Below are 57,671 nucleotides of genomic sequence, written 5' to 3'. Positions count from 1 at the left end.
TCCGTTGATTATCAGAACATATTTCCACTCTTCCGAATGCGCGCCGTCAGCATGTTTTAAAACAACCCATCCCTAGAAAATAAATCCTTTGGGAATCGATCCACAATTGCAGAGCGCGTAATTGACGAATGCAGCGCCCCGCCCTAGATGAGCAGATGATAAAGGGGCCGTTCGCATGGATATTTGCACATTCTGGTATGGGCCGCGATTGCGCGAAGTCGATCGTGTCTGCCTCGCTTCGATGGCCATGACCGGTCAACGGGTCAAACTCTATGCTTTCGAAGAGATCGAGAACCTGCCAAAATCCATCGAGTTGCACGACGCTTCCGAGATATTGAGCAAGGACTATTTTTTCCGGCTTGATCCCGACTTTCCCGATATCCCAAAATATACGCGTGTCATAGGCCAGTTCAGCGATCTGTTTCGCGTCACCTTGATGAAAAAACAGCAAGGCCTGTGGCTCGACACCGATATCTATCTGACCAAACAATTCCACCCCTCGCCCGATCGTCCTTATCTGGCCCGCGAAAACTTCACCCGCCTTGGTGTTTCGGCCATGTATCTGCCGCCGGACAATCCGGTTATCAGGGAATTCGACGCCTATCTGGAAAGCACGCGGATCGTGCCGCCTTGGCTGGGTTTTCGCCGCCGTGTCCTGCGCCCGGCATGGTTTCGGCTAACCGGCCAAAAGGTTTCGCCAGCAATGGTGGGCATTACTGTTTTCGCCAATGACGGCATTTCCCGGCTGGCTAAGCGCTATGGGTTTTTCAAAGATGGCGCCCCAAAAGAAAACTTCTATTATTGGACGGGACGGGATGCGCTACGCATTTACGATCCGGCCTTTGGCCTGGAACCGTTGAAGCATCCTGATTTCATTGGCTTCCATATCCACAAGAAGGGCCCATCAAACGAACCACCGCTCGAAGGCAGTTTCTATCATTGGGCGGTTGAGCGCGTGCAGCACCTTCTATAAGCATGGTTCTGGAGTTCACGAGCCAATTTGCTTCCCCTCAGCTTAAAACTTGCAGGCCATGCTTTTGCACCATCGCCAGCAGTTTCAGGGCCATGCCGCTGGGCCGCTTCGCACCGCTTTCCCACTTTTGGATGGTTGATTCGCTGGTATTCAGATAGCTGGCGACCTCAAATACATAAAATATGCGTGCGCTAAAATCTGATCTCGAACTGGAGATCAATCAAAAGGCGCTGCTGAAATTCACAATTATGGTTTGGCTGGGGCGGGAGGGTTCGAACCTCCGAATGACGGTATCAAAAACCGTTGCCTTACCACTTGGCGACGCCCCAACATGTCTGCATCGGATGCGAAATCCTCATGCGACAGCGCGGCTTATAACCGTTGGTTTCAGCTTGTGCAACGTGAATGATCGGCCAGTTTGTCTCATCCCACAATTGTTTCGGCATTATTTTCATGACAAGGGTGCTGTATTGCACATATGACCGGGGATCAGCATTGACCATTATCATAATTCCATTTTTATCCGTCGCCATAGCGAGCGCAATTCTGCTCTGGGCTGCCATGCGGATGCTGCCGTCAAATTTTCTGGGCGCAACAATTACTGATCGATCGAATCACACCCAACCGGCGCGCCAGCTCGGCGGTCTTGCCCTTGTTCCTGCCATACTGGTTTCGCTTTGGTTTTTTGGGGCTGAGGCAGGCCTTCCGTTGCATTTCCTTATATCGGCCAGCCTTGGAGCCACAGTTTTATGGATCGTCGGCTTCCTGGACGACCGTCATCATCTGCCTGAATCCATACGTCTGGCGGCACAATTGATTGCGTCCGTGATTGCTGTTTATGGATTGGGCGATAATTTCCGCCTGCTGCCGGATTTATTGCCATTTCTGGTGGAGCGGGCCTTGCTGGTCGCGGCTCTGGTCTATTTCATCAACATTACCAATTTTATGGATGGCATAGACCTGATGGTTGTTGCAGGACTCGGCGTCCCGCTAGCCCTGATTGCCGGTTTCTCTTTATTTGGTCTGGTGAACTTCGGAACTGGCAGTCTCGCCATGTCCATTGCGGGTGGATTGGCCGGATTTTTCTTTTTCAATCGCCCGAAAGCAACGATATTTCTGGGCGATTCGGGCAGTCTTCCAATCGGTTTGCTCAGCGGCGTCACTTTCTTCATGGTCGCTCGCGAAATGACGATTTGGGCCGGGCTGATATTGCCGCTTTTCTTCATCGCCGATGCAACATCAACCCTGTTTATGCGATTGGCCGCGGGCGAAAATATTCTCAATGCCCACTCAAAGCACGCCTATCAAATTGCCAAACGTTCGGGGTGGTCTGTCTGGCTGATCATTTTGAGCGTGGTGGCGCTCAACTTCATCTTGGCAGCCTGTGCACTATTCACCATGCAGTCAGGCTGGCGCCAAGTGCTTGCCATCATCATAGCGCTTGCTGCCGTGACCCTCCTGCTCAGACGGCTAAGGTCAAGCAAACCGTAATCGAGGCGATCTTCAGGAAGCTGCGATCGTATACAGCAACTTCCTGATGCCCTCCGCATCCTGCTTTTCTATCAGGCTGCGCAACTCATCAATTGAGCCGGGCAGATGATCCAACCCGTTAACGCGGCGCTGTGCCCGCAAAATTTTCGGGTGACGCGTCGCCGAAACACCTTGTGGATCGTAGAACAGTTCCTCGTGCAGCTTCTCGCCATCGCGAATACCGACGGTGACAATCTCGATATCCCCATCTGGATTATTAGCGTCTTTTACCGACAAGCCTGCAAGAAGAACCATGTTTTCGGCCAGATCGCGGATGCGTACGGCTTCGCCCATTTCAAGCATCAAGATATCGCCGCCGCTCGAGAGAGCACCGGCCTGGATGATGAGTTCCGCAGCTTCGCGCACCGACATGAAATAACGGGTCATATCATCATGAGTCAGCGTGATAGGCCCGCCGCCTGAAATCTGCTCGCGGAACAATGGTACAACCGATCCGCTCGATCCGATGACATTGCCAAAGCGGACGGATGCGAACACCTGGCCGGTATTTTCCGCCTGCGCCTGATTACCGTAATAGCGAACAATCAATTCCGCCCAGCGCTTTGTGGCCCCCATCACGTTGGAGGGCCGCACCGCTTTGTCAGAAGAAATAAGCACGAAATTACGAACACCTGCTTCGCACGAATTTCTGGCCAGAACCTCCGTGCCGATGACGTTGTTGCGTGCACCTTCGACAGTGTTTTCTTCTACAAGCGGCACATGCTTGTAGGCAGCGCAGTGATACACATTTTCTACCCTATGCTCAGCCAGAACCCTGCGGATCAGGATCGCATCGCTGATCGATCCGAGCACCGGTATAACGACGCAATCGCTGATTGCATTCAGCTCGCGCTGCAATTGGTAGATACTGTGTTCATTGACATCGAATATGACAAGTTTCGCGGGTGCAAGCTTCACAATCGTGCGGCAAAGCTCAGAACCGATGGAACCGCCGGCACCCGTGACAAGCACGACACGGCCTTCCACGGTCTTGTCGAGCAGTTCAGGATCAGCGGGAACCGGCGAGCGGCCAAGCAGATCGTCAATATCAATATCGCGCAGATTGCTGACAATATATTTTCCGGCGGTAAGATCGGAAATTGCCGGAAGAATGCGCACTTTCACATCGAGCGCCTTGAGACGGCCGACAAGTCTGCGCCGCTCGATTCCGGTAAGCGCGGAGGTCGTGACGATCATCTCCTTGATGCCGAAATTCTCAACGAGATATTCAATTTTCGCCGGTGGATAAACACGTATTCCGAGGATATCCATGCCCTGCAAGCTTTTATCATCGTCGATGAAACCGGCGACAAATACGTCCTTTTGCGAGCGCAAGGCATTGGCCAATTGCCGCCCTGCATCACCAGCACCGAAGATAACGCATTGGCGTTCCAGAAATTTTTCGCCTAAGGGGCTCCATAGAAGCCATTTGGCGGCAAAACGGCTGCCACAAATGATTGCAACACCCAGAACCCAATAAAGGAAGGGTATGGCACGCGGGACGCCTGCAGCACCCGTCATCTGCGTGAGGAATGCCAGACAGACCCAGATAATGACCGAAATGGTCACCGCTTGAATCATCGTCCAGATCGCCTTGTCAGGCAGATAGCGGATGACAGCGCGGTACAGGCCGAAGCGGATGAATATGGGCAATGCGATGAGAGGAGCAGAGATCATGAGCATGATCTGTTCGCCGTTCGGCATAAAAACTACACTGAATCTCAGCAAATAGCTAAGCCAAACCGCAAATGTCAGTGCAACCATGTCGAAGATGACAAGCAGGGACTGCTTGTAACGACGCGGCATCATGGAGATGCTTTGCCGGAATGTTTCCAAATCTTTATTCCTCGGTATTCGCAATTGCCAGAGCAGTAGCATAGGCCATTATAATTGCAATCTTTGTGTTAAGTGCCTGCAACTTATCCAACAGCTCTCATTCGGCTTTAGAGTCCTGCACTTTGGTGCATGGAAAAAGGATTACCGAATGGAACAGACGACCAACCTCAAGCTTCCTTATATCGCTCCTTCACAAGCGCAGAAGCATGTGACTCATAATGAAGCGATAAGAGCACTCGACGCGCTCGTACAGCTATCGGCGATCAACAGGAGCACCTCTTTACCGCCCGAGGAGAGCCAGGAGGGCGACCGTTACATTATCAACACGCCAGCAAAAGGCCTCTGGAAAGGCCGCGAGGGACAAATTGCAGCTTGGCAGGATGGCGCCTGGGCTTTTTTCTCCGCCTTGGAAGGTTGGAATGTCTGGATTGAAGATGAGAAAAGCTTCGTCGTTTTTCACCAGAAACAATGGATCAAGAACGAAATCAGCACCAACCCGGTATCCCGTCTCGGGATTGAGGCAACAGCGGATGATACAAACAGGCTATCAGTTAAAAGCCCTGCCGCGCTGTTCGATCATGCCGGGGCCGGACATCAATTGAAGATCAACAAGGCGGATGACAATCAGACAGCCTCCCTGCTGTTCCAGTCAAACTATCAGGGCCGTGCTGAAATGGGAACCATGTGGGGCCGTGACTTCCGCATCAAGGCCAGCGCCGACGGCTCCAAATGGTTCGATGTGATGGTGGCCGATAGCACCACGGGTCTTGCCTGTTTTCCTGCGGGCATTGCCCATGCAACAACCGGCAAAAAGCAGTCCGGAATGACGCTTGTTCCCGCCTGGGCTGGTACGCCCACCATTTTTGAAGCGCCCATGGTCCCGTCCAGCACAACAATTGCTTCGTTGTCAGCCAATCTTTTAAACCTGAACAAAGGTGGCGCAGCGGCGATTTTTGCAACAAGTATGCGCGGTATATCCATGATTCGCGTCTGGAATATCACCCGCTCCCCCGCGCAATCAGCTTGGGTGAAATGGGATACGACCGCCGATCAGTTGCAGGTTTCCAATCCGGAACACATCAAGCAATGGCTCAAGAATGACGTGATTCAGATTACCGATCCGCTCCGGAACGATATTGCCATTGATATCTCTCCGCTCATGCAGAAGGCATTGAGCGCAGTGTTCCCGCAGGATGGCGTCCTGCTCAATGCAGGTTCGACGGGGGATATCACCATCGTCTGCAATGAGTCCTCCCCCGTTTCATCAAGCAATCTGGTTTATTTCAAAGGAGACGAGAAACACAGTTTCACCGTGACCGGGGTTTATGGATAGGCACTGGTGGTGAGCAGCAACAGCGCTGTGCGTGGTTCGCCCTTCGACAAGCTCAGGAGGGAGAACCACGCACAACGCCTAAAACATCTCAGAACAGACATCTTGCAGCTCACCCACATTCCTCATGGTGAGCTTGTCGAACCACGGCACCATAGCTTTCAACCCCTAACTCCCCCGATAAGTCGAATACGACCACGGCGTCACCAGCAGCGGCACATGATAATTGCCCTGCACATCGGAAATTGCGAAACGTATTGGAATGTCGTCAAGAAATGCAGGTTCGGGCAAAGCTACGTCTTTTCCCTTGAAATAGTCGCCCACATGAAATGTCAGCTCATACTGCCCGGCCACCATGTCCGCCGTCGATAGTAAAGGCGCGTCAGTCCTGCCATCGGCATTGGTCATTGCGGTGGCAAGCAGGTGTCGCCCGCCGGCAGCGTTTATACGATGCAGCGTCAGGCGCACGCCCTCAGCGGGTCGTCCGTCAGCCGTGTTCAGAACATGTGTCGATAGCTTGCCCATCAAGAGCCCCTTCTCATGAAATCAGATCATCAAGACGAAAACGCGCGATCTGCCCGATCTGCCGCAACGCTTCCAGAACCTCCTCGCCCGAATTGTTCTCAAGCCGCTGGCGGAAGGCTGCCATGATGGAATGCTTGTCGTGGCCGCGCACTGCAAGAATGAAGGGAAACCCGAATCTGCTCTGATAGGCATTGTTCAGGGCGTGAAACTCATCGAATTCTTCATCGGTCAACCGGTCAAGACCTGCACCCTTTTGTTCGGATGTTGAACTTGTCGTCAGCCTGCCCTGGCGCGCGGCTTTTCCGGCAAGGTCCGGATGAGCGCGGATCAATCCGAGCTGCGCCATTTGCCCTGCCTTCGCGACAACAGCCAGCATGGCGCCATGCAATTGGTCGACATTTGCAAAGGGGCGCATATCTGCGACCCCTTCCGGCACCCAAGGCGAATGTTCGAAGATGCTGCCCAGCGCCTCAATGAATTTCTGAGTGCTTGCTTCGTTCAGTTCATCAAGCGTCATTGTGATCCAATTCATCTGCTGTTGCCGATCCAACCAGGCATGGTTCAACAAGCTGAGGCATGATGCTATTGCGATCAAGGTTAAAAACGAATGCTCAAATCTGCCTTGACTGAATTGTCCACACCTCGTTCAGATATAAAGTCGTTATAGGAAACGCCTATCAAGCCGGGTTTTGCTTATCGAGAGCCGGAGGGGGAGCTTTGTTTCACCGCCCGCAATACGGCTTCGGGTGTTGCGGGACTATCCAGTTGCGGCACTGATCCGGCTATGGAAGCGATGGCATCGCGGATTGCCAGCCAGATGGAAATTCCAAGCATCAAAGGCGGCTCGCCAATGGCTTTTGAGCGGAACACTGTTTCCTCGCGGTTGGGCATATTATCAAGAATGCGGACATTGAAAATGGGCGGCACATCGCGTGATCCGGGTATTTTGTAAGTCGATGGGCCAACAGTCCTCAATCGCCCCGTCTTGTCCCACCAAAGCTCCTCGCAAGTTACCCAGCCCATGCCCTGCACGAAGGCGCCTTCGATCTGGCCAAGATCAATTGCCGGATTGAGCGGCGAACCCACATCCTGCAAAATATCGGCGCGCAGGCAGCGTGTCTCGCCGGTCAGCGTGTCAATCGCCACCTCCGCCACCGCCGCGCCATAGCTGAAATAGAAGAATGGCCTGCCCTTCATGGTCTTGCCATCCCAGTGGATTTTAGGCGTCGCATAGTGCCCTGCTTCCGAAAGCTGCACCCGTTTCGCCCAGGCTATTTTTGCCAGCTCGCCGAAGGAAACGGATCTATTATCCGCGTGAACCCGGCCCTCGCGGTAGATGATCACCTCTTCCTCAACATCAAAATGTTCGGCGGCAACAGTGGTCAAACGGGCCTTGATCGCGGTCGCCGCCTTGAAGGCTGCCATGCCATTGAGATCAGACCCCGTAGATGCCGCTGTCGCGCTGGTATTGGGCACTTTCCCCGTCGCAGTGGAGGAAATTCGCACCATGTCGAGATCAACCTGAAACACTTCCGCCACGACTTGCGCCACTTTGACGAACAGGCCCTGCCCCATTTCCGTGCCACCATGGTTCAGGAAAATCGAACCGTCCAGATAGACATGCACCAGCGCGCCCGCCTGATTGAGCGAGGTCAAATTGAATGAAATACCGAACTTCACCGGCATCATTGCCAGCCCGCGCCGGATAATTGGATTGGCGGCATTATGCGCATCGATTTCGGCCCGTCGCTGCTGCCAGTCCGCCGAGGCAAGCACTGCCTCCGTCACCTCGACAAGGCGATTATCCTCAACCTTCTGGCCGTAAGGCGTGGTATCGCCTGTCCCATCGCCATAATAATTGATCGCCCGCACCGCATTCGGATCAAGCTTTAATTCGCGCGCAATCGTGTCGATAACCGCCTCAATGGTGATGATCCCTTGCGGTCCGCCAAAACCACGAAACGCCGTATTGGAAACCGTATTGGTTTTGCAGGCATGTCCCACAAAGCGCGCATTGGGAATGTGGTAGGAATTGTCCGTATGGGTCAGCGCCCGCGTAATGACCGGCCCCGTCAGGTCCGGCAGATTGCCCGCCCGCGCAAGATATTCCGCATCAAGTCCAAGGATGCGTCCGCGCCCATCCACGCCCACCTTCCAGTTGACAACGAAATCATGGCGCTTGCCGGTTCCGGCCATATCGTCACGGCGTTTGAGCCGCATCTTGCATGGCTTGCCGGTCTTGGCAGAGATCAGCGCCGCAGCGCCAGCGATAATTGTCGGCTGGCTTTCCTTGCCGCCAAAGCCGCCCCCCATACGTCGCACCTGGCATTCCACGGCATTAGCGTGAATACCAAGGATACCAGCCACATGATGTTGCACTTCGGTCGGATGCTGTGTCGAGGAATGCACCAGCATTTCGCCGTTTTCACCCGGAATGGCATAGGCGATATGGGTTTCCAGATAGAAATGATCCTGACCGCCCATTTTGAGTTTGCCGGAAAAGACGTGCGGCGCACTTGCCAGCGCCGCATCGACATCACCGTCAATGACCTCCTGTACCGGCACCACATAGTTTTTGCGTCGATGCGCTTCCTCAATATCAAGCACGGCTTCCAAAGGCTCAATATCCAGCTTGACCTTTTTGGCAGCGCGATAGGCGGTTTCGAAATCACCGGCCGCAACCACCGCAATCACGCGGCCTTCATGGTCGACAATATCTTCGGCAAACAATGTCTCGCCGGTATGGATCGGCCCGACCTCATTATGGCCCGGCACATCTTTCGCCGACCAGACACCCGCAACACCCGGCATTGCCAGCGCTTCGCTTGCGTCAAAACCATTAAGCTTGCCATGCGCCACTGGAGACAGGACAAAGGCTGCATGCAGCGTTCCCGGCAGTTCGGGCATATCGTCAATGTAATTGGCCTCACCTGCCACATGGCGCGCCGCGCTGTCATGGGCGATACCCTTGCCGACAATACTGCGTTGAACAATTTTAGGGTCAATGTTCATAGCGCCATGACCTCAACTGTTTCACCTGCCACATCGCGCCGGAAGCGCTCTACAAGATTTGCTGCGACCAGCAATCGATATTCCGCACTGCCGCGCCAATCGCTCAATGGCTTGAACAGCGCGGTAATGGCAGCAGCGCAGCTCTCTGCCGCGCGCCTGTCAAGCGCGGTTCCGACGAGCGCCTGTTCGGCCTCTATTGCCCGCACGGGTGTTGCCGCCATGCCACCAAAAGCGATGCGGGCACTGCGGACCTGCCCCTCTTCGCAGAAAACTGAAAAAGCTCCGCAGACTGTCGAAATATCCTGATCGTAACGCTTGGAGATTTTGTAGACGCGAAATGCTTGGCCCTCTCTTGGCTTGGGTATGGAGATTGAAGCAATTACCTCATTGGGTCGTAATTCTGTTTTGCGGTAATCGAGAAAGAAGTCTTCAAGCGATAGGAATCTATGTCCGCTCAGCGATGCCAGTTCAATCTCTGCCCCAAGCGCAATCAAGGCCGGAGGTCCATCGCCAATGGGGCTGGCCGTGCCAATATTGCCGCCAATGGTACCCATGGAGCGTATTTGTGTGGAACCGAACCGGCGAATAAGCGTGGCGAGCGAGGGATAATGCGCGCTTACCCGCGCCAGCACCTCTTCCCAGGTTACCGCCGCGCCAAAGCTCAAATGGTTATCCGTTTCGCGAATCTGGCGAAGTTCGCGCACCGATGCGAGCGCTATCACCTCATTCCAGTCCGTATGATAATCCGCTAGCGCAACACCAAGATCAGTGCCGCCCCCAAGCAGAATTGCTTCGGGCTTCTCGCTTCGCAGTGCTAAAAGTTCGTTCAGGGATGCCGGTTGATGAAAAACCGCCCCGCCATCCGATAGCATTGATTGCGGTTCGATCTCGGCAAAGGCAGCCACATGCGGCCCGGCAATCGCCGCTCCTCCGGCAGCAACCACCTTGCGCGCCGCCTCGACAATTGGCCGATAGCCGGTACACCGACAAAGATTGCCTGCCAGCGCATCATGAATGGCCTCGTCATCGGCCTGCGGATTAGACGCCGCGAGCCCGGCTAAGGACATGACAATTCCGGGAGTACAAAAACCGCATTGCGACGAACCGTTTTCCGCCATTGCCGCCTGTATCGGATGTAGCTCGCCGGTTTTCAGCCCTTCCACCGTAACCAGCGCGCGCCCATCGATCTGGCCCATGGCAAGGATGCAGCTATTGGCCGCGTGATATTTCACCTGATCGCCGTCAACATGACCGATCAGCACCGAACAGGCACCGCAATCACCCTCCGCACAGCCCTCCTTTGTGCCGGTCAGTCGCGGCACATTACGCAGCCAATCCAGCACCGTGGTATCGGGCCGCACATTGGCTTCGTGAATTTGACCATTTAGAAAAAAACGAACGGAATTTGACATGATATCAGCTTCATCCGCCAATGTGATCGCGTCAAGAGGGCGTAAGCAGAACCGGGTGGTGATTTAGCTGCAATAACAAAGTGCGTGGTTCGACAAGCTCACCATGAGGAAGGTTGGGGCTGCAAGATAAACTCGGAGCAGCAGGATTTAGCTCCTTGCAATCAACCACCTCCCTCATGGTGAGCTTGTCGAACAACGCACCACCGCAAATGCAAACCAGAGCTTGCGGGCGAACCACGCACAACTCAGGCGCTATGAATTTTCTGGCGATTTTTGGACAACTCAGGCAAACCTTCGTAATTCAGTGCAATGAGAGCCTGCTTCTTCACCCGTGACCAGCCTTTGATTTGCCGTTCACGTGCTATTGCATCAAGAATGCGATCATAGGTTTCAGTAAAAACAAGTTCTACAGGTCGGCGGTGTTTGGTATATCCATCACAGATTCCGGCATTATGTTCCCAAACCCGGGCTTCAATTTCTTGCTTCGTTAATCCGGTATAATAAGAACCATCAGAACATCTTAGAATGTAAACCGTTGCCTCCATTCAGTCTCCCATGCTTGAAACTGAAAGTATAAACAGACGGTCACCGGTCGAGCAATTATACCAAAGTTGCATCTGCGCTGTGCGTGGTTCGACAAGCTCACCATGAGGGAGGTTGAGAGTGGCAGGGAGTCTAGTTTGGGGATGTCGCAGATAACTATTTGCAATCCAACCACCTCCCTCATGGTGAGCTTGTCGAACCACGCACAGCGCAGGAGCAATCAGTCACCTCGCTCATGGTGAGCTATGCTGAGCCTTTCGAAGAACGAGCCACGCATTATGAGGTGCGCAGGTGCTAAACCGCTTCAATCCGAAAAATACGATCCGGCCAAAAATATTCTTCGAGATTATCACCTTCGCCGCCGCGATCCACCACCATGAAATCCGAGCTCTGCTCCAGCGATATCAGCGGATGGTGCCAGACATTGCGGTGGTAGTTCACGCCCTGGTTGCCCTGCACCAAAAATGCTACCGGGTTTGCGGGTTTGCCGCCCGCATCTTCGCCCACGACGACTAAAAACGGCCTGTTCTGCAATGGATAGAATGCCTGGCTGCCGAGTGGATGCCGCTCCAGCATATGGATATCGATGGGAGGCGCAAAAGCCTGTCCGCGAAAAATATTGATCAGGACGCGCGCTTGATCACCGGCCACGTCAACCTTGGCAAGGTCATGATAACGTTCAGTCGTACCACCATTGATCAGGCGCAGCTCCGCGCCCGCCACTTCAATCACATCGCCGAATGGCTCAAATGCTGCCTTGGTCAGCGGCTGAACATCAAGGGTGATGATGTTCATGCCAGTGCCTTGCAATATCGATGCGGCGCGCCACCCAGACATCGCTGTGTTGCTGAACATAATCGAGAAAGCGCTCCAATGCGGCAGCGCGTCCCGGACGTCCAACCAGACGGCAATGCAGGCCTACGGACATCATCTTGGCCGCTCCTTCCTGTCCCTCTTTATAAAGAACATCAAACGTGTCCTTCAGATAAGAATAGAACTGGTCACCGGAGTTGAAACCTTGCGGCGTGGCAAAACGCATATCATTGGCGTCAAGCGTATAGGGAACAATGAGATGGGGGCCTTTCGGACCTTCCACCCAATAGGGCAGCTCGTCCGCATAGCTATCGGCGGAATAGACAAAGCCGCCCTCTTCCATGACGATCTTCAGCGTATTGTCCGACGGCTTGCCTTGATAAATCCCCAGCGGCCGCGAGCCCGTAATTTCGGTATGCAGGCGCACAGCTTCCAAAATGTGCTCGCGTTCGCGTTCCTCCGGAAAATCCTTGTATTCCAGCCAGCGCAGGCCGTGGCTTGCTATTTCCCAGTCAGCCTCTTTCATTGCGGCAACGGCGTCTGGATTGCGCGCCATGGCGAGCGTCACGCCATAGACCGTGACTGGCATGTTGCGGCGCGTGAACAATCGCCATAGCCGCCAGAAACCAGCGCGCGATCCATATTCGTAGATGGATTCCATATTGAGATTGCGCTGGCCCGGCCATGATTGCGCGCCAACGATCTCAGACAGAAGGTTTTCGGATGCGGGGTCCTGATCGAGGATGCAGCTTTCGCCGCCCTCCTCGTAATTCACCACAAATTGCACGGCCAGCTTGGCTCCGCCCGGCCATTTCGGGTCGGGCGTGTTGCGGCCATAGCCGATCAGATTGCGCGGATAATCAACCAAGTGAGATCAACGACGCTTGAGCAATGATCCGAGGGCAAGAACTCCGAGTGCTGCCAGCGCCAGCTTCAGAACATCGCCGATGATGAATACGCCAACGCCATAAGCGAAAGCCTTCTCGAAACCGAACAAATATGCCATCCATAGGAAGCCCATGGTGAGAATAATGACTTCGGCAACGAGCATCGACAGGCCGATGGAAATCGCGTTGCGGGCAAAGCCCTTATCGGCTGCGCGTCCGACAATCCATGCAGCTGCGAGGTAAGACAAGAGATAACCGCCTGTCGGTCCAACCATATAGGCAAGACCAATGCCCTTTTCTGGTGTTCCAGTGAATACGGGCATGCCGAGAGCACCTTCAAGCAAATAGAGCGCCATGGTTGCCACGGCGAGACGCGAGCCATAGGCGGCGGAGATCGCAAACACGGCAAATGTCTGCATCGTCACATTGACGAAGACCATGTCCACTTTCGTCTTGGCTGAAAGCGCCATCAGGGCCGAGCCAACGAGAGCAAGCGTGACAAACCACACGGCTTTGGCCAATTGGCCTTCCGGCTGGAACGTTTCGGCGAGAGAGCGGGTTTTTGCAGTGATCATGGTCTATCCTCCATATTGGCTTTCGCCACTTCTTGAAGAGGTATATTAAGCTTCATCCCGCACTGCAATAGGCGCATAAAGGTCAGCCCACATCAATGTCCCTGAGTTTCGATATTAAATTCGCGCCGCATTATGGCGAGGCCGTGGATGTTGCCCCGCAGATTCAGCGAATCACGGTGAACAATCCGAGCCCCTTCACCTTTTACGGCACCAATTCCTATCTGATCGGCAAGGATACGCTGGCGCTGATTGACCCAGGTCCGCTTGATGATGCCCACAAGGCAACTTTGCTGCGTGCTATTGCCGGTCGCCCTGTCAGCCACATTTTTGTCAGCCATACGCACCGCGATCATTCCCCGCTCGCCTCGGTTCTGAAAGACGAGCTTGGCGCTGTGCTTGTAGCGGAAGGTCCGCATCGTGCAGCCCGCCCACTGCATATTGGTGAAGTCAATCTGCTCGATGCCAGCGCGGATACGGAATTCGTCCCGGATATTATTGCGGCAAATGATACGGTCATCAATGGCGACGGCTGGGCTTTGCGCACAATCCATACGCCAGGCCATACGGCCAATCACGTGGTTTTCGCACTGGAAGACACCGGAATACTGTTCTCGGCCGACCACATCATGGCGTGGTCCACCTCCATTGTCGCACCGCCGGACGGTTCCATGTCCGATTATATGGCGTCGCTTGATGTGATGCTGGAACTGGATTCGCGTGTCTATCTGCCCGGCCATGGTGGGGCGGTCACAAAACCCAAGGCTTTCGTGCGTGGTCTGCGCGGCCATCGTAAAATGCGGGAACGTGCCATTCTGGAAAGGGTTCGCGCCGGAGACCGTACGATTGCCGCCATGGTAAAGGCAATCTACCGCGACACGGATCCGCGCCTGCATGGCGCTGCAGCCCTATCGGTACTGGCTCATCTGGAAGACATGGTTACGCGTGGTCTTGTGCAAACCGAAGGCAATCCCGCGATCGACGGTGTTTACTGGGCCTAGAGCCTTTGCGTTTTGGTCGAATCAAAACGGCGCACCAGGCCTTTGCCTTTACGCAATTCCGGACGCAAAACCGCTGCACACTTTTGCTGGAATTACTTTTAGGAAGCGTCGGCGGGCGGGACTTCTGTCGTTTCTTCCTCGGGCTGCACACCCTGCACTTCCATATCGAGAGCCGTCATGAAAGCCGCAATCCGGTCAGCATTTTCACCAAGATCATGGGTTCCATAACGCGAAACGGAGCGCATATCGACATAGGTCGTTTCACCTTCATCGCTAAGGCGGATCACTACATCGCTGGTAAAGCCCAAAAGCCAGGTCCGTGCCACGACATCAACCAGAATCTCCTCTGTCTCACCGGGCTCGCCTTTTTGGCTGATAATTGCCCAGCCATTGTTGGCGATAACCGTTTTGACCGCCGTGAGAATCCTGTCGGGCGAACCCTCATAGCGGCGTCCAGTGACTTCAGGATAGGCCTTCGCCTGCAGCCCGCGACTATCCGGATCATTGATGACGGGATTCATATTGACTGAACGGCGGCCCGTTTCCAACAAAGCGGGTGGATCGGTTAAATCGGTCGAAACATCATAAATTGCCGGTAGAACCATGACTTGATAAATCGTTGTCATGAAGGGTATCAGCACCAGCAGCGCGATCAATGTGCCCCAGAATGACCGGGTGAAGCCAATATCGCCGCGCCGCCACAGGCTGGTGAAACCCTTGAGTGCCAGCAGCAATGCCAGGCATGCCAGCCCTGCTACAATAGCTAGAAGCCAGAGAAATTCGGGTGTCTCGATTTGCTCAAAGCGGTGGCCGAGGCCCGAAACGACAAAAAGTATGAGGCTCAAAAACGCAATGCGAACGGACCATTTTGCTGAAATCGAATGGCGGCGACGCCATTGGCTTGAGTGTTGCGGTCGCATGATTCCCTGAAATTCCATCAATGACAGGAAAACAGCTAATCGCATTTGTGTATGGACACAAGCATATGAAGCCGGACTTCCACCTCCTTTGGTGGTGAAAGTCCGACCATAATCAAATCAAGCGATTACGGGAACATAAATTCGCTTCGTCTCATCATATGCTAAGCCGATTGCGGGATCGGTCTTGCTGATCTTGCCGTTCTCAGCATGACCCGCATAGCGCCGCAGATAGATTGAGGAACTCAAGGCATCGACAAAGGATATGTCATACCAACCATCCTTGGTGGAGAATGAAACAGTTTTCGTACCAGTTTCGACTGTTTTTTCTTCGCCGGTATAGGCGTTGACCACTTTCAGCTTTCCGCTTGCCGTTGGCCATTCACCGAAAATAAACTCGATTGTCCGGCCGTCCAAAGAAGTTTTGACATCGACAAGGTGAGCAATCTGATTGTCGCTGACACTGCCCAATTCACCACGGAACTCGGCCAGATAGCCGTTAGGACCATGGACTGCATAGGAATACTGGTTGTTCGACCACCCACTTTCTTTACTAATATTCATATTCCAGACGTCGGAAATATCGATCGGTGCACCGCCTAGTTTGATTCCTTCGACAGTGTCAAACCAGCCGCCATCACTCCGGTCATAGGAAAGAATGGTGAATGATGCGCCCAGCCGGCCACGGTTCCTGAATGTGATTTTCAGTTTCGGCGGCGAGTTGTTGGTAAAGCTGCATAAAGTCTGAAAATCGTAGCCGACAGGCAAGAGATCACATTGTGTCTTATCCTGCTTTACCGAAACGGGTCTGGTTGCATCGGGATCAGCCAGCACGTCCTTTATCGACGGTATGTATGCACTTGTGCCTTGTGCGATTTCTCGTTCCTCTTTCGTATAGATTTTGGTCGGCTGAATCGCATTTATCAGTTTTTCCATGGGCTTGAATTTGGTGCGATTAAAATCAAACACGCTGGTCAGATCGCCGGTAATGGCCTTTCGCCACGAAGAGATCATGTCGAAGTCTGTCGGAGCCTGGACACCGCTCGCCTTAAGCCATGCTTCCAAAAACTGAAGGACCGATGTGTGATCAAACGTCTCGGAACAGACGCGGCCACCCGAAGTCCATGGCGATACGATAATCATTGGAACGCGTGGTCCCAGGCCCATAGGCTTGCCATTGGAGCCTTCCGAATTCAGATCGCCCTGCTCGCCGGTAGTTGTTAATTTTATACCGGGAGAAACCACACCGGCACTACTATTCATCGGTGGCGCTGGAGGCAGTACATGGTCGAAAAACCCGCCATTTTCATCGTAATTTATAATCAGTGCTGTCTTGTGCCAGACTGCCTTATTCGCCAGCAGCGCGCGCAAAACTTCACTCAAATAGTATTCACCAAAGTGCGGGGGGTATTTTGGATGTTCACTGAAGGCTTCCGGCGGCACGATCCACGAAATTGCAGGCAGCTTGTCATCGATGACGTCCTGCTCGAAACGGGATGGCTTATCCGCCTCGCTCCGCAGCACTGAATTGACTGTTTGACTCTTGATGTTGATGACAGACCGCTCTTCCAACGACTTGTTTGTGCCGCGGTACTGCCTGAAGTACTCAAGCGTGTTGTCACCATAATTGCCTGCAAACGGATCACGGGTCCAGGTCAGCCCGTCCTGATAGAATTTCCAATCTACCTGAAGCTCTTCAAGCCGCTCGGGATAGGTTTTCCAACTTGGTCGCAGGGGAGAATCATCGGAAACTCTAAGCCCGCTGAAAGAACTATTAGTGGCTTTGCTATGACTTGTTCCTGTCCAGAAATATGAGCGGTTGGGATCCGTTGAGCTGTTAACGGAGCAAAAATAGGCATCGCAAACTGTGAATGCTTTTGCGAGCCGGAAATAAAGTGGAATATCCGGCTCGACATAATGCGCCATGCTGACGATTCTTTTATTGGGAATCCATTTATCGCTAAGGCCAAAGTTCCAGGCAGCAATACCATCATTGAAACCATGCGGTGGATCCTGCAAGAAAACGTCTCCCGCGTCTGTGTCAGCACTTGTGCCTTGTGGCAAGCGATAGGGCTTCACCTTGGGCGCAGACTCGGTTTTTTGAGATTGATGCCAGATTGGCTCACCATTTTTTTGTTTCATTGGCCGCGGATCGCCAAACCCGCGAACTCCGCGCAATGTCCCAAAATAATGATCAAAAGAGCGGTTTTCCTGCATCAGGATAACCACATGCTCAATATCGGCCAGCGAGCCCTTTGCACAGTCCGGAGCTGCATTAAGCAAATCTGCGACCACGGTCGAACCGGCCAAGGCCTCGCTCATATAGGCCGAGCATGCCGAATAGGCTGCTGCACTTGAACCAGCCAAACCAAGCATTTTAATAAAATCGCGTCTATCCATTATTCTATCCTGAAATCAAAAATAAAATTCTACCCGTTGCGCCTTCAAATCATCGCGCAAAGCAGTCCCACCTCGTGGATTATTCGCAAAGGTCTTCTCTCATGTAGTCGTTTTCAAGTTTAAGCACTGACACTGCCGTTAAAAGCGCAGCTTTGTCTGCAGCAGCCTTGTCCTTGACCTTTGCCAGCTCCAATGCTGTTTCACCCAATAAACCATCAAGTTCTGCTCTTTTGCTTTCCAGACTAACCAGCGATGCTTTGATCTCTTTCACCTGCTTTAGAAGGTCCGGACTGTCTTCACCGGGCTTCGCCAGCTCGTCCGACAGCTCTTTCAGCTTGCTCTTGTGAGCCTTCATCTCGGTAACATTGCCGTCATGCGCCTTTTCAAGATCAGCACGCACTTTTTCAAGATCGCTGACTTGTTTCGCCAAGGCAGCCTTATCCGCTTCAGCCGTGTCCTTGACCTTTGCAAGCTCCAACGCTACCTCACCCAACAAGCCATCAAGTTCTGTTTTCTTGCTTTCCAGACTGACCAGCGATGCTTTGATCTCTTTCACCTGCTTTAGAAGGTCCGGGCTGTCTTCACCCGGCTTCGCCAGCTCGTCCGACAGCTCTTTCAGCTTGCTCTTGAGAGCCCTCATGTCGGTGGCATTGCCGTCACGCGCCTTTTCAAGATCAGCACGCGTTTTTTCAAGATCGCTGACTTGCTTGGCCAAGGCAGCCTTGTCACTCTCAAGATTTCCATAGTTCGCCAACTCATCTGTCAGCTTTTTCAGCTTGCTCTTGAGCGCATTTATCTCGACTGCGGTGCTCGCACGCGCTTGTTCAAGGTCGTCAGCTTGCTTTGCCAATACAGCTTTATCATTCTCGAGATTTTCGTTCTTTGCTTTCAGCTCATTGATTTCTCTACTGAAAGTTGATGCCGATGTGTCGGACTTTGACCCGGAGTCGTTGCACGCTGCAACCAGCACGAGAAGCAATAATAGACAAAAACGATATTTCAAAGCTCACTCCTGAAACAAATAAATCAAATTATGCGTCGTAATATGAATCGTCGTCTAAACGGCCTGTATAAAATTCTGATGACAGTTCCGCTACAGATTTAGGGGCAAGAAACTCGACTGATTTAAGCCGTTTACATTTTATGAGTGTATCAGATGGCACACTCCTGCCATCATCGAATCAAGTGATTTGGCAGAAACAGAGCGCGGAGACACACCGCTGACAGAAGATAACATGACGAGGCCGGATATGATGCCTGAAGCTGGCAAAGCGGTTTCGCTTGAAGTTGTAGAAGTTGAATTGGCGCTTGGCGCGCAGGATATCGTTGCCGATGGTTTTGAAGGCGCCTTGCAAAAGGCCGTGGATTTGGTTGATGGAAAGCTGATCTTCAATATCAGGGCGCCCGAAAACAGCGATTATCAGCGCGTGGCGGCAATCTCCGTTTCAGATGGATCAGCTGAGCAGACTGTCTTTGTCACGCTTGGCAATGATGGCACCACTTTCGCCGTCACAGCGGACAAATCCGATATAAATGTCGGTGGTGATTTGCCGCTGTTATAATCTCTTTCATTTCTGAATCTTCCGGAGCGACCCTTTGCCTTTCCAGCCAGTCTGGTTAGTGTTGGGAAAAACTTGCAATAACCGGAGTAACAAAATGGCTAACAGCCGCCCCCTTACCAATGTTCAGCAGCGCGATGTCAATGCGATCCTCCATCCCTATACCCCCTTGCACAAATTGCAGGAAAACGGCCCCTTGGTGATGGGGCATGGCAAGGGCGTTTATCTCTACGACACGCAAGGCAAGGAATATATTGAGGGCATGTCCGGCCTGTGGTGCGCGGGTCTTGGCTTTGGCGACGAAGAGATGATCGAGGCTGCGACGGAACAGATGCGCACCCTGCCCTATTACCACCTCTTTGGCGGCAAGGGCATGGAACCGGCGATCGAGCTTGCTGAAAAGCTCAAGGAAATAGCGCCTGTACCGATTTCAAAGGTTTTTTATACCTCGTCGGGTTCAGAAGCGAATGACACGCAGGTCAAGCTTGCCTGGTATTACAACAATGCCCTTGGCCGCCCGAAAAAGAAGAAGATCATTTCCCGCGTCAAAGCCTATCATGGCGTGACCATCATGGCTGCATCGCTGACCGGCCTGCCTTATAATCACATGGGTTGGGATTTGCCGGTCGAAGGCATTTTGCATACGGATTGCCCGCATTATTATCGCTTTGGCCAGGAAGGCGAAAGCGAGGCGGAGTTCGTTGCGCGTCTGGCCACATCGCTGCGCGATATGATCGAGCGTGAAGGTCCGGAAACCATCGCTGCTTTCATCGCCGAGCCTGTCATGGGCGCTGGCGGGGTGCTCGTGCCGCCTGCCAGCTATTTCAGCGCCATTGAGCCGATTCTGCGCGAACACGATATCATGATCATCGCAGATGAGGTTATAAACGGCTTCGGCCGCACCGGAAACTGGTGGGGCAGCCAGAGCGTTGGCATGACGCCGACAACCATTTCAGCAGCCAAGCAGTTGACCGCTGCCTATTCACCGCTTGGTGCAGTGCTGGTGCCCGAAGACATCTATCAGGCCTATGTGGATCATAGCGCTCAAATCGGTACATTTGGCCATGGCTTCACCTATGGCGGGCATCCGGTTGGCTGCGCCCTTGGCGTCAAGGCAATCGAGATTTATCAGCGCCGCAATATTGTGGATTATGTGCGCGGCCTCACCCCGCTTTTTGAAGCACGCCTTGCCAAGGTGAAAGATCACCCCTTGGTTGGGGAAGTGCGTAATTGCGGTCTGATGGGCGCGGTAGAACTTGTGGCCGATAAAGCAACAAAGCGCCCGTTCAATCCCGCCCATGCGGTCGGCCCCGCTCTGGCGCGCTTCCTGGAAGGTCATGGTGCAGTGCTTCGCGCTGTCGGCGACAGTATCGCATTCTGCCCGCCAATGATCATCACGGAGGACGAGCTGAACGAGCTGTTCAACCGCTTCGAACTCGCCTTGGCAGACACGGAAGCCTATGTTTCAACGGGCGGTTTGCGCGCCGCTTGATGCGATAGCGGTTTGCAGCGGTTTTTAATGCGTGGTTCGACAAGCTCACCATGAGGAAGAATGGTAGGCTGCACGATGGTTTGCCTTCGCAGACTTCGCGCTCCCTGCAATTAACTCCATTCCTCATGGTGAGCTATCTTGAGCTTGCCGAAGGGCGAACCACGCACCACCGCTTTGCCCATGTGAGAGCAGAGCGAACCAACCTAAATTCGTGGCTTTCAAACGGCGTAAAAGTCTGCAATTCAATAGGCCACACCAGGGTTTGTTAAAGGTTGTGCATGCGCATGTGCTTACAGGGAGTTCCGGGCGTGTAGGCCGCGCTATTTTTGGCGCCTTGTCTGAAAAACATGAGGTCGTTGGAATAGATCGATCGGCCTTTTCCACGACGCATGTTGTCGGTGATTTCGCCAATGAAGTGCTGCTTCGCTCAGCCTTCAAAGGCGCCGATGCCGTTATTCATACAGCAGCTTTGCATGCGCCCCATGTCGGAACGACACCGGACGAGGAATTTCAGCGTATCAATGTTGAAGGAACCCGTCTTGTCGCGAAGGCGGCGATTGCTGCTAGCGTAAAACGCCTTGTCTTCACCAGCACAACAGCCCTGTACGGATATGCCGTTTTTCCCGGTTCCTGCACATGGATCGACGAAAATACGCCGCCAGTGCCGAAAAGCATTTATCACCGGACAAAACTTGAGGCCGAGTGCCTTCTGGAAGACATGGCTTCTAGCGAATTGGCCGTGAGGGTTCTGCGCATGTCCCGCTCCTTTCCGGAACCGGGCGATGTAATGGCTACATACAGGCTGCATCGCGGCATTGATATTCGCGACGTGGCTGATGCCCATTTGGCCGCGCTGACAAATGGCGGAGCAAATTTTCAACGCTACATTATCTCGGCGGCAACGCCTTTTACAAAGCAGGACTGTCAAGCACTGGCGATTGACGCAGCTTCCCAGATCAGATTGCGCGCGCCAGATCTTGCCGACGCATTCGAGCAGCGAGGTTGGAGCCTTCCGAACTCCATTGATCGCATATATGATTCCAGCCAGGCTGAACGCGCTCTTGGATGGCAAGCGCGCTTTGGTTTTGGCGAAGTGCTGGCACAAATGGACCGGCGTAGTCTGGAAATCTTGCCTGCGGGCGCTTTGATCAGCAGAAAAGCGGAGTAGACTTTGCAAAGCGTTGCGCTGGAGGATTGATCGCTTAAATCTCGCGACCAATCCCCAGCAGCAATATCTATTACTTCGCTTTCAGCAGGTCGCCGACTTCCAGAATGACGAATTCATTGTCATCCGCCTTGTCGACCGCGCGGCCTGCGGAGAATGGGAGATTATTGTCATTGCCGACGATGATGTGGCTATCGTCTACAATATCGACATTTTCAATGGTGACAAAAGGCATATCGTAGAAGCCTTCGCCGCCGCCTTGACGTTTCTTGTTGTCGGGATCAGCGATTTTTAGCAAATCGATATATCCGATCTTGCGCACCGCCTTATCCACATTCGCGTCAGTCATTTCGATCTTGTAGATGCGCTTGTGCTTGGATGGTTTGTCAAAGCAATCGGGCGTTGGCGCCTTGGGGTCAGCGCAAGCCTTCGCGGCAGTTCCCGCGCCATTGTCACGCTCGATTACCAGCGCCGTTGTCGCATCGATCATGTTGAAATCGCCAATGGCCTCGCCACCTGCGGAAAGGGGATAAAGCCAGCTGCGACCCGTCCAGTTTTTGGACGCAATATCGAATTCAATTACCCGCAATGCGGGCTGGTCATCAACCTTCTCAACAGCGCCGTCGTCCCCGAAAAGCGGACCTTCAAGCAGTGCATATAATTTGGTGCCGTCTTTTGATTGCGCCAAGCCTTCATAACCGCCGGAACGTTTCAGATTAAAGGCCGGATTTTTGAGCGTCGGATTGGCTGGTAGCGTGATTGCAGGATTATCCGGCGAGCGAACATCCTTGTCGCCAACCTTGGTCGCGACGACATCCGTAACCTTGCCATCCATTGTTACCTTGATCAAATATGGGCCGAACTCTTCGCCCAGCCAGAAACCATCGGCAACCGGCTGGATGGATTCAATATCGAGATCGCTGCCCGTCAGGTAGCGTGTGTCGCTGGCCTCCATGACAATGGGGAAAGGCACTTTCTTGTCTGGGTCAGTCAGGAAAATCGTCTGCTTGCGCTCGACTGTTCCCTTGTCCCAATCAAACGCCAGATGGTGCAGCATCAACATTGCATCGACCGAATTCAGCTTCGTTCCAAAGCCATTATCCGACAATGACCAATATGTTCCATCGCCAATCGCCTTGATGCCGGAGAAGCCCTGCAAAGGTTGTCCATCAAAGGGTAATGACAAGCCGGTCAGCCTTACCCCATCCTTGCCCGGCACTGTTCCGAGTTCCACAGCACGCTTGCGATCAGCGGTTGTAAACTTGCCTGCATGAGTCAGATGTTCCGGCGCGTTTTCCGGTGCCTTCACCATTGTGTTGGCAGGAAGGATCGCATGGGAAACGAGTTTGGCGGGAAACTCCTGTTCAGCCGCCAAGGCCGGCAATGCCATCATGGCGGTGGTAAGAAACAGAGCAGCGGAAATTGAGCGCATGGAGCATCACCATCAAGTTTGAAGTAAAAGTGTCCAGCAACGCTTAGGTGCTCTTTGTGTCCGTGATTTTATGGTTTCATGACATCCTGATGAAGGAGAGCACGCATCGTTTGTGAAGTTTGGAGGAGTAACCCAGATATTGTGATGAAACGGGCAAAAATTCTGATGGAGAACGGATTCAGGAACCGGATCACCGCAAAATTGATGAAACTTGCCGAAGAATCGCCGATTCTTCCCCAAAATTCTCTACTTCGAATTGCAATTTGATTGCGTTAAGTTGCAATCAAGCATTTGGAGTACCTGGCTTCTCACTTTCAATCACATCGTTCAGCCGAACGAAACGGAAGCCCTTTTGCTTCAGTGCCAATATGCCTTTTACCACCCCGGCCCCTGCCGTCCGACTCGGCTGATTGATATGGGCGATGATGACATCGCCGTCTTTTGCGGCGGAAATCCGCTGCTCCACTTGGCCCGCAAGCAAGGATGCCCCCATGTCGGCATTGAGCGAATATCCTGCAACCCGGTACCCCATTTCATGAATGAGTTTCACTGCATCGTCGCTATAGCGAGCAGTCGCGTCGCGGTACCAGACAGGTTTTCCGGCGGTGGCGATCTGCATCGCATTTACACCACCTTCAATCTCAGATCGTATCGCGGGCAATGATCCGGCGGTCTTCAATCCAAACATCAAAGGCTGGTTATCGATGGCTGGAACATGGTTAAGCCCATGATTTTCCAATTCAAAAAGTTCTGGGTGCGCCTTCATGATTGCCACCGAAGCAGCATTGCGCTTCAACCATCGGCCAGTAACGAAAATCGTTGCAGCGATCTTGTTCTCCACCAAAAAGCTGAGAATTCTCTGATCAGTCTGGCCTGAACAGGCGTCAAGAGTGAGCGCGACCTGCGGCGCCGCAGCTCCGCCCTTTGCAATGTAAAGTTGTGGCTCGACAAAATGCGGATGGTTGCCCGCATTGGCAGCAGTTGCTGCGAGCGCGATGGAACATGTGACTTGAACTGTGGTGATAAAACGCATGATATATTGCCGCAAGACGAGAGAACCTGCGGCGAACAGCACTTGGAACTAAGCGGAATTATGGCAATAAGCCTTTATTTTCCTTTGGTTTTTGCTGATGCCTGCGCCGCGGCAAGCCGGGCAATAGGCACCCGGAACGGTGAACAGGAAACATAGTCCAGTCCTACCTGATCGCAAAAATGGATCGATGCCGGATCGCCGCCGTGCTCCCCGCAAATTCCAAGTTTTATGTTTGGCCGGGTTGCCCTGCCTTTTTCCGCGGCCAGCTTCACCAGTTCGCCTACGCCATCCACGTCAATCGACACAAATGGGTCCTGCTCAATGATACCCTTGAGCTGGTAAGTCATCAGGAACGAAGATGCATCATCGCGGGATATTCCGAACGTCGTCTGGGTCAAGTCATTGGTTCCAAACGAGAAAAACTCGGCAGCCTCCGCAATTGAATTGGCACGGATCGCGGCTCGTGGCAGTTCGATCATCGTACCCACAAGGTAACTGATCTTGATTTCAGTCTCCTTCATCACATCCGCCGCAACCGCATCGATCCGCGCTTTCACAAAATCCAATTCAGCTCGAAGACCGACGAGCGGCACCATGATTTCCAGCTCGACCGGTGCGCCAGTCAATTTGGCCGCTTCCACCGCCGCTTCGAATATGGCGCGGGATTGCATCTCGGCAATTTCCGGGTAGGAAATTGCCAAACGGCAACCGCGATGTCCCAGCATGGGATTGAATTCATGTAAGGATTCTGTTCGCTCCCGTAATTTGTCGGAGCTGATCTTCATGGCTGCCGCGACTTCGGCGATTTCCTCGTCTGTCTTCGGCAGGAACTCGTGAAGTGGTGGATCAAGCAGGCGAATCGTTACGGGCAGGCCGTGCATAATTTCAAATAACTCAATGAAATCAGCGCGTTGCATTGGCAGCAGCTTATCCAGAGCAGCGCGTCGACCCTTCTCGCTTTCTGCCAAAATCATTTCGCGCATGGCAATAATGCGCTCGCCTTCAAAGAACATATGCTCCGTTCGGCATAGGCCGATCCCCTCGGCGCCAAAGGAACGCGCCGTACGGGCATCATTGGGAGTTTCGGCATTGGCGCGCACTTTCATGCGGCGGGCACCATCTGCCCATTCCATGATCTTGCCAAAATCGCCCGACAATTCAGGTTGAAGCATTGGCACAGCGCCCTTCAAAACCTGACCGATTCCCCCGTCAATCGTAATGATATCGCCCTTTTTGAGGGTAACGCCCATAGCGAGCAGTGTCTCGTTTCGATAGTCAACACGAAGCGCCCCAGCGCCTGAAACGCAGGGTTTCCCCATGCCGCGCGCCACCACGGCAGCATGACTTGTCATGCCGCCGCGTGTGGTCAGAATTGCTTCTGCAGCATGCATGCCGTGAATGTCTTCAGGGCTGGTTTCAATACGGACCAAAATGGCCTTGCGGCCCTCTGACTTCAATTGTTCCGCATCTTCCGACGAGAAGACAATCTCACCAGTAGCCGCGCCAGGCGATGCGGGAAGACCCGTTCCGATAACTTCGCGCTTAGCCTTCGGGTCGATTGTCGGGTGCAGCAATTGATCCAAAGATGCAGGCTCAATGCGCAAAACAGCCTCATCGCGGGATATCAAACCCTCATCCGCCATCTCAACTGCAATCTTCAGCGCAGCCTTGGCGGTGCGCTTGCCGGATCGGGTCTGCAACATCCACAATTTACCATTTTCAATAGTAAATTCAAGGTCTTGCATGTCCGTGTAGTGTTTCTCAAGCTTGTCCGAAACAGCGCAGAATTCGGCAAATGCTGCCGGCATGATCTTTTCCAGCGAAGGTTTGTCAGAACCCGCAGCGATGCGTGCTTCCTCGGTAATATTTTGCGGGGTGCGGATACCTGCCACGACATCTTCGCCCTGTGCATTAACCAGGAATTCGCCGTAGAGCTTCTTTTCGCCCGTAGACGGATTGCGCGTGAAGGCTACGCCAGTAGCAGATTTATCGCCCATATTGCCAAATACCATGGCCTGGACGCTGACAGCCGTACCCCAGCTTTCAGGTATGTTATGCAAACGCCGGTAGGTGACGGCCCGCGCATTCATCCAGCTTGAAAAGACCGCGCCTATAGCGCCCCAAAGCTGCTGTTCAGGGTCTTGAGGAAAAGGCTCTTCTAGCTCTTCCTCGATCTTGGCCTTGTACTGCGCAACGACATTTTTCCAATCGTCGGCAGTCAGCGCAGTGTCGACATCGTGGCCCAAATTGGCCTTGGCATCCTCGAGTATCTCTTCAAAAACTGAATGATCCAGCCCCATGACAACATCAGAATACATCTGAATAAAGCGGCGATAGCTGTCATAGGCAAACCTTGGGTCGCCTGTTTCCTGGGCAATTGCTTCCACGGTTTCGTCATTGAGCCCGAGATTAAGGACCGTATCCATCATTCCAGGCATGGAGGCGCGTGAGCCGGAACGCACTGAAACCAGAAGCGGCTTCTTGCTGTCCCCAATGGTACGACCGGTTACACTGGCAATATGCTCCAGCGCCTGTCCGACTTCCTTGGCAAGCGTGTCCGGATAGCTGCGCTCATGCTCATAGAACCAGCTGCAAACTTCCGAAGTGATTGTAAATCCGGGGGGAACCGGCAAGCCCAGCGAACACATTTCGGCAAGATTTGCGCCTTTTCCTCCGAGAAGATTGCGATCTCCCGCCGAACCTTCTGCCTTGCCATCCCCAAAAGTATAAACCCATTTTACCATTGCAGCCTCCCATGCCGCTAACGCTTCATTGAGGTCTACGCGATGAATGCGGAAATCGCCAGCGCCAAATGCTGCATTGCAGCATTCAAATCGATTAGCAGGGTAAATCCGCGTTAAGTCTTGAAATGTTTAGTCATTTACGCAGCTTAGCTTGCTTCCCGCAACTGCTCTGCAGTCTGAAGATCGACTGAAACCAGTTGGCTAACGCCTTGCTCTGCCATCGTCACCCCGAACAACCGGTTCATGCGGGCCATGGTGATCGGATTGTGGGTGATGACCACAAAACGAGTATCGGTCGACGCCGCCATTTCATCCATCAGATTACAGAAACGCTCGACATTATGGTCGTCGAGCGGTGCATCAACCTCATCCAGCACACAGATTGGAGCTGGGTTCGTCAAAAATACCGCGAAGATCAAGGCCATGGCTGTCAGCGCCTGTTCGCCACCAGATAGAAGCGTCATCGTTTGCGGCTTCTTTCCTGGGGGCCGAGCAAGAATTTCGAGCCCAGCTTCCAGCGGATCATCAGACTCGATGAGTTGCAATTCCGCTGTTCCACCACCGAAAAGATGGGTGAAAAGCCGCTTGAACTGCACATTGACCACTTCAAATGCTGCCAAAAGACGCTCCCGTCCTTCGCGATTTAGGCTCTGGATGGCCTGGCGCAGCTTCTTTACGGCCTCGATAATATCTTCGCGCTCATTGATGATTGCTTCAAGCCGAACAGACAGTTCTTCCTGTTCTTCTTCGGCTCGCAAGTTCACGGCGCCCAATCGTTCGCGTTCGATTTTCAACCGCTCAAGATTGCGTTCGGTCACGTCGACGTCGGGCAGCGGGTCGTCTGGACCAAGCCCAGTCAATTTCATCGCCTCGTGCGGTGCGCAATTGAGCGCTTCGAAAATGCGCGCTTCCGTGTCCTTACGGCGCTCCTGTGCCGCTGACAGACGTTCTTCAGCCCGCGCCCTGCCTTCCCGAGCAGTGGCCAGCGACTGGATGGCTTCTGTTGCGGCCCGGTCAAGTTCCTGCTGTCTGGCCTCCGCTACAGCCAGTTTATCGCCCGCGCTTTTACGCAGCTCTTCGGCTTCGGAGAGTTGCGAAAGCAGAGCGCGGTTACGCTCGGCGATTTCTTCGGGTGCATCGGCGAGATTGGCGGCTTCCCTCTCCGCTTCCAGACGCCGCTCCCCAAGCGACTTTATCTGACGATCTGCATTCTCCGCGCGGGTAATCCAGCTTTTACGCTCAAGCCCGATCGACTCGAGGCGGCGTATCCGGGCTTCCGCTTCACGTCTTAGCCCATCATAAATGGCGCGCGTTTCCGCAAGAGTTGCACGGTCCAGCGTAACCTCGGCGGTTAACGCAGCAAGACGGCGATTCAACTCTTCGACATCAGCGGCATTCTCAAGACGCATCTGCGTTTCGACCAACTGTTCCTGTGTCTCTTCAAGCGTTTCGCTCAGGCGGGACTTTCCTTCATCAAGTGCGGCACGCCGGCTGAACAGCTGGCCCGAAGCTCGCTCCGCCGCCGCCAAGGCCTCACGCGCATCATTCAAAGACCGTTGCGTGGAACGCCAGTGGTCGCGGGTAGTGCGTTCATTCTCAACGGCATCACGGACAGCTTTTTCCGCTTCGGCGATAGCCGATTCAGCAACGCGCAACTGCTTTGTCGATTCAACAACCTCAAGATCAAGCTCTGCCAGCCGATTTTTCTGCGCCAGTCGTTGAGCTGCCGGTGTAGGAGCGTCGGCGCTTGCCGTATATCCGTCCCAGCGCCATAGATCGCCGGAAGTGCTTACAAGCCGCTGTCCCGGTTTTAATTGCGCCTGCAGCCGCCCCCCGCCTGTTTCATCGACAAGCCCGATCTGGGCAAGTCTACGGGCCAATTGCCTTGGTGCACGAACAACTTCAGCCAACGACCTGACCCCTGCCGGTAGCGCTGGATCGTCTACTGTTGTTGCAATTTCGCCCCAGAAAACAGGTGCGGAAATATCAATCGGGGCGTCCAGATCTTCACCAAGCGCTGCCCCAAGTGCTGTTTCGTAGCCCTTTTCGACTTTGATGGCCTCCACAATCGCTGGAAACAGGTCGGAAGCCGCTGCATTGATCATCTTGGCCAAAGTATTGGCTTCAGTTTCGGCGCGTCCTAGATTGCTGCGTGCTTCTTGCAAAGGTTGCCGCAACGTCGCTTCCTTTTGGCGCGCTGTCTCTACCGCTGCTTCTGAAGCAAATGTCGCCTCCTCAGCCTGAGCAAAAATCGCTTCCGCTTCTTGGACAAGTCTTTGCTTTTCAACCGGGTCAGCCAAGGTTGAAATTTGCGTCGCAACAGAATTTAGCTCCTGCTCGACATCACCTATTTGCCGCAAAAGACGATCACGGCGCTCGGTTATTTCGCGCAGGTTGCGTTCAATCTGCGCCCTCTCCGCTGCAGCCTCAGCGCGCTCGGCAGTAATTTTTGCGAGCGCTGCTTCACTTTCCTTAAGCTTTGCTTCGGCACGTTCAAAATCGGCCCGCGTTTGCAGTTCACGTGTTCCAGCATTGGCATTTTCGTCGGTGAGCGACTGCTCTTCCGTGATGAGGCGCTCCAGCACGTCATCATTGTCGCTTATCATCTGCTCTTCACGAGCAATGTCAGCAGTGAATTGCTGTAGTCGCTTCTCAATTTCTGTCTGGCGGGCACGAATGCGCTCACCTTCCTCTTGCAATTGTGATCTGGCGATTGTCAGGCGCTGCAGTATAGCGGCCGCCTTTGCCTCTGCCTCACGCAGATCAGGTAGATGATGAGCGCCGATAGCCTGCTCTTTGGCAGCATTCATCTGGCGTTGCGCCTGTTCACCAACGCCGGATGTTGCGACAGCCAAAGCTGATTGCGCTTCGCCTTCCTGAGTTTTAGCGACAGACCATTTCAGGTGCAGCAAAATTGCTTCAGAACGTCTTATATCGGCTGAAAGGCTCTTGAAGCGGTTTGCTTGGCGCGATTGCCGCCTCAAGCTTTCAATCTGCGTCTCAAGCTCGCCAACAACATCTTCCAGACGCTCAAGGTTCTGCTCCGCAGCCCGCAAGCGCAATTCTGCTTCGTGACGACGCGTATGCAGGCCGGAAATGCCTGCGGCTTCTTCCAATAGCGCGCGCCGCGCCTGAGGCTTGGCTTGGATCAGTTCACCGATACGACCCTGCCCCACCATGGAGGGCGAACGCGCACCAGTCGACTGATCTGCGAACAGCAGTTGCACATCCTTGGCACGGGCATCCTTGCCGTTAATGCGATAGACAGATCCGGCCTCGCGCTCGATACGGCGTGAAACCTGTAGTTCGTCTGCATTATTGAAAGCCGAGGGTGCAGTACGGTCCTGATTATCGAGGAAAAGCGTTACTTCAGCTGTATTGCGCGAAGGCCTCGTCCCCGATCCCGAAAAAATAACATCATCCATGCCGGAGGCGCGCATATTCTTATATGAGCTTTCGCCCATAACCCAGCGCAGCGCCTCGACGAGATTGGATTTGCCGCAGCCATTGGGGCCGACAACACCGGTCAGCCCGCTTTCAATGACGAATTCGGCAGGCTCAACGAAAGACTTGAAACCCAGGAGGCGGAGTTTGGTAAAGCGCATCAGAGGCCCTTTCCAAAAACGATGCCCAGAATCGAAACGGCGGACGCAATTTCGCGCCCGCCGGAAATTTGATCGCGGGTATTAGAGCAGGCCGTCAATGATCGCTGACATTTCGTCAACCGATAGGGCTCCCGAATACTTGGCACCATTGATAAAAAAGGTTGGCGTTGAATCCACACCGAATTCTTTGGCACCGCGCTCACGCACAGCATTCACATCATCCAGAAGCTTTTGGTTCGTCAAGCAAGCTTTGAATGACTCCTGTGTAAAACCGGCCAATTTGGAGATTTGAAGCAGTGGTTCCTCGGCATTTGCTGCCGCAGCCCACTGTTCCTGCTGTTTGAACAACACTTCTACCATTGGATAGTAGCGATCTTCCGGTGCGCAACGTGCCAGCATAAAGGCTGCAGCAGCGCGCGGATCAAACGGAAATTCGCGCAGAATCAACTTGGCCTTGCCGGTATCAATGTACTTTTCCTTGATAGTCGGCAGAGTGGTGGTGGAGAAATGCGCGCAATGTGGGCAAGTCATCGAAGCATATTCGATGATTGTTACGGGCGCATCGGCCTTGCCGAGAACCATGTCCTTCAAACCGCTTGCTGCAACAAGCTTGGCCTCGTCTACCTTACCCGTCGAGGCTGGTACTTTTACGTCCTTGGGTGCCGCAGCTTCCTGCGCCCATGCGCCCGTACCCGCCGTTAAAGCAATGGCTGCTGTAGAAATAGCCGCAAGGCCCAGGATTTTTCTGCGATTCAACAATTCAGTCATCAGGGTCACCAGTCTCCGGCGTTGATCATGCAATTACAAAGTATTGCAGCGTTAAAGCTCGATGGCAGTCTCTTTAAGGCAGCTTTACCATTCTGTCTTTGAATTTTTCGTGATGAGAATGCAATCTCGTCTCAACGTCTGTTCTTTTCAGCATGAATGCTTTGACCAAGTTTTTGCAGCGCTTCGCGGAGATTTTCATCCTCAATATTCTCCACCGAATGACTGATCTTGGCGCGCGTAGTAGCATCAACAGGAGGAAGCTCACGGCGCTTTACAACAGGCAGTGCCACAGGCTTTTGCTCAATTTTGACACGTCCGACTGCTGCAAAGCCGAGAAAGGCGTTGACGCGGCTGATAATCTCGCCGGTTTCATGGCTCATCCGCATCGCCGTAAAACCCTGGCAAGCAATAATCAACGTTGCAGGTTGGAACGGATCATCCTCATGAGCCCTACGGGGCCAGAGCAGCTTTAGCGGGCGTGATTGTTGGCCGAGATCTGGTCCAACGACTTCTTCCCATGACTGCACGAGTTCTATGGTGATCCCGGCGCGCTTGCGAAGGACAGGATCAAGAATGCCCGCTGCAGGATCGGCAAGGGGCCGAAAACCCTTTTTGCTGCGATCATTAGTCATGAAAACAAGTCATATACGAATAATTCATCGGCCATTATAGCCGCGAAACCACTCAACGAACAATGGAAGGCCATCCTCAAGCGCCATGGTGGGCGCAAATCCAAGATCACGCGAGGCCAATTCAATGTCGGCATAGGTGCGGACCACGTCGGCAGCCGGCATTGATTCGAATTTCTTGATAGCTTCCCGGCCACAAGCCTGCTCGATGATTTCTATGAAGCGCATAAGCGCAACAGGCTTGTTATTACCCAAATTATAGATGGGCGCGGTTTCATTCGGGTGAGATAATATGCGGCGGACAGCGCCATATACACCATTGACGATATCATCAATGAACGTGAAGTCGCGCTCCATATTGCCGTGATTATAAACTTTGATCGGCTCTCCCCGCAAAATTGCGTCGGTAAAGAGCCATGGAGCCATGTCAGGTCGGCCATAGGGCCCATAGACCGTAAAGAAGCGCAGTCCGGTCGAATTTACATTGTGGACACGTTTGTAGGAGTGAGCGAGTAGTTCCGCCGAGCGCTTGGTGGCCGCGTAGACCGAAACCGGTTGGTCAACGGGATCATTTTCAGCAAACGGTACCTTTTTGTTCGCGCCGTACACCGACGACGAACTGGCATAGACAATGGGCGGGCATTTGGTCATTTTGCGGGCTTGTTCAAAGATAGTCACCTGGCCCTGAACATTCGCATCGACGTAAACTGCCGGATTTTCAACCGAATAGCGCACCCCGGCCTGCGCAGCCAGATGTACTATGATATCCGCGTCAAGATCATGGGCTATCGCTGAAGCCAGCTCTTGCGGGTTGGCAATATTAGCCAGTACAAACCGATTACCCCGCTTGCCCTGTAGAACAGAAAGACGGGTCTCTTTGAGCGCAACAGGGTAATAATCATTGAGATTGTCGATCGCGAGAACGTCAAATCCCTCGCTTACGAGACGGCTCGCCACGTGAAATCCGATAAACCCCGCCGCACCCGTTACAATTGCCTTCATTTAATAGATTTTCTCACTCAACTTGTTCGTTCGCCCAGGGCAATTTTATCGGTTTCCGCCAGTTCAGCTGTTTGCGAAACCGAGAGATAGACCGCTTCTCCCGCGATCCAGCAAAGCACTATCGTGAGATAAACGAACACCGCATCAGTTGCATCATGACCAAACATGATCCCGAATGTACCGGTAACCACATAACTGGTTACAAGCAGAAGTGAAATGGCAATTGCAATATCACGACCAGGTCCACGTTTTTTTCGAAAAGCGGCGATAAGTGGCGCAGCTAACAGCGCCAATACCCCTAACAGGCCGACAATTCCTCCATCGACAGCAGCGTTTAAAAAGCCATTGTGAACATGCGTAAACAACAGTTTTTTCCCTCCGGGCACATCCAGAGCGCTATTCACCTTCTCCATGCGATTTTGGGGGCCATAACCCATCAAGGGCGCTTGGAGAAAGGCTTTCATTCCCCCTTCCCATAAAAGCATACGGGCCTTTAAAGAGCTTATCTCGTTTGGCTTTTCATCGAGCAAGGAAATATCCGATTCCAGCGCGTGATAACGCTCTTTTACCTTCAGTCCGGCAATGGCAAGCACAGCGACAATAAGAATGGCCAAGACCACCTTGATCGATCTACCGACTACTGGGAGTTCCTGACCACGCAAATACCAGAACAGGATCACAAAATTGAACGGCATGACGAGCCACGCGGATCGCGTGCCCGAAAGGAATGCGCACAGAAGTCCACATGCAAACCCCGCAACCGCTATCATACGCTCCGTTTTGCTCTCTGAATGCGCGTTTAAAAGCGAAATACTTCCAAACAATACGGTAAACAGTCCGAAGACAGCGGCATTACCTGCACCACCTTCCGCTCGAATGTCGAGAAAAACGGCCTGTATGATGCTGAAAACCAAAGACCCGATCATTCCAAGCCCGGCACCGGTGATCAAAAACGGGATCAAGCGCCCCGAGATGCTAACGCGAAGCCTCGGAATGACGAACCAGATTGCCAGGAAAGGTATCATCTTCAACAGGAACGTCTTGTCATCTGATGCATTGGGGTGCATGACGACTGACAATACGGTCGTCAAAACAAACAATGTCACGCATGACGCGACTATTTTGTCGGTGCGTGTGAGTTCAAATGGAAAGCGCTTCACGGCAAGTGAGATTAATGCCCAAGCGAACGCGCAAACCAATATTACTGAAGTTCCACTTGCGAGCAGTCCTGGAAAAAGCGCAAAAATAAAAGTGAAAATACGATTATTGCGATCAATCCCCACATAATGCCCCTTTGAAGGGATCAGTAGCGCCTTGGTCAACTGCTCTGGAAACATGACGGTTCCGAATATGACTGAAACTGGCATAATCAGCCAATTTATGAATAACGTATTTCTACCCTGTAACGCAGTTTGTGATTGATGCAACCCATAACGACAAAACTGGTAAAATGGTATGATGCCCACCACAGGATTTTGCCGTGGCGAATTTCCCCAAGTGAACGATCACAAGGGAAAATAGCAGATCCTTATCGCATCTGGCTGTCAGAAATCATGCTGCAACAGACAACTGTTGAAGCGGTAAAGCCATATTTCAACGCCTTTACAAAAAAATGGCCGACGGTCGTCCGTCTCGCCGCCGCCAGTCAGGACGATGTGCTAAGGGCCTGGGCTGGCCTTGGCTATTATTCCAGAGCACGCAATCTGAAAAAATGTGCCGACATCGTTTCCAATCTTTATGATGGCCGATTTCCAAGTGAAACTCCCGATCTGAAAGCTCTACCGGGAATAGGTGATTATACTGCTGCGGCTATCGCATCCATTGCATTCGATAGGCCTGTGGCCGTTGTCGACGGAAACGTGGAACGTGTCATCACACGGCTTTACGCCATAACCACCCCTCTCCCTTCGGCCAAACCAGCAATACGAGCAAAGATGCAGGCGCTTACCCCGAGCGAACGACCGGGCGATTTTGCGCAGGCCATGATGGATCTCGGAGCAGGTATATGCACCCCAAAACGACCGGCATGCATTATTTGTCCTGTCAATGATAATTGCCAGGCACTGAAAACAGGAGAGCCGGAGCGCTTTCCGGTGAAAGCTCCTAAGAAGGATAAGCCTGTTCGCCTTGGAGCCGCGTTCGTCGCCATTTCTTCCGACAATGAAATCTATCTTCAAAGCCGAGCGGAAACAGGACTGCTGGGTGGCATGGCCCAAGTGCCAACAACGGCGTGGACGGCACGGATTGATGGAGATACCCGAATCGACGCAGCGCCTTTTCCCGCGGACTGGACACCAACAGGTAAAATTACGCATGTTTTCACGCATTTCGAACTGCGTTTAAGCATCTACAAGGCTGATGGTATCGCGGCCCGTCCAGGTGTTGGCGGCTGGTGGGTGAAAGTCGAAAATCTTCATCAAGAGGCGTTGCCGACGGTCATGAAAAAGGCAATTGCTGCTGCCATCCCAGACGCTTTTACGAAAAGAAGGAAACCGGAATGACGCCCGTCAAGCATATCGTATTCGACATTGGTATGGTTCTCATCGGCTACGAGCCGGATGTCGCATTTCGCGAGCTAATTCCGGATGCAGCTGAGCGGAAATGGTTTCTCGAAAACGTCTGTACAAGTGCGTGGAATATTGAACAGGACCGCGGCAGAAAATGGCCCGAAGCCGAGGCCCTGTTGATCGCAGAATATCCTGACCATGAAGATAATATTCGAGCGTTCAGGCAGAACTGGCACATGATGATCACTCATTCCATTGATGGCAGCGTTGAAATAATGCGCAAACTTATTGCCGATGGCCATGACGTTACAATGCTTACGAATTTTGCTTCGGACACATTGCGTGAGGCGTGGGAACGCTTTCCGTTTCTCACCGAAAGCCGCGGCGTTACGATTTCAGGTGATATTGGCCTCATCAAGCCTGATAGGGCCATTTACGATCACCACGTCAAAACATTTGGTGTCGATCCAGCTGCAACATTATTCATTGACGATAGCCCGAAGAACGTTGTTGGCGCGCAAGCGGCGGGCTGGCAGTCGATACAGTTTATCGACCCTGATACGTTGAGAACTGATCTTAACAAACTCGGCATTCAGGTCTGATTTTATCTCACCTTGGAACAAAACAAAACGCCCGATGCCAAGCCTCGGGCGTTGGTGTATCGGAACGGCGCTGGAGATCACCGCCGATCAGATTCCTCAAGCTCCGGCGGAAAGCATCCCGCTACGAACCTGCTTGCGCAGTTCATCGATAGGCTTCAGCGAGCCTTCATCCTCGTAGTGCCAGAAAGTCCAACCATTGCAGGCGTCGAATCCCTGCACTTTCGCACCCATGCGGTGGATAGACCCTGCATCGCCGCCTGTTGTGATAGTGCCATCAGCCCGAACAATGGCAGCATGACGTCCGCGTGCATCGCTCAAGATCGCGCCAGGCCTTAACATGCCGGACTCGACAATGCTCCCGAACGCGACCCGGGGCTCGGCACGCTTGCTTGTCATCACTGTCAGCTCGGCGCCTGCCAGCGGCTCCACAGAACCGATCCGAGCTGTCGCAGCGTCGATATACTTTTGCTCACGCTCGATCCCGACGAAGTGCCGTCCGAGACGTTTTGCAACCGCGCCGGTTGTTCCAGAACCGAAGAACGGATCGAGAATGATATCACCGGGCTTCGATGACGCCATAAGTATCCTGGCAAGGAGGGCTTCAGGTTTCTGCGTCGGGTGAATTTTGTCGCCATTCTCATCTTTAAGACGCTCCCCCCCTGTGCAAATCGGGAAAAGCCAGTCCGATCGCATTTGCAGATCGTCATTGGCTGCCTTCATGGCCTCATAATTGAATGTGTAGCCTTTCGCCTTCTGATCACGCGATGCCCAAATCATGGTTTCATGGGCGTTCTGGAATCGGCGCCCACGAAAATTGGGCATTGGGTTGTTCTTGCGCCAGACTATATCGTTGAGCATCCAGAATCCGAGATCCTGCATGCTTGCGCCAACGCGGAAAATATTGTGGTAAGAGCCGATCACCCAAATCGTGCCATTAGGCTTCAAGACGCGGCGGCAGGCCAGTAACCAGGCTCTGGTGAACGCATCATAGGCCTGAAAACTCTCAAATTGATCCCAATGATCGTTGACAGCATCCACTTTGGATTGATCCGGTCGATGGAGATCACCTTCAAGCTGCAGATTGTAAGGCGGATCGGCGAAGATCACATCAATCGAATGATCGGGCAACCGGTTGAGGGCTGCAACGCAATCCCCCTTGAGAATCGTATCAAGCCAGGACGCTTGCGGTGCGGACTGGGGAAGTTCATTCACGCGACGGACAACAGACATGGGATACTCGATTACTGGAGACGCTTTACTGATCCTTATGGTTACCGCGTAGGGTAAATATCGCGTTAAGAGCAGGTAGATCATGAGTTGACCGAAGAGCTTTTCTTTGACGCATGGCCGATAAGGGTGTAGTCGATGCCCGTAATCCCCCCAATTGACCCGAGGCGTGCATTATTTGCCGCACACTATTCCGGACAGGTATTATTCAATGGAACCCCAACTCATAATCTTCGACTGCGATGGCGTGCTCGTTGATTCAGAATTCCTCGCTGCCGAAGTTGAATCTCAATTACTGACGCAATCGGGTTATCCGATTGACCCAGAGACAATCGCTGAACGTTTTGCGGGTCTGACATGGACCGATATACTGCTACAGGTCGAGAAAGAATCCGGCATTCCGATTTCAGCATCACTGATCGAAGAATCGGCCCGCCAGATGGACCATAAATTGCGCAATGAGTTGAACGTCATTGAGGGCGCAGAACAGATTATAGCCTCGCTGAAATACCCAAAGTGCATTGCTTCCAACTCGATCAGTTCTTCACTGAAAATGATGCTTGAGCAAAGTACGCTTTACGAGTTGTTTTCCCCTCACATTTTTTCCGCACGCGAAGTGGGGACACAAAAGCCAAAGCCAGCGCCGGATGTCTATCTGTTTGCCGCCAAGCAATTCAATGTGAATCCGGCAAATGCCATCGTGATAGAAGATTCCACGCATGGCGTGCACGCTGCACATACGGCTGGCATGCGCGTTATCGGCTTTACCGGTGGCTCGCACACCTATCCCGGCCACGCCGACAAGCTTACTGACGCCGGTGCCGAAACGGTTATCAGCCGTCACAGGGATTTGCCGGCCACCATCGAGGCCATGTCAATCTGGTCAGAAACTGTTTAAATGAAGAAAAAGCCGGCTACTGCCGGCTTTTTCTTACTTTTTTCTCGATTTTTTGGGCGCATCGCCTGATTCATCAAAACCGATAAAGACTTGAATATTTTGAGCCGAAGGTTTTGGGAAAGAAACGTTCGCATCGTTGAAAACAAATTGTGTTGCGGCACTACCGTCATTCGCTGGAACTGCCTGATGGTGCAGTTTCGAATAGAGAACTTCAGTACCCTGCACGACGGCGACACGGATCGGCACGTTCACAGTATTGGGCGAAAATTTCGGCCCGGGCACGATTTTACCAGCAATGGCAACATTCATCGTCATATTGCCGTCAACGGTGCTGCAGGATCGTGTCTCATTGGAGATTGAAGCTTGGTAAATCAGATTATCTGGAGTTTTTTCGGCTTTTCCGTAGTTCGTCAAAACGGATGTGCCCTCACGAATAGTAACTTGCGGGCAGAAAGCCAATAGTTCTGAAGCTTTGATACGCTCCTGGGCCTGGCCCAATGCCTGGGCTTTCGGACTATTGGGATCTTCCGTTTTTGAGCCACTCGTAGAACAGGCGCTCAGTCCCACAGCAAAGACCAAAGCACAAACTGGGGCGTAAAGTTGATAGAAAGGCTTAGAATTATGTGTTTTTGACTTCATGAATAGAACTTTCCCCAAAGAACGAAGCTTGACGAACCGACATGTTCTATACCAACGGTAAGCAAATAATGCGACGGGCTTCATCAGCTTTTTTACCAGCACGATATCGGCACTCTTAGACAAGGTACACAAGGCAAAAATATGAAATACATCAGTACCCGCGGCGAAGCCCCTAAACTTGCCTTTTCCGACGCGCTTCTGGCGGGTCTGGCACGCGATGGCGGTCTCTATCTTCCGGAGCATTTTCCACAGTTTTCCGCTGCAGAGCTTCGTTCGCTTCGTGGGAAAACCTATGCTGAGATCGCGATTCATGTCCTGACGCCCTTTATCGACGGCGATATTGATCAGTCTGATTTCGAGCGTATGGTACACGAAGCCTATGAAACATTTCGTCATGATGCGGTTTGTCCCATCGTTCAAACCGCGCATAATGAATTTGTTCTAGAGCTCTTTCACGGGCCCACCCTCGCCTTCAAAGACGTGGCGATGCAGTTGCTGGCCCGTCTGATGGATTACATACTGACACAGCGCAATGAGCGGGCCACCATAGTAGGAGCAACGTCCGGAGATACAGGCGGCGCAGCCATTGAGGCTTTTGCCAATCGCGACAGGACAGATATTTTCATCATGTTTCCGCACAACCGGGTTTCCCAGGTGCAGCAGCGACAGATGACGACATCCGGCGCGCCCAACGTGCATGCATTGGCAATCGAAGGAAATTTCGATGATTGTCAGTCGCTCGTCAAAGGCATGTTCAATGATTTGAACTTTCGCGACACCCTGTCATTATCAGGGGTCAATTCGATCAACTGGGCACGTATTATGCCCCAGATCGTCTATTATTTTACCTCGGCACTTTCCCTCGGCAGTCCTGATCGCAAAATATCCTTTACTGTCCCCACCGGGAATTTTGGTGATATTTTCGCTGGTTATGTGGCAAAACGCATGGGCCTGCCAATCGATCAGCTGGTCATCGCAACGAATGACAATGACATTCTGACCCGCACGATCGAAACGGGGAATTATGAAACGCGCGGCGTTCTTCATACGACATCGCCGTCCATGGACATTCAAGTGTCATCGAATTTCGAACGGCTGCTATTTGAAGCACACGGTCGGGACGCCGAGGCTGTCCTGCGCCTGATGAATAATCTGAAACAATCCGGCAGCTTCGTGATTGGGGAGCCCGCGCTGAGCAAGATACGCGAAGAATTTGGCGCTGGCCGGTCAACGGCAGCAGAAACAGCCGAAACAATCGGTCAAATGCTAAGGTCCACCGGTTATCTCATGGATCCGCATTCTGCCATCGGATTGAAGGTTTCCCGTGAGAAAATTCCAGCAGATCAGCAGAGCGTCGTTCTTGCGACAGCCCATCCCGCAAAATTTCCAGATGCTGTAAAAGATGCCAGCGGAGTAAATGCCGATCTTCCGGCGTGGCTCGGCGATCTGATGGAACGAAAAGAACAATATACGGTACTTCCCAACGACCTGAAAAATGTGAAAGAGTATATTAGCCAACATTCGCGTGCGTCACCTCATAAGCTTTAAACGGATTGAGCGGTGATGAACAAATACAAGGTGCTGCTGCGTATAGTGTGCTTCCAGTCCGGATGTACGGCGCAGCAGGGCGGCAAGTGAGGAGCATTGCATGGGCGTTGAAATCAGTCGCCTCTCCAACGGTTTGACGATTGCGACAGAGACAATGCCGCATGTGGAGAGTGTAGCACTTGGCATCTGGGTAAAAGCAGGGTCGAGAAGTGAGGCGAAGAACCAGCATGGCATGGCTCACCTCCTCGAACACATGGCATTTAAAGGGACCGAAAATCGCTCCGCGTGGAAAATTGCGGCCGATATTGAAGATGTTGGCGGCGAGATCAACGCAGCAACCAGTGTCGAGACGACATCATATTATGCTCGCGTTCTGCGCGATGACATGCCGCTGGCTATCGATATCCTCACCGACATCATGACAAGTTCCAAGTTTGATGCAGACGAACTTGAACGTGAAAAGAACGTCATTATGCAGGAAATCGGCGCTGCACATGACACGCCCGATGACGTTGTTTTTGACCGTTTTACCGAGGCATCCTTCAAAAATCAGACTATAGGCAGGACCATTCTCGGGACACCTGAGACCGTTCAATCTTTTTCCTCAGCCGATCTGCGCCAGTATATGGATGAGCAATACAGCGCCGAACGCATGGTCGTCGTTGCCGCAGGCGGCGTAAAGCACGACGAATTTGTGCGCGAAGTTGAAAAACGTCTCGGCTCATTCCGGGCAAAATCCACTGCGCCTGAGGCTGATCCAGCACATTATGTCGGCGGTGATTTCCGGGAAGAGCGGGAATTAATGGATGCTCAATTGGTCATTGGCTTTGAAGGTCGCGCTTATCACGTGCGTGACTTCTACGCTTCGCAATTGCTCTCCATGGTGCTTGGCGGGGGAATGTCTTCGCGGCTTTTCCAGGAGGTGCGGGAAAAACGCGGATTATGTTATTCCGTTTATGCTTTTCACTGGGGCTTTTCCGATACCGGCATTTTTGGCATTCATGCCGCAACTGGCCGAAGCAATCTTAAAAAGCTTGTTCCCGTCATTATCAACGAGCTACACGAAGCTGCACGCAATATCTCCCAGGAGGAATTGAATCGCGCCCGCGCACAGTATCGTGCGAGCCTGCTGATGTCGCATGAAAGTGCTGCCAGCAGGGCAGGACAAATCGCAAGGCAGATCATGCTTTACGGTGAACCTGTATCAACGGAAGCGCTGGTCGACCGGCTGTCCAAGATTACGGTCGAGCGGCTGACAGATCTTGCAGGCCGATTGTTTCTGGATACGACACCAACGATTGCCGCTGTTGGTCCAATTGGTTCATTAATGAAATTTGATGACGTTCGCAACGGTTTGACGTCAATATCGGCAAGCCCGCGAAAAATCGCTGTCTAAAGTGCGATGATCGCGCTGCCGTTCCTGAAAAGTGCACCCCCGCCCCTTCAGGGCGAGCGGCTGTATTTACGTCCACCTCAACTTTCGGACTATAAGGCCTGGGCAACGCTCCGCGCGCAAAGCCGTGATTTTCTGGTGCCTTGGGAGCCGCTCTGGGCTGTAGACGATTTGGAGCGAAATGCATTTCGCCACAGGATCAGGCATTATGACGAGGAAGCGGCTGCCGGAACGGCCTATCCCTTTTTCCTGTTTCGCAACACCGACTCGCGCCTTATTGGTGGCATTACCCTTGGCAATATTCGCCGCGGTGTGGGGCAGAATGGCATGATTGGCTATTGGGTTGGCGAGCCGTTTGCCGGTCAAGGCTATATGTATGAAGCTCTTCGGCTAATTATACCCTATGCTTTTACCAAGCTAAGGTTGCACCGGCTGGAAGCGGCCTGTATTCCAAGCAATGAAAGATCTATCCGGCTTCTCGAAAAAGCCGGATTTCAGAAGGAAGGACTGTTACGCTCCTACCTCAAAATCAATGGTATGTGGCAAAACCACCTGCTCTTCTCGCTTATTGAAGACGATCGGTGGCGGTAACCAAGCAAAGGTATTATCGGTGGCTTTATTGACTGGACATATGCTGAGAAGCTTGTTGCGCATGTGTGTCCTTATCGTTTCGTTGTTGGCTCTTCATGCGACCGCTCAAGCATTTGAAACCATCAAGATCACCAAGGAAAGCACTGCGCTTGACCTGTCAAAGGCGGTTGAAGTTTACAGAAATCAGGGCGAGACCTTTCAGGTTTCCACCGCGCCCGGCACCGATGGTATTGTTCGCCGCATCGAAGTGCCTGCAAATGACAAACGAGCGACCGGTGACTGGGCTGCATTCGCCCTGGCAAATCCGACCGACGAACAGATCGATCGCCTGATCGTTGTACCGCATTTCCGGCTTGTCGGCTCTGGTTTTATCTGGCCAGATTTAGGCTCCACCCGCATTACTTCCATCACGCCCAGCGAAGGTTTTGCGCTCGACCGGCAGGCAAGTGAAGACGCCGATATCTTTCTGATTACGCTCAACCCGGGCTCTGTCATTACCTTGGTTGCCGAATTGGCGTCTCCCAATCTGCCGCAGGTTTATGTGTGGGAGCCCAACGCTTACAAGGATACGGTCAATTCTTATACGTTGTATCGCGGGATCCTGTTGGGTATTGCTGGGCTACTTGCCCTGTTTCTCACCATTCTGTTTGTGGTGAAGGGAACTTCTCTTTTTCCTGCAACGGCTGCTTTGGCATGGGCCGTGCTGGCCTATATCTGCGTCGATTTTGGTTTCTGGAACAAGCTGATCGAGATAACTCCTGGCAACGAACAAGTCTGGCGTGCTGGAACGGAAGTTGCGCTTGCTGCAACATTGGTGATTTTTCTATTCACCTACCTGAATCTCAATCGGTGGCACGACAATTTCAGCTATGGCGCGCTAACGTGGATTCTGGGGTTGGGCATTGTCTCCGGTGTTGCCATCTTCGATCCTCCGATTGCTGCTGGCATCGCCCGCTTCTCGTTCGCATTAACGATTCTGTCGGGCACCTTGTTGATCGGGTTTTTCTCGTTCAGGAGCTATGATCGGGCGATCATGCTTATACCGACATGGATGCTGTTATTGGTTTGGTTGCTTGGAAGCTGGCTGACCGTATCCGGCATTCTGTCCAATGACATCATCCAGCCGGCCTTGGCTGGAGGATTGGTGCTTATCGTCCTGTTGATCGGTTTTACCGTCATGCAGCACGCATTTTCTGGGGGTGCATTGCAACAAGGCCTCTTCTCGGACGTAGAGCGGCAGGCCTTGGCCATTATCGGCTCTGGCGATATTGTCTGGGATTGGGATGTGCCGCGTGACCGCGTAGTGACCACCCCTGACCTTACAAACTTTCTTGGGGCGTCGGCCAGTTCACTTCACGGTGCCGTCCGCAACTGGCTACCAACTTTGCATGCGGATGACCGCGATCGTTTTCGCACTACGCTTGATGTCATTCTTGAAAACCGGCGGGGCCGGATATCGCAGACCTTCCGCCTGCGCGCCAATGATGGCCATTATTATTGGTATTCATTGAAAGCACGGCCCGTGATTGGCTCTGACGGAGAGATTGTACGTTGTGTCGGTACGCTAATTGATGTGACTGAGCAGAAGAAGGCGGAGGAACGCCTGCTTCATGATGCTGTTCACGATAATCTGACGGGACTGCCCAATCGCGAACTATTTCTTGATCGCCTGGGTTCAGTTATCACCATGGCGCAGACAGAAAGCAAACTGCGTCCAACGATTTTTATCATCGACATTGATCGTTTCAAGCAGGTCAATGACGGCCTTGGCATGTCCGCAGGTGATACTTTCCTGCTCACAATATCGCGTCGTCTGCACCGGCTGTTGCGGCCGCAGGATACGCTGAGCCGCCTGTCGGCAGATCAGTTCGGCCTTATTCTGGTATCGGAAAGCGAGCCTGCGAAAATCGCCGCCTTTGCTGAGGCGATCAAACAGGCAATTCGTGCGCCCATCGCCTTCTCGAAACGCGAAATCGTACTCACCGCATCGCTTGGGTTGATCACATGGACTAGCGGCACGTCGGCTTCGCCAGAAGACCTGGTCAAAGACGCCGAGCTTGCCATGTATCAGGCGAAAAGGTTTGGAGGGGACCGCATCGAGCCATTCCGCCCTGCTTTCCGTGCAGTCGGAAGTGACCGTCTTCAACTTGAATCTGATTTGCGCCGCGCGCTTGAGCGCCGCGAAATTCATATGGCTTATCAGCCGATCATACGCCTGGAAGACAATAGCATTGCCGGTTTTGAAGCCCTTATGCGCTGGGATCATCCCCGCCGCGGCTCTATACCGCCATCGGAGTTCATACCTATTGCCGAGAGTTCCGGCCTGATTGTCCAGCTTGGCCTGTTTGCAATGCACCGCGCTGCTGAAGATCTGGTGAACTGGCAACGCAATCTTGGTGCTAACCCGTTATTCGTATCGGTGAATATATCCAGCAGCCAACTGATCCGCCAGGATTTGATTGATGATGTGCGATCCGTATTGCTGCAAACACAGATCAGTCCAGCCAGCCTCAAGCTGGAATTGACCGAGTCTCTTATGATGGAGAACCCGGAGCGGTCCGCTTATGTGCTTTCGAGCATCAAAGCGATGGGTGTCGGCGTTTCGCTCGATGATTTCGGTACGGGATACTCCTCCCTGTCCTATCTGACATCTTTCCCGTTCGACATGATCAAGATTGACCGGTCTTTCCTGAAAGCGGAACAACCGCAAAAGGTTACGCTGTTGCGATCGATGATCAGCATGGCGCATGATTTGGGACTATCGGTGGTCACGGAAGGAATCGAGAACGAAAGCGATGCGCTACAACTGCGTCAAATGGGATGTGAGTTTGCCCAGAGTTTCATGTTCAGCCCTCCGCTGACTTTGGATGTAGCAACTAAACTTCTACGCGATCAGTTCCAGCAATCCAAGGCATCCTAGTTTCCAAGGCAACTATGCGTGGCCCGCAACAGTTGCCAGCCTGGATGGATCAACGCCCATATGACTGAGAATACGATCGTACTTGCGGTCCATATCGGTATCGAACAGCAATTCCTGTGGCGCTTGGCACGTTAGCCAGCCATTATTTGCTATCTCAGTTTCCAGCTGTCCGGATGCCCAGCCAGAATATCCGAGTGTCATCAGGGCTTTGCGGGGACCACGACCGCCGGAAATAGCGCGCAGAATATCGATTGTCCCTGTCAGGCAAATCTCTTCGGCAACCGGCATTGTTGAATCTGTAAGATAGTCATCTGAATGCAGGACAAACCCACGCCTCATCTCAACAGGACCACCGCTGCGGACCAGGAAATCACGTGTTCTTTCTGGCATAACAATAGCCTGCTCTTCATCAAGCACACCCAGTTGAACCAGAATATCTGCAAACTCCATTTCCTGGGCGCGGTTGATAATCAGGCCCATCGCACCCTTTTCGGAGTGCGCACAGATATAAATCACCGACCGTGCAAAGCGGCTGTCATCCATCCCCGGCATTGCGAGAAGGAACTGCCCATTCAGAAATCCTGTATTTTTACTGGCGTCTCTGAAAATCTCCATAGCAGTAAAGGTATCAAGGAATTTGCAAATGACAACGGGCATGGATAACGAATCGTAACCATAGGCATAATTCCTGGCTAACGGAAAGCTCACGCAGAAATGATGAATTGAAGCTCAGACCCTTCTTGCTCGCGTCCCAAAGGCCTGTAATGGTTAGGCATGAAGATCAGAATATTTATTTTTCTAGCGGCGTTAGCCACTGCTTTTCAAGCTCATGCTGGAAGTTCGGAATGGACAAAAACACCCGGAGGTAGCGTCCGCCTGGTGATAGACAACCCTCCGCCCAATGCAAATGTGGTACGAGGCGTCGTCCAGATCGACCTTGATCCAGGCTGGAAAACCTATTGGCGTGAACCGGGCGATGCGGGCGTGCCACCGGAGCTAAGTATCACTGGCAGCACAAATGTTAAAAGTGCTACGCTTGCCTTCCCAGCGCCACACCGCTTTGACGATGGAGGCACGCATTGGGCGGGTTATAAACAGCCGGTCTCGCTTCCCGTCACACTGACTTTGACGGAACCCAACCAGCCTGCACAACTGAAAGGCCATGCGTTCCTTGGTATTTGTGAGACAATCTGCATCCCCGTTATGGCAGAATTCGATATAGACATCGACAATTCGCCATCTGACGCTCTTTCGAGGACGTTGATAAGCACGGCTTTTGAACAATTACCCGCCAAAGCCACAACCAACTTCGGAGCGACCTCCGCATCCAGGAAGGGTGATGCTATTGAACTCGTCGTCAACTTACCTGCCGATGACCCGGATATCGACATTTTTGCTGCGGGAAACGGATCGGTAGCCTTTGGCATGGCCAAGCTTGAAAAACGTGACGGAAATCGCGCCGTATTTTCCGTGCCACTCACCTCCGGCAAGCAAGAGAAATCGATAATCCTGAACTATACATTGGTCCAAGGAAAGCAGGCCGTAGCTGGAACGACTGACGTTCAATAATAACTCGTAAAAACATGTCGGCAGCACTATGTCAGTTACGTCATACTATTTATCCAAGGAGCCAGTTCATGACGATCAAGGTGGGCGAACGTTTACCCGATGCAAGGTTCAAAACAAAATCTGACGAAGGTGTGAGCGAAATCAGCTCCGACGCGCTGTTCAAAGGTAAAAAAGTGGTGCTTTTTGCCGTACCCGGCGCATTCACTCCGACCTGCAGCATGAATCATCTGCCGGGCTATCTTGAGAACCGCGACGCCATTTTGGCAAAAGGCGTGGACTCAATCGTGGTCATCGCAGTCAATGATCCTCACGTCATGGGCGCTTGGGCAAAAGCCACCAATGGCGAAGGTAAAATTCAGTATCTTTCTGATGGAAACGCAACCTTCACCAAGGACGTTGGACTGGAAATAGACCTCGGCGCGGGCAATATGGGCGTGCGATCGAAACGTTATTCCATGCTGATCGAAGATGGCGTTGTGAAACAACTCAATATTGAGGAATCGCCCGGTCAGGTGGTCACTTCGAGCGCCGCTACAATTCTCGAACAGCTCTGATAAAGTTCAGAATGGCAAGGATCGGTTATCCGATCCTTGCCATTTACTTCCGTTTGTAAGGCGCCATGCCGGCGCGGGCCAATTCGTCGGCTCGTTCGTTTTCCGGATGCCCCGCATGGCCTTTTACCCAATGCCAAACAACTTTATGGCGCTTGCGCGCTTCATCAAGGGCTTGCCAAAGTTCGGCGTTCTTCACCGGTTTTTTTGCAGCCGTTTTCCAGCCATTCCGTTTCCAGCCCTCAATCCATCCGGAAATACCATCGCGCACATAGACTGAGTCCGTATAGACATCGACTTGGCACGGTTCTTTCAGTGCATTAAGAGCCGAAATTGCGGCCATCAATTCCATGCGATTATTGGTGGTATCCGCCTCACCGCCAGAAAGTTCTTTTTCATTGCCGTTCCAGCGCAGTACAGCGCCCCAGCCCCCGGGACCGGGATTGCCTGAACAAGCGCCATCAGTGAAAGCTTGTATCTCCTTCACGCTTTTTGCCCCTCAAAGGCCAATCCGTATTCTTCAGGAGAGCTTATCTGGCGATGAAAGCGCATGCGACGCAAATATTCCCGCGGGTCTTTTTTGACTACGAAGCTTCCCTCAGGGGTATTCAGCCAATCATAGAGCCTTGTGAGCATAAAACGCAGTGCGGAACCCCGGGCCAAAACCGGCAGACTTGCCGCCTCTTCTTTCGACAAGGGACGGACAGCGTTGTAGCCGCGCAGCAATGCCGTGCCCTTGGTCAAGTTGAACGAATTGTCTTTTTCGAAACACCAGGCATTCAGACAAACAGCAACGTCGTAGGCGAGAAGGTCTGTGCAGGCGAAATAAAAGTCGATAATCCCCGATAACTGGCTGCCGAGAAAAAAGACGTTATCGGGAAACAAGTCTGCGTGAATGACGCCAGAAGGAAGATGGGAGGGCCAATTTTCTTCCAGAAACAACAAATCTTCTTCGGTTTCCTTCGCGAGACCCGCCTCGACTTGGTCTGCATCGGTTCTGGAATTATTCCATAACGGGCGCCAGCTTTCCACCGAGAGCGCATTCTTGCGGCGCATGGGGAAATCTTCACCAGCAAGATGCATTCGCGCCAGTGCCTCTCCAAGTGCCGCACAATGCTGCACTGTTGGCCTGCGCATCCACATGCCTTCCAGAAAAGTTACGATAGCGGCCGGACGGCCTGCAAGTTCGCCGATGTTTGAGCCTGACTTCTGAACCACAGGCAAGGGGCAGCTGATACCTTTACCGGCAAGATGCTCCATGAGGCCCAGAAAAAAAGGCAGATCACTACTGTCGACGCGTTTTTCGTAAAGGGTCAGAATGAACGCAGCTTTGCTCGTGTGTAAAAGATAGTTTGAGTTTTCCACGCCTTCCGCAATACCTTTGTAGGAGAGCAGTTCCCCGATATCGTAGTTCTTTAAAAATTGTGCGAGTTCGATTTCGTTAATATCGGTATAGACGGCCATAGTCAGTGGGTCCCATTGACAAAAGCCATGTCGTGACTTGTTAATTCTACATCCCGCAGATCGCGCATAACGTGGAAATTCTCTGTTTCAACTGTGGTTTCCGCCAGTTCAATCGACACCGAATACCGTTCTGAAAATGACTGGATAATTTCGTCGACGATGATCTCGGGCGCTGATGCGCCAGCAGAAAGCCCGACGGTGGCAATTTTGCCCACGCTGTTCCAGTCAATATCGGTTGCCCGCTGAACCAGAAGCGACTGTTTGGCACCGGAGCGCTCAGCCACCTCGACCAACCGCTTGGAGTTGGAAGAATTCGGCGCCCCGACGATCAGGAACAAGTCACAGCCTGGGGCAGCAGCTTTTACCGCATCCTGACGATTGGTGGTGGCATAACAAATGGACTCGGCCGCCGGTGCGGTGAGTGCCGGAAAACGTTCCTGCAAAGTCGCAATTATCCCGGCTGTGTCATCCACAGATAAGGTGGTCTGCGTGACGAAACCAAGATTTTCTGGGTCCGCGGGCATATAGTTTGCCGCATCTTCAATAGTTTCGATAAGTGTTACAGCTCCGTCCGGTAGCTGTCCCATGGTGCCGATCACCTCTGGATGACCGGAATGGCCCACGAGGACCACATGACGCCCAAGACGCTGATGGCGCATCGCCTGTTTATGCACTTTGGAAACAAGAGGGCACGTGGCGTCAAGATAAAACAGGTTTTTGTTTTCAGCGTCCGCCGGCACCGATTTCGGCACACCATGGGCTGAAAATACGACTGGCTGACCGCGATGCTCGGCAGGAATCTCATCCAGTTCTTCGACAAAAACTGCGCCTCGCGCCTGCAATCCTTCGACAACATAACGGTTGTGAACGATTTCATGGCGGACATAAACTGGGGCACCATACTTCTTCAGCGCCAGAATAACGATCTGAATAGCCCGATCCACTCCGGCGCAAAATCCGCGCGGTCCGCAAAGACGGATTGTAAGTGGAGCTTTCTCAGTCATCATCATATCTCAGCCAAATTTGTTCTTCTTGGAATTGGGCGGCATTCAACGCGAAGTCAACCCCGAACTATTGGATTGAACCGGTTCCTCTTTTGGATGAGTGCGCCGCCAGACCGATATGCCTGCGATAGCGAGCAGAGTTGCGGCAAGTCCATACCAGGTAACTGCATATTGCAAATGACTGTTCGGCAAATCGATAATCGTTACGCCACCGATCGGCAGACCGCCCGGATTGGGCGTTTTATCTGCGTCAATGAAGAACGGAACTAGCTTGTCCGTCGGCACTCCAGACTGAGCCGCCATTACCGGCAAATCTTTCCAGTAGTAAATATTGGCCTTCAAATCATTATCAGGCACAATTGACGAAGGTTTGGCGTCAAGCGGATTGCGCGCCAGACCTCTAACCGAAACCGGTCCTTCAATGCTTGAGCCACGACTGCTGGGTTCTTTTTTGTCGTAGGGAACAAACCCGCGATTGACGAAGATAATTCTGCCGTCGATCATCTGAAGCGGTGCATAAACATAAAAGCCTGACATTCCTGCAAATGTTGCGAAATAATGCCGTTCTTGCCCATGCAAAAATTGACCGGTCACAGTCACCGGTCGATAGTCAATATCGTGTTTTTCCGCCCACAAGCTTTCAATCTCAGTGAGCGAAGCCGGCGGTGTATGGGTACGCTGTTCTATTTCCGCCAGTAGATTTTCTTTCCACTGCAGACGCTCAACCTGCCATGTCCCCAGCGCAATGAGAATGAAAAAAACAATGGAACCGAGAATCAGCATGACCCAGGGAAAGCGCCGCCGCTCCGTAATATTTGGACTAGTGTTCATTTGACGATGGAATATCCAGCTGGCCTTCTGCAGCCTTGTGCTTGTACTGAAGGGCGATTAATACCCCCTTCATCCAGCGGAGCGCCGTCAAGCACAATAAAAGTGCCAGCGGTATCCACAGCAGAAAGTGTACCCATAGCGGCGGATCGACATTGACTTCCATCCACAGCGCCAGCCCGACGACGATAAAGCCGATGATCAGCATAACAAGAACTGCAGGACCGTCTCCGGAATCAATAAACGAGTAATCCAAGCCGCAACTTGTGCAGCGCTTGGCTGGAGTAATGAAGCCGTCGAATAGCTTCCCCTGCCCGCAACGAGGGCATTTGGCCTTCACTCCTGCGGCGAATGGATCGACAGGCGGATAAAGCGCAGAATCTTCATTCATCAAGTATCACTCAAGGGTAAATTTCGATTGGCGTTCCATCTTGGACAAGTGCCCAGATTTCATCCATCTCCGGATTAGTGACGGCTATGCACCCGTCTGTCCAGTCGATAAGTTGAAGCACCCATCCCCACCATCCGTAGCCGTTGACCGCACCGTGGATCATGATCGCACCACCCGGCGACACACCCATCGACTTGGCTGCCGCTTTATCTCGCGCATTCGGGTAAGAAATATGGATTGACTTGTGCGCCATACTTTTCGGATTTCGCCAATCGAGAACGTATCGGCCTTCAGGCGTACGTTCATCGCCCTCCCATTGCTTATGGCCTACCGGTCGAGCGCCAAGTGCAATCTTGTACTCTTTAATGACCGAGCTTCCTGACAAAAGTTGCATCTTTCGCTGGGATTTTTCGACCCGCACGAGATCAACTTTCTCAGCCGCATCGGCCAATGTTCCGCTCACCAAAATGAGGCCCACCAGCACAATCAGCAGCGACACGTGTTTAGCGATCATCGAAAATCCATGCCGCAGCAATGTGCTCAAATAATGAGAGCGGCCGCATTTCTGCGACCGCTCTTTTAGCATCAATACTGCCAGTTTTTAATGTCCAGCAGCGATCGGCGCACCCCACGATGCCCAAACATAGATCGTGAAAAACAGGAACAACCAAACCACGTCAACGAAATGCCAATACCAAGCAGCAGCTTCAAAGCCGAAATGCTTGTCAGGCGTGAAATCGCCTCGGATAGACCGAAGTAGACAGATCGCCAGGAAGATCGTTCCGATGATGACGTGGAAACCATGGAAACCAGTCGCCATGAAGAAGGTGGCACCATAGATCGAATCTTTGAATGCAAATGGCGCATGAATGTATTCATATGCCTGAACAAACGAGAACAGAACGCCAAGGACAACGGTAAGAGCGAGACCCGTTATAAGACCCTTGCGATCATTGTGGATCAAAGCATGGTGTGCCCAGGTCACAGTCGTGCCGGACAGCAACAGAATAACCGTGTTGTAAAGTGGCAGATGCAGTGGATCGAGAACTTCAAGTCCCTTTGGCGGCCACACACCGCCCGTAAATGTCGTGCGAGCCACCTGCTCAACTTCACCCGGGTAAAGGCTGACATCAAAAAATGCCCAGAACCAAGCGGCAAAAAACATCACTTCTGAAGCGATGAACATGATCATGCCATAGCGCAAATGCAACGACACAACGCGGGTATGGTGTCCCTGTTTGCCTTCCTTGATCGTATCCGACCACCAGCCATACATTGTGTAGAGCACAATGACCAAGCCAATGGCGAAAAGCCAAGGTGTGGTCAGATTGGCTTTGAACAGGACAAACTCGCCGCCCTTATTGTATTGCATGAAGCCAATACCGCCGAGGGCAAGGATGAATGCGCCTACCGAGGCAAGGAACGGCCAAGGACTTGGATCGATAATATGATAATCGTGGTTCTTTTGGTGCGCTTCGGCCATGTTAACCCCCGCAAGGTCTGTTTATTGCACTAGACATCAACATCTCCTCAGAGCTGTCCCGATGTCGTTGTCTTGTTCACCTCTGCACTGGCCGCAACGGGCGCAGGCATTGGTATCGGAAAGAAAGTGTAGGATAGCGTAATTGTGTTGACGCCTTTGAGCTCCGGCGCATTTACAATTTCAGGATCGATAAAAAATACGACCGGCATTTCAAGATCTTCGCCCTGCTTCAAGACGGTGTCCGTAAAGCAGAAACATTCAACCTTGTTGAAATATGCGCCGGCAGCCATGGGCGTCACATTGAACAGTGCACGTCCCGAGGTCGGCTGCGATGCGACATTCCTGGCTTCATATTTAATCAGCTTGGTTTCACCGATTTTCAGCGACACGTCCCGCTGCATAGGCTTGAAATCCCATGGCAACCCGCCTGATGTATTGGCATCGAAACGCACCGTGATTGTCTTGTCGAGGATGGTGTCCGACATTTGCTCAACACGTTGTGTCGTACCGCCATAACCAGTAACCTGGCAGAACATTGCATATAATGGCACGGCAGCAAAAGCCATGCCGACCATCCCGAAGAAAAACGCCAGACAAGAAATCGCGATCGTCCGGTCTGAAACCTTACGTTTTGCCACTAGAACTTCTTTATCAGAGCCCGTTTCCATGCTCATCACATAGGCCTGTTCAGGATATTGGCACCAAGCTTGGCCCACGTACCAACATAAACGATAAGGACGAAAGCTGCGAGCGCAAGCGCAAGTGCGAGCGAGCGGCTGCGTCGAGCGCGCTTCTGCTTGTCACTTAATGTTATGCGGTCATCACTCATTTAAACACCCAGAACCAGAAGTGCTTTACGCACAAGTATCTCGCCGAGCAGGACGGCGTAGAGACTGAAGAGATAGAAGATGGAAAATGCGAACATTTTCTTTGCAGGCTTGATCATTGGCTCGCCGATTTCCGCGCGCCACACGGTCCAGGCGTAAACCAAAAACGCAAAGCCCATCGCAATCGAAAACACGCCATAAACGGGTCCAGCGAAACCCATAATCCAAGGCAGAACCGCCACCGGCGCAACCAGAATTGTATATAGCCAGATCTGAAACTTCGTTGAAGCTTCGCCCATGACATTGGGCATCATCGGGATTTTAGCCTTCTCGTAATCATCGGACATGAACAGCGACAGCGCCCAGAAATGGGGTGGCGTCCATAGAAAGATAATCAGAAAAAGAACAATGCTTTCCATGCTGACCGAACCAGTCACAGCAGCCCAGCCAATCATTGGCGGGAAAGCCCCTGCCGCGCCGCCAATAACGATGTTTTGCGGTGTAGAGCGCTTCAGCCACATTGTATAAACGACGGCGTAGAAGAAGATCGTGAAGGCCAGCAAGAACGCCGACAGCAAATTGACAAACAGACCGAGAGTCAAAACGGAGAAAATTGAAAGCAGCAGGCCAAAAGTCAGCGCTTCATCGCGGGAGAGCCGGCCAGCTGGTATTGGACGTTTGGCTGTGCGCTTCATCACCGCGTCAATATCGGCATCATACCACATATTGAGAGCGCCGGAGGCGCCAGCGCCAACAGCGATGCAAAGGATCGCAATGGCGGCAATTACCGGATTAATGTGGCCCGGCGCTGCCATCAAACCAACAAAACCCGTAAACACGACCAGCGACATGACGCGTGGTTTGAGAAGCGCAATATAGTCTGATGCACTGGCTTCAGAGAGGCCAATGTTTGCATCCAGTGTTGCGTGTTTCTCAATCAATGACATGCGCTCGATCTTACAAAAGTTCAGTTTCGTTCAGGAGATAACCGGACTGTATGAATCAGCCCGGTTATCATGATCATTTACTTAATACGTGGAAGCTGTTCCCACTGATGGAAAGGCGGAGGCGATGAAAGCTGCCATTCCAGAGTGGTTGCACCTACGCCCCATGGGTTCGCACCGGCTTCGCGCTTCTTGGCAAATGCTTCAAACACGCCAAAGAGGAAGATGAGAACGGCGACACCGGAAATGTATGAGCCGATGGACGATACTTCATTCCAACCCTGGAAAGCATCTGGATAGTCGATATAGCGACGTGGCATACCGGCAAGCCCAAGGAAATGCTGCGGGAAGAACACCAGATTCACACCAATGAAGGTGACCCAGAAATGCGTGTGGGCAATCGTGTGGTTATACATGTAGCCCGTCATCTTCGGGAACCAGTAGTACCAGCCAGCGAAGATACCAAACACAGCACCCAGTGACAGAACATAATGGAAGTGGGCAACAACGTAGTAGGTGTCGTGCATCGCACGGTCCAGGCCCGCATTAGCCAGCTGCACACCTGTCACACCACCGACGGTGAACAGGAAGATGAAGCCAATTGCCCAAACCATTGGAGGTTTGAATTCAATCGATCCGCCCCACATGGTCGCAATCCATGAGAAAATCTTAACGCCAGTTGGAACAGCGATAACCATCGTTGCGAAAACGAAATAGCGTTGTGTGTCGAGCGAAAGACCAACCGTGTACATATGGTGCGCCCATACGATGAAACCTACAACGCCGATGGCGACCATGGCATAGGCCATGCCGAGATAGCCAAAAATAGGCTTTCTCGAGAAGGTCGATATGATGTGGCTGACGATGCCGAAGGCTGGCAAAATCATGATGTACACTTCTGGATGACCGAAGAACCAGAAAAGATGCTGGAACAGGATCGGGTCACCGCCGCCTTCAGGCGCGAAGAATGTCGTGCCAAAATTGCGGTCCGTCAGCAGCATGGTGATACCACCAGCAAGAACCGGCAAAGCGAGCAGCAGCAGGAAGGCAGTAATCAACACCGACCATGCGAACAGCGGCATCTTGTGCAGGGTCATGCCCGGAGCGCGCATATTGAAGATCGTGGTGATAAAGTTGATCGCACCGAGAATGGACGAGGCGCCAGCAATGTGGAGTGACAGGATTGCCAGATCCATCGCCGGACCAGGCTGACCTGTGGTCGAAAGCGGCGGATAGATCGTCCAGCCACCGCCTGTACCGTAACCACCGGCTGGACCGGGAACGAACAATGACAGAAGCAGAAGAATCAGAGCTGGCGGGAGCAACCAGAACGAAATGTTGTTCATACGTGGAAATGCCATGTCTGGCGCACCGATCATGATCGGCACCATCCAGTTGGCAAAACCACCGATCAAGGCGGGCATAACCATGAAGAAAATCATGATAAGGCCGTGAGCTGTGGTGAACACAAGGTACATGTGCTTACCGGCATCGATTGCCGCATCACCCTCGTAGCCGTAGACCATGGCAGCAAGACCATGGAAAATCTGAATACCGGGCTCCTGGAGCTCGGCACGCATGGCAATCGAAAGCGCGCCGCCGATTATACCCGCGATGATCGCGAAAATCAGATAAAGCGTTCCGATATCCTTATGGTTGGTCGAATTGACCCAACGAGTCCAACCACTGGGTTTGTGGTCGTGATGATCGTCGTGGGCTTCGTGAGCAGCTGAACCTGCCATGAGATAGCTCCCGTTCCTCAAATGCAAAGCGCAGCTGACTTAGTTGCCAGCCACATTGATATTCTTGCCATCATCGATTGATGCAGCGAGTGTTTTATAGGCTCCCGGCAAATCACTGCCAGCGGCCGCGTACCATGCGTTGTACTGCTGCTCCGATACGACACGGATCGCGATAGGCATGAAAGCATGATCCTTGCCGCAGATTTCCGAGCACTGGCCGTAATAGAGGCCTTCTTTGTCAGCCTTGAACCAGGTCTCATTCAAGCGACCCGGTACAGCATCGATCTTCACGCCGAATGCAGGCATTGCGAAAGCATGAATGACGTCAGCGCCAGTCGCAAGGATGCGAACAGTCGTATTCACCGGAACGACCATTTCATTATCCACAGCCAAGAGCCGCGGATAGGCCTTGATGTCTGCCTTACCTGCAGTTGCGCGGTCGGCATCCTTGAGAATCAGCGAATCAAATGAAAGCGGCGCTTCATTGGCTTGATATTCGTAGCCCCAGTACCACTGGTATCCCGTTGCCTTGATCGTCAGCTTGGGATCTTCAGGCGAATATTGCGCCGTCAGCAACTGGAATGATGGAATGGCAAGGAAAAGAAGAATAACGACAGGACCGACAGTCCAGACGATCTCAACAGCAGTATTGTGGCTCGTCTTTGACGGAACGGGATTGGCACTGGCGCGATAGCGGAACATCACCCAGGCCAGCAATATCATCACAAAAATCGTGATTGGAATGATAAACCACAGCGTATAGTGCTCAAACCAGACGATCTGCTCCATAATGCCGGATGCAGCTGGCTGGAATGTCATTTGCCATGGCTCTGGTTGCGCCGCGATGGCCGTACCGGCACTCAGGAAGCTACCCAGGACACCGGCCAGCTTGACAATATTCTTCTTCACCTAGAGATCTCCCGAATGAAGCATCAGTTCCATACGTTAATGCCGGACGTTCGAGGCCCGGTCGCATGTCGCGTTCAAACCACACATTAGCCTACATCGCAAGGAAGGCGAACGTGATCTCATGCGGCATTTTTGCGCGCAGCTTGTCATCGAAATGCGCCAACCTATGAAAGTTGCGATTTTTTAACGCTAGCTCACCATTTTCCGGGATAAGTATGAAGGAGGCCCACAATGCAGCCATTTTTGCATTACAACACAAGATTGGCTGTCATACCTTGGGGAGTGTTCGTGCAGCATTCTTTTCATCCGGTTCCCGGCGGTCTAACGTCTGGATGATTCGTTTTGGAGCCACCATGTCCATTTTAGCCCTTCGCAATATAGCTGCTGGTATTTTTGCCCTGTCCCTGACTGCCCTTTCCGGCAGCGCACTGGCAGCGCCGCAAAGCGGGACTGT

51 protein-coding genes, 1 tRNA gene and 2 pseudogenes (1 of these 54 only partly in view) are annotated in these 57,671 nt (G+C 52.6%); 17 read left to right on the top strand and 37 right to left on the bottom strand.

Going from position 1 to position 57,671, the window contains the following annotated elements; genetic code table 11:
• Positions 1-175: 175 nt before the first annotated feature.
• Positions 176-973 (top strand): hypothetical protein, encoded by a 798-nt coding sequence (locus V9K95_RS10895; protein ID WP_336440796.1) that lies wholly within the window; start codon positions 176-178, stop codon positions 971-973.
• Between the two features lie 37 nt (positions 974-1,010).
• Here the strand turns inward: V9K95_RS10895 and V9K95_RS10890 are convergent.
• Positions 1,011-1,136: pseudogene (locus tag V9K95_RS10890) on the bottom strand (helix-turn-helix domain-containing protein); the annotation flags it as partial.
• A 91-nt stretch (positions 1,137-1,227) separates the two neighbouring features.
• Positions 1,228-1,302 (bottom strand) — tRNA-Gln (locus V9K95_RS10885).
• 166 nt (positions 1,303-1,468) lie between these two features.
• On the opposite strand from V9K95_RS10885, the gene V9K95_RS10880 reads away from it, so the two are divergent.
• Entirely contained in the window at positions 1,469-2,464 is a 996-nt protein-coding gene (locus tag V9K95_RS10880) for a glycoside hydrolase (RefSeq protein WP_336440795.1), read from the top strand.
• A gap of 12 nt (positions 2,465-2,476) precedes the next feature.
• Here V9K95_RS10880 and V9K95_RS10875 read toward each other — a convergent pair whose 3' ends face one another.
• The gene (locus V9K95_RS10875) at positions 2,477-4,312 is read right to left on the bottom strand and encodes a polysaccharide biosynthesis protein (protein WP_336441009.1); all 1,836 of its coding nucleotides are present in this window, start codon (positions 4,310-4,312) and stop codon (positions 2,477-2,479) included.
• 175 nt (positions 4,313-4,487) lie between these two features.
• On the opposite strand from V9K95_RS10875, the gene V9K95_RS10870 reads away from it, so the two are divergent.
• Positions 4,488-5,672, top strand: coding sequence for a DUF2793 domain-containing protein (locus V9K95_RS10870; RefSeq protein ID WP_336440794.1), 1,185 nt, complete (start codon positions 4,488-4,490; stop codon positions 5,670-5,672).
• Between the two features lie 165 nt (positions 5,673-5,837).
• Here the strand turns inward: V9K95_RS10870 and uraH are convergent, their stop codons facing one another.
• The 8 genes and pseudogenes from uraH to V9K95_RS10830 form a co-directional block, all read right to left on the bottom strand.
• The gene (uraH, locus tag V9K95_RS10865; RefSeq protein ID WP_307283436.1) at positions 5,838-6,194 is read right to left on the bottom strand and encodes a hydroxyisourate hydrolase; all 357 of its coding nucleotides are present in this window, start codon (positions 6,192-6,194) and stop codon (positions 5,838-5,840) included.
• A 13-nt stretch (positions 6,195-6,207) separates the two neighbouring features.
• Complete coding sequence (gene uraD / locus V9K95_RS10860; RefSeq protein ID WP_162802431.1) at positions 6,208-6,726, bottom strand: 2-oxo-4-hydroxy-4-carboxy-5-ureidoimidazoline decarboxylase; 519 nt, start codon at positions 6,724-6,726, stop codon at positions 6,208-6,210.
• 161 nt (positions 6,727-6,887) lie between these two features.
• Positions 6,888-9,206, bottom strand: a complete 2,319-nt coding sequence (xdhB, locus tag V9K95_RS10855; protein ID WP_336440793.1) for a xanthine dehydrogenase molybdopterin binding subunit — start codon at positions 9,204-9,206, stop codon at positions 6,888-6,890.
• Complete coding sequence (gene xdhA / locus V9K95_RS10850; protein WP_336440792.1) at positions 9,203-10,618, bottom strand: xanthine dehydrogenase small subunit; 1,416 nt, start codon at positions 10,616-10,618, stop codon at positions 9,203-9,205. Before xdhA ends, xdhB begins: the two co-directional genes overlap by 4 nt.
• Before the next feature lie 245 nt (positions 10,619-10,863).
• Positions 10,864-11,163: a GIY-YIG nuclease family protein gene (locus V9K95_RS10845; RefSeq protein WP_336440791.1), complete on the bottom strand. Its 300-nt coding sequence runs from the start codon at positions 11,161-11,163 to the stop codon at positions 10,864-10,866.
• A 292-nt stretch (positions 11,164-11,455) separates the two neighbouring features.
• Positions 11,456-11,956, bottom strand: a complete 501-nt coding sequence (locus V9K95_RS10840; protein WP_336440790.1) for an ureidoglycolate lyase — start codon at positions 11,954-11,956, stop codon at positions 11,456-11,458.
• Positions 11,940-12,842 (bottom strand): annotated as a pseudogene (gene puuE / locus V9K95_RS10835) (allantoinase PuuE); the annotation flags it as partial. The gene V9K95_RS10840 and the pseudogene puuE, both read right to left, overlap by 17 nt.
• 6 nt (positions 12,843-12,848) lie before the next feature.
• Positions 12,849-13,436 (bottom strand): biotin transporter BioY, encoded by a 588-nt coding sequence (locus V9K95_RS10830; RefSeq protein ID WP_336440789.1) that lies wholly within the window; start codon positions 13,434-13,436, stop codon positions 12,849-12,851.
• A gap of 95 nt (positions 13,437-13,531) precedes the next feature.
• Between V9K95_RS10830 and V9K95_RS10825 the strand changes: the two genes are divergently transcribed.
• Complete coding sequence (locus V9K95_RS10825) at positions 13,532-14,434, top strand: MBL fold metallo-hydrolase (protein ID WP_336440788.1); 903 nt, start codon at positions 13,532-13,534, stop codon at positions 14,432-14,434.
• Between the two features lie 98 nt (positions 14,435-14,532).
• On the opposite strand, the gene V9K95_RS10820 is transcribed toward V9K95_RS10825, so the two are convergent.
• From V9K95_RS10820 to V9K95_RS10810, 3 genes are all read right to left on the bottom strand, one after another.
• On the bottom strand, positions 14,533-15,399 hold the full coding sequence (locus V9K95_RS10820; protein WP_336440787.1) for a DUF1499 domain-containing protein: 867 nt from the start codon (positions 15,397-15,399) through the stop codon (positions 14,533-14,535).
• Positions 15,400-15,471: 72 nt separating this feature from the next.
• Positions 15,472-17,751, bottom strand: a complete 2,280-nt coding sequence (locus V9K95_RS10815; RefSeq protein WP_336440786.1) for a phosphocholine-specific phospholipase C — start codon at positions 17,749-17,751, stop codon at positions 15,472-15,474.
• Between the two features lie 79 nt (positions 17,752-17,830).
• Positions 17,831-18,754, bottom strand: coding sequence for a hypothetical protein (locus tag V9K95_RS10810; protein WP_336440785.1), 924 nt, complete (start codon positions 18,752-18,754; stop codon positions 17,831-17,833).
• A 247-nt stretch (positions 18,755-19,001) separates the two neighbouring features.
• Between V9K95_RS10810 and V9K95_RS10805 the strand changes: the two genes are divergently transcribed.
• The 3 genes from V9K95_RS10805 (at position 19,002) to V9K95_RS10795 (ending at position 21,970) form a co-directional block, all read left to right on the top strand.
• Positions 19,002-19,313 carry a hypothetical protein gene (locus tag V9K95_RS10805; RefSeq protein ID WP_162802433.1) on the top strand — a complete coding sequence of 104 codons (312 nt, stop codon included), beginning with the start codon at positions 19,002-19,004 and terminating at the stop codon, positions 19,311-19,313.
• Between the two features lie 94 nt (positions 19,314-19,407).
• Positions 19,408-20,802 carry an aminotransferase gene (locus tag V9K95_RS10800; RefSeq protein WP_115052058.1) on the top strand — a complete coding sequence of 465 codons (1,395 nt, stop codon included), beginning with the start codon at positions 19,408-19,410 and terminating at the stop codon, positions 20,800-20,802.
• A gap of 286 nt (positions 20,803-21,088) precedes the next feature.
• The gene (locus tag V9K95_RS10795; RefSeq protein WP_336440784.1) at positions 21,089-21,970 is read left to right on the top strand and encodes an NAD-dependent epimerase/dehydratase family protein; all 882 of its coding nucleotides are present in this window, start codon (positions 21,089-21,091) and stop codon (positions 21,968-21,970) included.
• 70 nt (positions 21,971-22,040) lie between these two features.
• Here the strand turns inward: V9K95_RS10795 and V9K95_RS10790 are convergent, their stop codons facing one another.
• The 8 genes from V9K95_RS10790 to V9K95_RS10755 all read right to left on the bottom strand — a co-directional run bounded on the left by V9K95_RS10790 (position 22,041) and on the right by V9K95_RS10755 (position 34,517).
• A complete protein-coding gene (locus tag V9K95_RS10790; protein WP_336440783.1) occupies positions 22,041-23,399 on the bottom strand; it encodes an esterase-like activity of phytase family protein in 1,359 nt (452 codons plus the stop codon).
• Between the two features lie 283 nt (positions 23,400-23,682).
• Positions 23,683-24,432 carry a polysaccharide deacetylase family protein gene (locus V9K95_RS10785; protein ID WP_336440782.1) on the bottom strand — a complete coding sequence of 250 codons (750 nt, stop codon included), beginning with the start codon at positions 24,430-24,432 and terminating at the stop codon, positions 23,683-23,685.
• Positions 24,433-24,506: 74 nt separating this feature from the next.
• A complete protein-coding gene (gene ppdK, locus V9K95_RS10780; RefSeq protein ID WP_307283387.1) occupies positions 24,507-27,176 on the bottom strand; it encodes a pyruvate, phosphate dikinase in 2,670 nt (889 codons plus the stop codon).
• A 146-nt stretch (positions 27,177-27,322) separates the two neighbouring features.
• The gene (gene smc, locus V9K95_RS10775) at positions 27,323-30,781 is read right to left on the bottom strand and encodes a chromosome segregation protein SMC (RefSeq protein WP_336440781.1); all 3,459 of its coding nucleotides are present in this window, start codon (positions 30,779-30,781) and stop codon (positions 27,323-27,325) included.
• Between the two features lie 81 nt (positions 30,782-30,862).
• Complete coding sequence (locus tag V9K95_RS10770) at positions 30,863-31,549, bottom strand: DsbA family protein (protein ID WP_115052070.1); 687 nt, start codon at positions 31,547-31,549, stop codon at positions 30,863-30,865.
• A gap of 131 nt (positions 31,550-31,680) precedes the next feature.
• A complete protein-coding gene (locus V9K95_RS10765) occupies positions 31,681-32,181 on the bottom strand; it encodes a DUF721 domain-containing protein (RefSeq protein ID WP_336440780.1) in 501 nt (166 codons plus the stop codon).
• A 24-nt stretch (positions 32,182-32,205) separates the two neighbouring features.
• Positions 32,206-33,180: an NAD-dependent epimerase/dehydratase family protein gene (locus tag V9K95_RS10760; protein WP_336440779.1), complete on the bottom strand. Its 975-nt coding sequence runs from the start codon at positions 33,178-33,180 to the stop codon at positions 32,206-32,208.
• 17 nt (positions 33,181-33,197) lie between these two features.
• Positions 33,198-34,517, bottom strand: a complete 1,320-nt coding sequence (locus V9K95_RS10755) for an O-antigen ligase family protein (protein WP_336440778.1) — start codon at positions 34,515-34,517, stop codon at positions 33,198-33,200.
• Between the two features lie 84 nt (positions 34,518-34,601).
• On the opposite strand from V9K95_RS10755, the gene mutY reads away from it, so the two are divergent.
• Together mutY and V9K95_RS10745 are read left to right on the top strand one after the other, a co-directional pair.
• Complete coding sequence (gene mutY, locus V9K95_RS10750; protein WP_336440777.1) at positions 34,602-35,681, top strand: A/G-specific adenine glycosylase; 1,080 nt, start codon at positions 34,602-34,604, stop codon at positions 35,679-35,681.
• Entirely contained in the window at positions 35,678-36,289 is a 612-nt protein-coding gene (locus V9K95_RS10745; RefSeq protein ID WP_336440776.1) for an HAD family hydrolase, read from the top strand. The genes mutY and V9K95_RS10745 overlap by 4 nt, the downstream gene beginning before the upstream one ends.
• A gap of 96 nt (positions 36,290-36,385) precedes the next feature.
• Here the strand turns inward: V9K95_RS10745 and V9K95_RS10740 are convergent, their stop codons facing one another.
• Positions 36,386-37,519: a site-specific DNA-methyltransferase gene (locus V9K95_RS10740; protein ID WP_336440775.1), complete on the bottom strand. Its 1,134-nt coding sequence runs from the start codon at positions 37,517-37,519 to the stop codon at positions 36,386-36,388.
• A 208-nt stretch (positions 37,520-37,727) separates the two neighbouring features.
• Between V9K95_RS10740 and V9K95_RS10735 the strand changes: the two genes are divergently transcribed.
• Positions 37,728-38,414 (top strand): HAD family hydrolase, encoded by a 687-nt coding sequence (locus V9K95_RS10735; protein ID WP_115052083.1) that lies wholly within the window; start codon positions 37,728-37,730, stop codon positions 38,412-38,414.
• Positions 38,415-38,447: 33 nt separating this feature from the next.
• On the opposite strand, the gene V9K95_RS10730 is transcribed toward V9K95_RS10735, so the two are convergent.
• Positions 38,448-39,053 (bottom strand): hypothetical protein, encoded by a 606-nt coding sequence (locus V9K95_RS10730; protein WP_336440774.1) that lies wholly within the window; start codon positions 39,051-39,053, stop codon positions 38,448-38,450.
• A 141-nt stretch (positions 39,054-39,194) separates the two neighbouring features.
• Between V9K95_RS10730 and thrC the strand changes: the two genes are divergently transcribed.
• The 4 genes from thrC (at position 39,195) to V9K95_RS10710 (ending at position 45,505) form a co-directional block, all read left to right on the top strand.
• Entirely contained in the window at positions 39,195-40,601 is a 1,407-nt protein-coding gene (gene thrC, locus V9K95_RS10725; RefSeq protein ID WP_115052086.1) for a threonine synthase, read from the top strand.
• A 100-nt stretch (positions 40,602-40,701) separates the two neighbouring features.
• Complete coding sequence (locus tag V9K95_RS10720; protein WP_115052088.1) at positions 40,702-41,997, top strand: M16 family metallopeptidase; 1,296 nt, start codon at positions 40,702-40,704, stop codon at positions 41,995-41,997.
• A 6-nt stretch (positions 41,998-42,003) separates the two neighbouring features.
• Positions 42,004-42,585 (top strand): GNAT family N-acetyltransferase, encoded by a 582-nt coding sequence (locus V9K95_RS10715; protein ID WP_115052090.1) that lies wholly within the window; start codon positions 42,004-42,006, stop codon positions 42,583-42,585.
• A gap of 61 nt (positions 42,586-42,646) precedes the next feature.
• Positions 42,647-45,505, top strand: coding sequence for a putative bifunctional diguanylate cyclase/phosphodiesterase (locus tag V9K95_RS10710; RefSeq protein ID WP_307286432.1), 2,859 nt, complete (start codon positions 42,647-42,649; stop codon positions 45,503-45,505).
• A gap of 12 nt (positions 45,506-45,517) precedes the next feature.
• Here the strand turns inward: V9K95_RS10710 and V9K95_RS10705 are convergent, their stop codons facing one another.
• Positions 45,518-46,120 carry a YqgE/AlgH family protein gene (locus V9K95_RS10705; protein ID WP_336441008.1) on the bottom strand — a complete coding sequence of 201 codons (603 nt, stop codon included), beginning with the start codon at positions 46,118-46,120 and terminating at the stop codon, positions 45,518-45,520.
• 264 nt (positions 46,121-46,384) lie between these two features.
• Here V9K95_RS10705 and V9K95_RS10700 point away from each other — a divergent pair, with 264 nt between their 5' ends.
• On the top strand, positions 46,385-47,074 hold the full coding sequence (locus tag V9K95_RS10700) for a protein-disulfide reductase DsbD domain-containing protein (protein ID WP_336440773.1): 690 nt from the start codon (positions 46,385-46,387) through the stop codon (positions 47,072-47,074).
• A 68-nt stretch (positions 47,075-47,142) separates the two neighbouring features.
• On the top strand, positions 47,143-47,628 hold the full coding sequence (locus tag V9K95_RS10695; protein WP_336440772.1) for a peroxiredoxin: 486 nt from the start codon (positions 47,143-47,145) through the stop codon (positions 47,626-47,628).
• A gap of 43 nt (positions 47,629-47,671) precedes the next feature.
• Here V9K95_RS10695 and rnhA read toward each other — a convergent pair whose 3' ends face one another.
• From rnhA to coxB, 12 genes are all read right to left on the bottom strand, one after another.
• Entirely contained in the window at positions 47,672-48,112 is a 441-nt protein-coding gene (gene rnhA, locus V9K95_RS10690) for a ribonuclease HI (protein WP_115052096.1), read from the bottom strand.
• A complete protein-coding gene (locus tag V9K95_RS10685; RefSeq protein WP_336440771.1) occupies positions 48,109-49,089 on the bottom strand; it encodes a homoserine kinase in 981 nt (326 codons plus the stop codon). The genes rnhA and V9K95_RS10685 overlap by 4 nt, the downstream gene beginning before the upstream one ends.
• Before the next feature lie 2 nt (positions 49,090-49,091).
• On the bottom strand, positions 49,092-50,093 hold the full coding sequence (gene ispH, locus V9K95_RS10680) for a 4-hydroxy-3-methylbut-2-enyl diphosphate reductase (RefSeq protein WP_435530247.1): 1,002 nt from the start codon (positions 50,091-50,093) through the stop codon (positions 49,092-49,094).
• Positions 50,094-50,138: 45 nt separating this feature from the next.
• Complete coding sequence (locus V9K95_RS10675; protein ID WP_336440769.1) at positions 50,139-50,924, bottom strand: SURF1 family protein; 786 nt, start codon at positions 50,922-50,924, stop codon at positions 50,139-50,141.
• Positions 50,914-51,312, bottom strand: a complete 399-nt coding sequence (locus V9K95_RS10670; RefSeq protein ID WP_115052104.1) for a DUF983 domain-containing protein — start codon at positions 51,310-51,312, stop codon at positions 50,914-50,916. The genes V9K95_RS10675 and V9K95_RS10670 overlap by 11 nt, the downstream gene beginning before the upstream one ends.
• A 10-nt stretch (positions 51,313-51,322) precedes the next feature.
• The gene (locus V9K95_RS10665) at positions 51,323-51,826 is read right to left on the bottom strand and encodes a L,D-transpeptidase family protein (protein WP_115052211.1); all 504 of its coding nucleotides are present in this window, start codon (positions 51,824-51,826) and stop codon (positions 51,323-51,325) included.
• An 87-nt stretch (positions 51,827-51,913) separates the two neighbouring features.
• Entirely contained in the window at positions 51,914-52,795 is an 882-nt protein-coding gene (locus V9K95_RS10660; protein WP_115052106.1) for a cytochrome c oxidase subunit 3, read from the bottom strand.
• 47 nt (positions 52,796-52,842) lie between these two features.
• Positions 52,843-53,463: a cytochrome c oxidase assembly protein gene (locus tag V9K95_RS10655; protein ID WP_370878859.1), complete on the bottom strand. Its 621-nt coding sequence runs from the start codon at positions 53,461-53,463 to the stop codon at positions 52,843-52,845.
• 5 nt (positions 53,464-53,468) lie between these two features.
• Entirely contained in the window at positions 53,469-53,624 is a 156-nt protein-coding gene (locus tag V9K95_RS10650) for a hypothetical protein (RefSeq protein ID WP_307283337.1), read from the bottom strand.
• Positions 53,625-54,569 carry a heme o synthase gene (locus V9K95_RS10645; protein WP_336440768.1) on the bottom strand — a complete coding sequence of 315 codons (945 nt, stop codon included), beginning with the start codon at positions 54,567-54,569 and terminating at the stop codon, positions 53,625-53,627.
• A 77-nt stretch (positions 54,570-54,646) separates the two neighbouring features.
• Positions 54,647-56,308: a cytochrome c oxidase subunit I gene (gene ctaD, locus V9K95_RS10640; RefSeq protein ID WP_115052112.1), complete on the bottom strand. Its 1,662-nt coding sequence runs from the start codon at positions 56,306-56,308 to the stop codon at positions 54,647-54,649.
• 39 nt (positions 56,309-56,347) lie between these two features.
• On the bottom strand, positions 56,348-57,217 hold the full coding sequence (gene coxB / locus V9K95_RS10635) for a cytochrome c oxidase subunit II (protein ID WP_307283329.1): 870 nt from the start codon (positions 57,215-57,217) through the stop codon (positions 56,348-56,350).
• Between the two features lie 353 nt (positions 57,218-57,570).
• On the opposite strand from coxB, the gene V9K95_RS10630 reads away from it, so the two are divergent.
• On the top strand, positions 57,571-57,671 hold the 5' portion of the coding sequence (locus tag V9K95_RS10630; RefSeq protein WP_115052212.1) for an invasion associated locus B family protein. It continues 418 nt past the right edge of the window; 101 of the gene's 519 nt are visible here — the first part of the coding sequence; the start codon lies at positions 57,571-57,573; its stop codon lies off the right edge, out of view.

It is taken from the genome of Phyllobacterium sp. CCNWLW183, from assembly GCF_037203775.1.
Lineage (GTDB): Bacteria > Pseudomonadota > Alphaproteobacteria > Rhizobiales > Rhizobiaceae > Phyllobacterium > Phyllobacterium ifriqiyense.
Note: the sequence above shows the minus strand (reverse complement) of the source record. Positions and strands in the feature narration are given on the sequence as shown.

Excerpts from the sequence above, each read along its gene's own strand:
- V9K95_RS10895 (WP_336440796.1), top strand. The coding sequence starts at position 176 with ATGGATATTTGCACATTCTGGTATGGGCCGCGATTGCGCGAAGTCGAT.
- V9K95_RS10875 (WP_336441009.1), bottom strand. The coding sequence starts at position 4,312 with ATGATGCCGCGTCGTTACAAGCAGTCCCTGCTTGTCATCTTCGACATG.
- V9K95_RS10870 (WP_336440794.1), top strand. The coding sequence starts at position 4,488 with ATGGAACAGACGACCAACCTCAAGCTTCCTTATATCGCTCCTTCACAA.
- uraH (WP_307283436.1), bottom strand. The coding sequence starts at position 6,194 with ATGGGCAAGCTATCGACACATGTTCTGAACACGGCTGACGGACGACCC.
- uraD (WP_162802431.1), bottom strand. The coding sequence starts at position 6,726 with ATGAATTGGATCACAATGACGCTTGATGAACTGAACGAAGCAAGCACT.
- xdhB (WP_336440793.1), bottom strand. The coding sequence starts at position 9,206 with ATGAACATTGACCCTAAAATTGTTCAACGCAGTATTGTCGGCAAGGGT.
- xdhA (WP_336440792.1), bottom strand. The coding sequence starts at position 10,618 with ATGTCAAATTCCGTTCGTTTTTTTCTAAATGGTCAAATTCACGAAGCC.
- V9K95_RS10845 (WP_336440791.1), bottom strand. The coding sequence starts at position 11,163 with ATGGAGGCAACGGTTTACATTCTAAGATGTTCTGATGGTTCTTATTAT.
- V9K95_RS10840 (WP_336440790.1), bottom strand. The coding sequence starts at position 11,956 with ATGAACATCATCACCCTTGATGTTCAGCCGCTGACCAAGGCAGCATTT.
- V9K95_RS10830 (WP_336440789.1), bottom strand. The coding sequence starts at position 13,436 with ATGATCACTGCAAAAACCCGCTCTCTCGCCGAAACGTTCCAGCCGGAA.
- V9K95_RS10825 (WP_336440788.1), top strand. The coding sequence starts at position 13,532 with ATGTCCCTGAGTTTCGATATTAAATTCGCGCCGCATTATGGCGAGGCC.
- V9K95_RS10820 (WP_336440787.1), bottom strand. The coding sequence starts at position 15,399 with ATGCGATTAGCTGTTTTCCTGTCATTGATGGAATTTCAGGGAATCATG.
- V9K95_RS10815 (WP_336440786.1), bottom strand. The coding sequence starts at position 17,751 with ATGGATAGACGCGATTTTATTAAAATGCTTGGTTTGGCTGGTTCAAGT.
- V9K95_RS10805 (WP_162802433.1), top strand. The coding sequence starts at position 19,002 with ATGATGCCTGAAGCTGGCAAAGCGGTTTCGCTTGAAGTTGTAGAAGTT.
- V9K95_RS10800 (WP_115052058.1), top strand. The coding sequence starts at position 19,408 with ATGGCTAACAGCCGCCCCCTTACCAATGTTCAGCAGCGCGATGTCAAT.
- V9K95_RS10790 (WP_336440783.1), bottom strand. The coding sequence starts at position 23,399 with ATGCGCTCAATTTCCGCTGCTCTGTTTCTTACCACCGCCATGATGGCA.
- V9K95_RS10785 (WP_336440782.1), bottom strand. The coding sequence starts at position 24,432 with ATGCGTTTTATCACCACAGTTCAAGTCACATGTTCCATCGCGCTCGCA.
- ppdK (WP_307283387.1), bottom strand. The coding sequence starts at position 27,176 with ATGGTAAAATGGGTTTATACTTTTGGGGATGGCAAGGCAGAAGGTTCG.
- smc (WP_336440781.1), bottom strand. The coding sequence starts at position 30,781 with ATGCGCTTTACCAAACTCCGCCTCCTGGGTTTCAAGTCTTTCGTTGAG.
- V9K95_RS10770 (WP_115052070.1), bottom strand. The coding sequence starts at position 31,549 with ATGACTGAATTGTTGAATCGCAGAAAAATCCTGGGCCTTGCGGCTATT.
- V9K95_RS10765 (WP_336440780.1), bottom strand. The coding sequence starts at position 32,181 with ATGACTAATGATCGCAGCAAAAAGGGTTTTCGGCCCCTTGCCGATCCT.
- V9K95_RS10760 (WP_336440779.1), bottom strand. The coding sequence starts at position 33,180 with ATGAAGGCAATTGTAACGGGTGCGGCGGGGTTTATCGGATTTCACGTG.
- V9K95_RS10755 (WP_336440778.1), bottom strand. The coding sequence starts at position 34,517 with ATGTTTCCAGAGCAGTTGACCAAGGCGCTACTGATCCCTTCAAAGGGG.
- mutY (WP_336440777.1), top strand. The coding sequence starts at position 34,602 with ATGCAACCCATAACGACAAAACTGGTAAAATGGTATGATGCCCACCAC.
- V9K95_RS10745 (WP_336440776.1), top strand. The coding sequence starts at position 35,678 with ATGACGCCCGTCAAGCATATCGTATTCGACATTGGTATGGTTCTCATC.
- V9K95_RS10740 (WP_336440775.1), bottom strand. The coding sequence starts at position 37,519 with ATGTCTGTTGTCCGTCGCGTGAATGAACTTCCCCAGTCCGCACCGCAA.
- V9K95_RS10735 (WP_115052083.1), top strand. The coding sequence starts at position 37,728 with ATGGAACCCCAACTCATAATCTTCGACTGCGATGGCGTGCTCGTTGAT.
- V9K95_RS10730 (WP_336440774.1), bottom strand. The coding sequence starts at position 39,053 with ATGAAGTCAAAAACACATAATTCTAAGCCTTTCTATCAACTTTACGCC.
- thrC (WP_115052086.1), top strand. The coding sequence starts at position 39,195 with ATGAAATACATCAGTACCCGCGGCGAAGCCCCTAAACTTGCCTTTTCC.
- V9K95_RS10720 (WP_115052088.1), top strand. The coding sequence starts at position 40,702 with ATGGGCGTTGAAATCAGTCGCCTCTCCAACGGTTTGACGATTGCGACA.
- V9K95_RS10715 (WP_115052090.1), top strand. The coding sequence starts at position 42,004 with ATGATCGCGCTGCCGTTCCTGAAAAGTGCACCCCCGCCCCTTCAGGGC.
- V9K95_RS10710 (WP_307286432.1), top strand. The coding sequence starts at position 42,647 with ATGTGTGTCCTTATCGTTTCGTTGTTGGCTCTTCATGCGACCGCTCAA.
- V9K95_RS10705 (WP_336441008.1), bottom strand. The coding sequence starts at position 46,120 with ATGGAGATTTTCAGAGACGCCAGTAAAAATACAGGATTTCTGAATGGG.
- V9K95_RS10695 (WP_336440772.1), top strand. The coding sequence starts at position 47,143 with ATGACGATCAAGGTGGGCGAACGTTTACCCGATGCAAGGTTCAAAACA.
- V9K95_RS10685 (WP_336440771.1), bottom strand. The coding sequence starts at position 49,089 with ATGGCCGTCTATACCGATATTAACGAAATCGAACTCGCACAATTTTTA.
- ispH (WP_435530247.1), bottom strand. The coding sequence starts at position 50,093 with ATGACTGAGAAAGCTCCACTTACAATCCGTCTTTGCGGACCGCGCGGA.
- V9K95_RS10675 (WP_336440769.1), bottom strand. The coding sequence starts at position 50,924 with ATGAACACTAGTCCAAATATTACGGAGCGGCGGCGCTTTCCCTGGGTC.
- V9K95_RS10670 (WP_115052104.1), bottom strand. The coding sequence starts at position 51,312 with ATGAATGAAGATTCTGCGCTTTATCCGCCTGTCGATCCATTCGCCGCA.
- V9K95_RS10665 (WP_115052211.1), bottom strand. The coding sequence starts at position 51,826 with ATGATCGCTAAACACGTGTCGCTGCTGATTGTGCTGGTGGGCCTCATT.
- V9K95_RS10660 (WP_115052106.1), bottom strand. The coding sequence starts at position 52,795 with ATGGCCGAAGCGCACCAAAAGAACCACGATTATCATATTATCGATCCA.
- V9K95_RS10655 (WP_370878859.1), bottom strand. The coding sequence starts at position 53,463 with ATGGAAACGGGCTCTGATAAAGAAGTTCTAGTGGCAAAACGTAAGGTT.
- V9K95_RS10650 (WP_307283337.1), bottom strand. The coding sequence starts at position 53,624 with ATGAGTGATGACCGCATAACATTAAGTGACAAGCAGAAGCGCGCTCGA.
- V9K95_RS10645 (WP_336440768.1), bottom strand. The coding sequence starts at position 54,569 with ATGTCATTGATTGAGAAACACGCAACACTGGATGCAAACATTGGCCTC.
- ctaD (WP_115052112.1), bottom strand. The coding sequence starts at position 56,308 with ATGGCAGGTTCAGCTGCTCACGAAGCCCACGACGATCATCACGACCAC.